Annotated in this window: 51 protein-coding genes, 7 tRNA genes and 1 pseudogene (2 of these 59 only partly in view); 46 read left to right on the top strand and 13 right to left on the bottom strand. The window is 66.5% G+C overall.

What is annotated here, in order from left to right; genetic code table 11:
• The 5 genes from petA to HMPREF3113_RS03055 form a co-directional block, all read left to right on the top strand.
• Positions 1-142, top strand: the 3' portion of a protein-coding gene (gene petA, locus HMPREF3113_RS03075; RefSeq protein WP_019186259.1) for a ubiquinol-cytochrome c reductase iron-sulfur subunit. The gene continues 479 nt to the left of window position 1, outside the view; the window shows 142 of its 621 coding nt (coding positions 480-621); the start codon falls outside the window, past its left edge; the stop codon is at positions 140-142.
• Positions 143-144: 2 nt separating this feature from the next.
• The gene (locus HMPREF3113_RS03070) at positions 145-1404 is read left to right on the top strand and encodes a cytochrome b (RefSeq protein ID WP_019186260.1); all 1260 of its coding nucleotides are present in this window, start codon (positions 145-147) and stop codon (positions 1402-1404) included.
• A gap of 37 nt (positions 1405-1441) precedes the next feature.
• Positions 1442-2143 (top strand): cytochrome c1, encoded by a 702-nt coding sequence (locus HMPREF3113_RS03065; protein ID WP_254665228.1) that lies wholly within the window; start codon positions 1442-1444, stop codon positions 2141-2143.
• Between the two features lie 160 nt (positions 2144-2303).
• On the top strand, positions 2304-2939 hold the full coding sequence (locus HMPREF3113_RS03060) for a glutathione S-transferase N-terminal domain-containing protein (RefSeq protein WP_019186262.1): 636 nt from the start codon (positions 2304-2306) through the stop codon (positions 2937-2939).
• 152 nt (positions 2940-3091) lie between these two features.
• Positions 3092-3535 (top strand): ClpXP protease specificity-enhancing factor, encoded by a 444-nt coding sequence (locus HMPREF3113_RS03055; protein ID WP_019186263.1) that lies wholly within the window; start codon positions 3092-3094, stop codon positions 3533-3535.
• A 178-nt stretch (positions 3536-3713) separates the two neighbouring features.
• Here the strand turns inward: HMPREF3113_RS03055 and HMPREF3113_RS03050 are convergent, their stop codons facing one another.
• From HMPREF3113_RS03050 to HMPREF3113_RS03035, 4 genes are all read right to left on the bottom strand, one after another.
• Positions 3714-4070 carry a DUF3301 domain-containing protein gene (locus HMPREF3113_RS03050; protein ID WP_019186192.1) on the bottom strand — a complete coding sequence of 119 codons (357 nt, stop codon included), beginning with the start codon at positions 4068-4070 and terminating at the stop codon, positions 3714-3716.
• An 82-nt stretch (positions 4071-4152) separates the two neighbouring features.
• The gene (locus HMPREF3113_RS03045) at positions 4153-5202 is read right to left on the bottom strand and encodes a DUF2272 domain-containing protein (RefSeq protein WP_070470690.1); all 1050 of its coding nucleotides are present in this window, start codon (positions 5200-5202) and stop codon (positions 4153-4155) included.
• Positions 5203-5297: 95 nt separating this feature from the next.
• Entirely contained in the window at positions 5298-6155 is an 858-nt protein-coding gene (nadC, locus tag HMPREF3113_RS03040; RefSeq protein WP_070470688.1) for a carboxylating nicotinate-nucleotide diphosphorylase, read from the bottom strand.
• On the bottom strand, positions 6152-6421 hold the full coding sequence (locus HMPREF3113_RS03035; RefSeq protein WP_019186189.1) for a Trm112 family protein: 270 nt from the start codon (positions 6419-6421) through the stop codon (positions 6152-6154). The genes nadC and HMPREF3113_RS03035 overlap by 4 nt, the downstream gene beginning before the upstream one ends.
• Before the next feature lie 59 nt (positions 6422-6480).
• Here HMPREF3113_RS03035 and purE point away from each other — a divergent pair, with 59 nt between their 5' ends.
• Both purE and HMPREF3113_RS03025 read left to right on the top strand, forming a co-directional pair.
• Positions 6481-6984: a 5-(carboxyamino)imidazole ribonucleotide mutase gene (gene purE / locus HMPREF3113_RS03030; RefSeq protein WP_019186188.1), complete on the top strand. Its 504-nt coding sequence runs from the start codon at positions 6481-6483 to the stop codon at positions 6982-6984.
• Positions 6981-8129: a 5-(carboxyamino)imidazole ribonucleotide synthase gene (locus HMPREF3113_RS03025; RefSeq protein WP_070470687.1), complete on the top strand. Its 1149-nt coding sequence runs from the start codon at positions 6981-6983 to the stop codon at positions 8127-8129. The genes purE and HMPREF3113_RS03025 overlap by 4 nt, the downstream gene beginning before the upstream one ends.
• 129 nt (positions 8130-8258) lie before the next feature.
• On the opposite strand, the gene HMPREF3113_RS03020 is transcribed toward HMPREF3113_RS03025, so the two are convergent.
• Complete coding sequence (locus tag HMPREF3113_RS03020; protein WP_070470685.1) at positions 8259-8840, bottom strand: superoxide dismutase; 582 nt, start codon at positions 8838-8840, stop codon at positions 8259-8261.
• A 162-nt stretch (positions 8841-9002) separates the two neighbouring features.
• Between HMPREF3113_RS03020 and grxD the strand changes: the two genes are divergently transcribed.
• From grxD to HMPREF3113_RS02965, 11 genes are all read left to right on the top strand, one after another.
• On the top strand, positions 9003-9323 hold the full coding sequence (gene grxD, locus HMPREF3113_RS03015) for a Grx4 family monothiol glutaredoxin (RefSeq protein ID WP_019186185.1): 321 nt from the start codon (positions 9003-9005) through the stop codon (positions 9321-9323).
• Positions 9320-10060: an SDR family NAD(P)-dependent oxidoreductase gene (locus HMPREF3113_RS03010; protein ID WP_070470683.1), complete on the top strand. Its 741-nt coding sequence runs from the start codon at positions 9320-9322 to the stop codon at positions 10058-10060. Before grxD ends, HMPREF3113_RS03010 begins: the two co-directional genes overlap by 4 nt.
• A gap of 431 nt (positions 10061-10491) precedes the next feature.
• Positions 10492-13650, top strand: coding sequence for a TonB-dependent receptor (locus HMPREF3113_RS03005; RefSeq protein WP_037554124.1), 3159 nt, complete (start codon positions 10492-10494; stop codon positions 13648-13650).
• Positions 13651-13947: 297 nt separating this feature from the next.
• Complete coding sequence (gene ppnN, locus HMPREF3113_RS03000; RefSeq protein WP_026070247.1) at positions 13948-15336, top strand: nucleotide 5'-monophosphate nucleosidase PpnN; 1389 nt, start codon at positions 13948-13950, stop codon at positions 15334-15336.
• Between the two features lie 161 nt (positions 15337-15497).
• On the top strand, positions 15498-16013 hold the full coding sequence (locus HMPREF3113_RS02995) for a GspH/FimT family pseudopilin (protein WP_070470704.1): 516 nt from the start codon (positions 15498-15500) through the stop codon (positions 16011-16013).
• Complete coding sequence (gene pilV, locus HMPREF3113_RS02990) at positions 16010-16492, top strand: type IV pilus modification protein PilV (RefSeq protein ID WP_070427004.1); 483 nt, start codon at positions 16010-16012, stop codon at positions 16490-16492. The genes HMPREF3113_RS02995 and pilV overlap by 4 nt, the downstream gene beginning before the upstream one ends.
• Complete coding sequence (locus tag HMPREF3113_RS02985; protein ID WP_070427005.1) at positions 16489-17658, top strand: PilW family protein; 1170 nt, start codon at positions 16489-16491, stop codon at positions 17656-17658. Before pilV ends, HMPREF3113_RS02985 begins: the two co-directional genes overlap by 4 nt.
• Position 17659: 1 nt before the next feature.
• On the top strand, positions 17660-18178 hold the full coding sequence (locus HMPREF3113_RS02980) for a pilus assembly PilX family protein (RefSeq protein WP_070470681.1): 519 nt from the start codon (positions 17660-17662) through the stop codon (positions 18176-18178).
• 10 nt (positions 18179-18188) lie between these two features.
• On the top strand, positions 18189-22004 hold the full coding sequence (locus HMPREF3113_RS02975) for a pilus assembly protein (RefSeq protein WP_070470679.1): 3816 nt from the start codon (positions 18189-18191) through the stop codon (positions 22002-22004).
• 59 nt (positions 22005-22063) lie between these two features.
• Positions 22064-22456 (top strand): type IV pilin protein, encoded by a 393-nt coding sequence (locus tag HMPREF3113_RS02970; RefSeq protein ID WP_070427008.1) that lies wholly within the window; start codon positions 22064-22066, stop codon positions 22454-22456.
• A gap of 68 nt (positions 22457-22524) precedes the next feature.
• Positions 22525-22601: transfer RNA gene (locus tag HMPREF3113_RS02965), tRNA-Asn, on the top strand.
• A 69-nt stretch (positions 22602-22670) separates the two neighbouring features.
• On the opposite strand, the gene HMPREF3113_RS18845 is transcribed toward HMPREF3113_RS02965, so the two are convergent.
• On the bottom strand, positions 22671-23201 hold the full coding sequence (locus tag HMPREF3113_RS18845; RefSeq protein ID WP_019183382.1) for a GspH/FimT family pseudopilin: 531 nt from the start codon (positions 23199-23201) through the stop codon (positions 22671-22673).
• 154 nt (positions 23202-23355) lie between these two features.
• Here HMPREF3113_RS18845 and uvrB point away from each other — a divergent pair, with 154 nt between their 5' ends.
• Together uvrB and HMPREF3113_RS02950 are read left to right on the top strand one after the other, a co-directional pair.
• Complete coding sequence (uvrB, locus tag HMPREF3113_RS02955) at positions 23356-25386, top strand: excinuclease ABC subunit UvrB (RefSeq protein ID WP_019183381.1); 2031 nt, start codon at positions 23356-23358, stop codon at positions 25384-25386.
• Positions 25387-25493: 107 nt separating this feature from the next.
• Positions 25494-25568, top strand: a tRNA-Val gene (locus HMPREF3113_RS02950).
• Positions 25569-25652: 84 nt separating this feature from the next.
• Here the strand turns inward: HMPREF3113_RS02950 and HMPREF3113_RS02945 are convergent.
• Both HMPREF3113_RS02945 and HMPREF3113_RS02940 read right to left on the bottom strand, forming a co-directional pair.
• On the bottom strand, positions 25653-26528 hold the full coding sequence (locus HMPREF3113_RS02945; RefSeq protein WP_070470678.1) for a hypothetical protein: 876 nt from the start codon (positions 26526-26528) through the stop codon (positions 25653-25655).
• 26 nt (positions 26529-26554) lie between these two features.
• Positions 26555-27115 carry an MASE1 domain-containing protein gene (locus tag HMPREF3113_RS02940; RefSeq protein ID WP_175440325.1) on the bottom strand — a complete coding sequence of 187 codons (561 nt, stop codon included), beginning with the start codon at positions 27113-27115 and terminating at the stop codon, positions 26555-26557.
• A 225-nt stretch (positions 27116-27340) separates the two neighbouring features.
• On the opposite strand from HMPREF3113_RS02940, the gene HMPREF3113_RS02935 reads away from it, so the two are divergent.
• The 10 genes from HMPREF3113_RS02935 (at position 27341) to HMPREF3113_RS02890 (ending at position 38521) form a co-directional block, all read left to right on the top strand.
• A complete protein-coding gene (locus HMPREF3113_RS02935) occupies positions 27341-29749 on the top strand; it encodes a DNA internalization-related competence protein ComEC/Rec2 (RefSeq protein ID WP_070470675.1) in 2409 nt (802 codons plus the stop codon).
• Between the two features lie 3 nt (positions 29750-29752).
• The gene (locus HMPREF3113_RS02930; protein ID WP_070470674.1) at positions 29753-30427 is read left to right on the top strand and encodes a MotA/TolQ/ExbB proton channel family protein; all 675 of its coding nucleotides are present in this window, start codon (positions 29753-29755) and stop codon (positions 30425-30427) included.
• A 3-nt stretch (positions 30428-30430) separates the two neighbouring features.
• Positions 30431-30853: an ExbD/TolR family protein gene (locus HMPREF3113_RS02925; protein WP_019183376.1), complete on the top strand. Its 423-nt coding sequence runs from the start codon at positions 30431-30433 to the stop codon at positions 30851-30853.
• Positions 30850-32598 carry a lipid A export permease/ATP-binding protein MsbA gene (gene msbA / locus HMPREF3113_RS02920; RefSeq protein WP_070470672.1) on the top strand — a complete coding sequence of 583 codons (1749 nt, stop codon included), beginning with the start codon at positions 30850-30852 and terminating at the stop codon, positions 32596-32598. The genes HMPREF3113_RS02925 and msbA overlap by 4 nt, the downstream gene beginning before the upstream one ends.
• Positions 32598-33620 carry a tetraacyldisaccharide 4'-kinase gene (gene lpxK / locus HMPREF3113_RS02915; RefSeq protein ID WP_019183374.1) on the top strand — a complete coding sequence of 341 codons (1023 nt, stop codon included), beginning with the start codon at positions 32598-32600 and terminating at the stop codon, positions 33618-33620. Before msbA ends, lpxK begins: the two co-directional genes overlap by 1 nt.
• Positions 33621-33686: 66 nt before the next feature.
• The gene (gene kdsB, locus HMPREF3113_RS02910; RefSeq protein ID WP_070470670.1) at positions 33687-34460 is read left to right on the top strand and encodes a 3-deoxy-manno-octulosonate cytidylyltransferase; all 774 of its coding nucleotides are present in this window, start codon (positions 33687-33689) and stop codon (positions 34458-34460) included.
• 46 nt (positions 34461-34506) lie between these two features.
• Positions 34507-35922: a hypothetical protein gene (locus HMPREF3113_RS02905; protein WP_070470669.1), complete on the top strand. Its 1416-nt coding sequence runs from the start codon at positions 34507-34509 to the stop codon at positions 35920-35922.
• Positions 35919-37766 carry an excinuclease ABC subunit UvrC gene (uvrC, locus tag HMPREF3113_RS02900; protein WP_046273707.1) on the top strand — a complete coding sequence of 616 codons (1848 nt, stop codon included), beginning with the start codon at positions 35919-35921 and terminating at the stop codon, positions 37764-37766. The genes HMPREF3113_RS02905 and uvrC overlap by 4 nt, the downstream gene beginning before the upstream one ends.
• Positions 37767-37775: 9 nt before the next feature.
• Positions 37776-38399: a CDP-diacylglycerol--glycerol-3-phosphate 3-phosphatidyltransferase gene (pgsA, locus tag HMPREF3113_RS02895; RefSeq protein WP_019183370.1), complete on the top strand. Its 624-nt coding sequence runs from the start codon at positions 37776-37778 to the stop codon at positions 38397-38399.
• Between the two features lie 46 nt (positions 38400-38445).
• Positions 38446-38521: transfer RNA gene (locus HMPREF3113_RS02890), tRNA-Gly, on the top strand.
• An 89-nt stretch (positions 38522-38610) separates the two neighbouring features.
• Here HMPREF3113_RS02890 and HMPREF3113_RS02885 read toward each other — a convergent pair.
• A complete protein-coding gene (locus HMPREF3113_RS02885; RefSeq protein ID WP_070470667.1) occupies positions 38611-38955 on the bottom strand; it encodes a hypothetical protein in 345 nt (114 codons plus the stop codon).
• 207 nt (positions 38956-39162) lie between these two features.
• Here HMPREF3113_RS02885 and HMPREF3113_RS02880 point away from each other — a divergent pair.
• From HMPREF3113_RS02880 to HMPREF3113_RS02850, 7 genes and pseudogenes are all read left to right on the top strand, one after another.
• Positions 39163-39238: transfer RNA gene (locus HMPREF3113_RS02880), tRNA-Gly, on the top strand.
• A 146-nt stretch (positions 39239-39384) separates the two neighbouring features.
• Positions 39385-39460: transfer RNA gene (locus tag HMPREF3113_RS02875), tRNA-Gly, on the top strand.
• A 77-nt stretch (positions 39461-39537) separates the two neighbouring features.
• Positions 39538-39611 (top strand) — tRNA-Cys (locus tag HMPREF3113_RS02870).
• 132 nt (positions 39612-39743) lie between these two features.
• Positions 39744-41242 (top strand): annotated as a pseudogene (locus HMPREF3113_RS02865) (ATPase domain-containing protein).
• Positions 41232-43286, top strand: coding sequence for a hybrid sensor histidine kinase/response regulator (locus tag HMPREF3113_RS02860; protein WP_070470665.1), 2055 nt, complete (start codon positions 41232-41234; stop codon positions 43284-43286). The pseudogene HMPREF3113_RS02865 and the gene HMPREF3113_RS02860 overlap by 11 nt, the downstream one beginning before the upstream one ends.
• Positions 43287-43437: 151 nt before the next feature.
• The gene (locus tag HMPREF3113_RS02855; RefSeq protein WP_046273698.1) at positions 43438-43899 is read left to right on the top strand and encodes a BLUF domain-containing protein; all 462 of its coding nucleotides are present in this window, start codon (positions 43438-43440) and stop codon (positions 43897-43899) included.
• Between the two features lie 280 nt (positions 43900-44179).
• The gene (locus tag HMPREF3113_RS02850) at positions 44180-44425 is read left to right on the top strand and encodes a hypothetical protein (RefSeq protein WP_070470664.1); all 246 of its coding nucleotides are present in this window, start codon (positions 44180-44182) and stop codon (positions 44423-44425) included.
• A 54-nt stretch (positions 44426-44479) separates the two neighbouring features.
• On the opposite strand, the gene HMPREF3113_RS02845 is transcribed toward HMPREF3113_RS02850, so the two are convergent.
• Complete coding sequence (locus tag HMPREF3113_RS02845; RefSeq protein ID WP_254665226.1) at positions 44480-45565, bottom strand: 4Fe-4S dicluster domain-containing protein; 1086 nt, start codon at positions 45563-45565, stop codon at positions 44480-44482.
• A gap of 2 nt (positions 45566-45567) precedes the next feature.
• The gene (locus tag HMPREF3113_RS02840) at positions 45568-45861 is read right to left on the bottom strand and encodes a hypothetical protein (RefSeq protein ID WP_019183361.1); all 294 of its coding nucleotides are present in this window, start codon (positions 45859-45861) and stop codon (positions 45568-45570) included.
• 188 nt (positions 45862-46049) lie between these two features.
• On the opposite strand from HMPREF3113_RS02840, the gene HMPREF3113_RS02835 reads away from it, so the two are divergent.
• The 8 genes from HMPREF3113_RS02835 (at position 46050) to HMPREF3113_RS02800 (ending at position 53618) form a co-directional block, all read left to right on the top strand.
• Positions 46050-46487 carry a group III truncated hemoglobin gene (locus HMPREF3113_RS02835; protein WP_037553174.1) on the top strand — a complete coding sequence of 146 codons (438 nt, stop codon included), beginning with the start codon at positions 46050-46052 and terminating at the stop codon, positions 46485-46487.
• Between the two features lie 44 nt (positions 46488-46531).
• Positions 46532-47941, top strand: coding sequence for an oxygen-independent coproporphyrinogen III oxidase (gene hemN, locus HMPREF3113_RS02830; RefSeq protein WP_070470663.1), 1410 nt, complete (start codon positions 46532-46534; stop codon positions 47939-47941).
• A gap of 66 nt (positions 47942-48007) precedes the next feature.
• Positions 48008-48094, top strand: a tRNA-Leu gene (locus HMPREF3113_RS02825).
• Between the two features lie 184 nt (positions 48095-48278).
• Positions 48279-49334, top strand: a complete 1056-nt coding sequence (locus tag HMPREF3113_RS02820; RefSeq protein ID WP_254665225.1) for a TraB/GumN family protein — start codon at positions 48279-48281, stop codon at positions 49332-49334.
• Positions 49335-49442: 108 nt separating this feature from the next.
• Entirely contained in the window at positions 49443-49898 is a 456-nt protein-coding gene (locus tag HMPREF3113_RS02815; RefSeq protein ID WP_070470661.1) for a BLUF domain-containing protein, read from the top strand.
• Between the two features lie 304 nt (positions 49899-50202).
• The gene (locus tag HMPREF3113_RS02810; RefSeq protein ID WP_070470660.1) at positions 50203-51489 is read left to right on the top strand and encodes a nucleotide sugar dehydrogenase; all 1287 of its coding nucleotides are present in this window, start codon (positions 50203-50205) and stop codon (positions 51487-51489) included.
• 30 nt (positions 51490-51519) lie between these two features.
• On the top strand, positions 51520-53142 hold the full coding sequence (locus HMPREF3113_RS02805) for an FMN-binding glutamate synthase family protein (RefSeq protein ID WP_070470659.1): 1623 nt from the start codon (positions 51520-51522) through the stop codon (positions 53140-53142).
• Positions 53139-53618, top strand: coding sequence for a GNAT family N-acetyltransferase (locus HMPREF3113_RS02800; RefSeq protein WP_102788293.1), 480 nt, complete (start codon positions 53139-53141; stop codon positions 53616-53618). Before HMPREF3113_RS02805 ends, HMPREF3113_RS02800 begins: the two co-directional genes overlap by 4 nt.
• Before the next feature lie 104 nt (positions 53619-53722).
• Here the strand turns inward: HMPREF3113_RS02800 and HMPREF3113_RS02795 are convergent, their stop codons facing one another.
• Together HMPREF3113_RS02795 and HMPREF3113_RS02790 are read right to left on the bottom strand one after the other, a co-directional pair.
• On the bottom strand, positions 53723-54970 hold the full coding sequence (locus tag HMPREF3113_RS02795) for a TIGR03862 family flavoprotein (RefSeq protein WP_070470658.1): 1248 nt from the start codon (positions 54968-54970) through the stop codon (positions 53723-53725).
• Between the two features lie 10 nt (positions 54971-54980).
• The gene (locus HMPREF3113_RS02790; protein WP_070470657.1) at positions 54981-55421 is read right to left on the bottom strand and encodes an FKBP-type peptidyl-prolyl cis-trans isomerase; all 441 of its coding nucleotides are present in this window, start codon (positions 55419-55421) and stop codon (positions 54981-54983) included.
• A gap of 67 nt (positions 55422-55488) precedes the next feature.
• Here HMPREF3113_RS02790 and HMPREF3113_RS02785 point away from each other — a divergent pair, with 67 nt between their 5' ends.
• On the top strand, positions 55489-55595 hold the beginning of the coding sequence (locus tag HMPREF3113_RS02785) for a DUF6164 family protein (RefSeq protein WP_070470656.1). It continues 259 nt past the right edge of the window; only the first 107 of its 366 coding nucleotides appear in the window; the start codon lies at positions 55489-55491; its stop codon lies off the right edge, out of view.

Here is a 55595-nt window from a genome sequence, read left to right as displayed (position 1 = left end):
CCCCTGCCACAAGTCGCGCTTCGACATGTCCGGTCGCGTGTTCAAGGATGTTCCGGCACCGATCAACCTGCTGGTGCCGCCGCACCATTACCAGGACGACAACACCATCATCATCGGCGTTGATCCGCAGGGGGCGGCTTGATCATGGCCAATATCCTTTCCCGCACCGCCACCGGCGTCGCCGACTGGGTCAACGCACGCGCGCCGGGCCTGATGCCGGTCTACCGCAAGCACGTCACCGAGTACTACGCGCCGAAGAACTTCAACATCTGGTACTACTTCGGCTCGCTCGCGCTGCTGATCCTGGTCAACCAGATCGTCACCGGCATCTTCCTGACGATGCACTACAAGACGAACGCGGCCGAAGCGTTCGCCTCCATCGAATACATCATGCGGGACGTGGAGTGGGGCTGGCTGATCCGCTACATGCACTCCACCGGTGCCTCGCTGTTCTTCATCGTGGTCTACCTGCACATGTTCCGCGGGCTGCTCTACGGCAGCTACCAGAAGCCGCGCGAGCTGGTCTGGATCCTCGGCATGCTGATCTACCTGGTGCTGATGGCCGAAGCCTTCATGGGCTACGTATTGCCATGGGGCCAGATGTCGTTCTGGGGCGCGAAGGTGATCATCTCGCTGTTCGGTGCGATCCCGGTGATCGGCACCGGCCTGACCGAATGGATCATGGGCGACTACCTCCCCAGCGACGCCACCCTCAACCGCTTCTTCGCCCTGCACGTGATCGCCCTGCCGCTGGTGCTGTTGCTGCTGGTGGTGCTGCACCTGGGCGCGCTGCACGAGGTGGGCTCCAACAACCCGGACGGCGTGGAGATCAAGAAGGGGCCGAAGGGCAACCGCTGGTCGGCCATCGCGCCTACCGACGGCATTCCCTTCCACCCGTACTACACGCTCAAGGATGCGGTCGGCGCCGGCTTCCTGCTGATCATCGCCGCCTTCATCATCTTCTTCGCGCCGGCCTTCGGCGGCCTGTTCCTGGAACATGACAACTTCACCGAGGCCAACCGCCTGGTGACACCCGAGCACATCAAGCCGGTCTGGTACTACACCCCGTACTACGCGATGTTGCGCGTGGTGCCCAACAAACTCGGCGGCGTGATCGTGATGTTCTCGGCGATCGCCATCCTGTTCCTGGTGCCGTGGCTGGATCGCGCCCGGGTGAAGTCCTACCGCTACCGCGGACTGCTCTCGCGCGGTCTGCTCGGCATGTTCGCGGTGTGCTTCGTGTGGCTGGGCGTGATCGGCTCCGGCCCGGGTACGGATGCGCACGAGACCTACATCGGGCGCGTGCTGACCTTCCTGTACTTCGCCTTCTTCATCACCATGCCGCTATGGACCAAGCTGGACAGGACCAAGCCGGTACCGGACCGGGTGACCACGCATGACTGACCACTGGATTGTCCGGCTGGCCTGCGCAGCGGCCCTGATGTTTGGCGTAGCGGTGGCCGATGCCGCCGAAGGTGCCAAGACCCTGCAGGCCGGCAACGACCTCAGCGACCGTGCGTCGCTGCAGCGTGGTGCACAGCTCTACATGAACTACTGCTCGGGCTGCCACGCGCTGAAGTACCTGCGGTACTCGCGCATGGCCGCCGATCTCGGGCTGAGCGAAGAAGAGGTCATGAACAACCTCAACTTCACCGGTACACCGGTCGGTGAGCCGATCCCGGTGACGATGCCCAAGGCGCAGGCGGAAAAGTGGTTCGGCAAGATGCCGCCGGACCTGAGCCTGATCTCGCGGGTGCGGGGCAGTGACTGGGTCTACACCTACCTCAAGTCGTTCTACCTCGATCCCACGCGTCCGCTGGGGTGGAACAACACCGTGTTCCCGAATGCCTCCATGCCCAACCCGCTCTGGGAAATGCAGGGGCTCCAGCACGCCGTGCACGGCAAGCCGGAGAACCCCGGCGAAGACCCGCCGGTGGTCGGCCTGAAGATCGAACAGCCCGGCAACATCGATGCCGGCCAATACGATCAGGCGGTGCGCGACATCACCAATTTCCTGGAGTATGCCGGTGAGCCGGCCGCCCTGAAGCGGCAGAAGCTGGGGGTATGGGTGATCCTGTTCCTGGCGCTGCTGACCTTCCTGGCCTATCTGCTCAAGAAGGAATACTGGAAGGACGTCCACTGAGCGGTCCGGCGCCTTCCCGCGGCGATCGTTCCCCACGTGGGACGATCGACCTATTGGCTTTTGTGATGTGCGGTTGCACACTCGGGTACTGTGACGACCGTCAGCAATGGGCTGGCGGCGCCGATACGACCGGCGGTTACCGGACGTTGGAGAGCCTTTGATGGCGGCGAGCGTACGCATGCGGAATACCCTGACGCTGTTTTCCTCGAACGACGATGTCCTGTGCCATCGCGTACGGCTGGTACTGGCGGCCAAGGGCGTCACTTATGACTCCGTGCCGGTCGACCCGCAGAACCCGCCCGAAGATCTCATCGATCTCAATCCGTATCACTCCGTGCCCACCCTGGTGGAACGCGAGCTGGTGCTGTACGCGGCCTCGGTGGTCAGCGAGTACCTGGACGAGCGCTATCCGCACCCGCCGCTGATGCCGGTCGATCCGCTCTCGCGGGCCCGCATCCGCCTGGCGATGCTGCGCATCGAACACGACTGGGTGCCGCAGGTGCAGGCCATCCAGCTGGGCAACAAGACCCAGGCCGAGGCCGGGCGCAAACGTCTCAAGGAACTGCTGACCAGCGCGGTGCCGCTGTTCAAGGCCAGCAAGTTCTTCCTCAATCCGGAAATGAGCCTGGCCGACTGCGCGATGGCGCCGATCATCTGGCGGCTGCAGGCGCTGGACGTGCCGTTGCCGAAGGATGGCAAATCGATCGAAGACTACGGCAACCGCATTTTCCGGCATCCGGGCTTCATCCGCAGCCTGACCGATCAGGAAAAGAAGCTGCGCGATCTGCCGGTCTGATCGGCAGGGGCGAGCGCCGCGTGCGGCACGGCTGTACTGAACGAAATCGCGGTGCCGGTACGCGCCATGGCTGACCTGCGGGTAGGCGGGCGCGTACACTTGCATCAGGCAATCCGGATCAAGAGCAGCCGAGCACGGCTCGGCTCTACCACATGACAGAAGACACTTTTCGCATGACCAGCCACCGCCCGTACCTGTTGCGGGCCTTGGTGGAATGGATCAATGACAACGACCTGACGCCGCACATCCTGGTCGACGCCGGCATGCCCGGCGTGCAGGTTCCGCAGAGCGCGGTCAAGGACGGTCGCGTCGTGCTGAACATCGCCGAGCGCGCCGTGGTACGCCTGCATATAGACAATGAGAGCGTGAGCTTCTCGGCCCGTTTCTCCGGCACCAGTTACCCCGTGCAGGTGCCGATCTCGGCCGTGCTGGCGGTGTACGCCCGCGAGACCGGGCAGGGCATGGCGCTGCCCGATGACATCCCTGGCCATGAGCCGGGCCCGGACGACGAGCTGCCGCCGGACGATTCACCGACCCCGCCGGACGACGCACCGCCCAAGCCCAGCGGTCGCCCGCATCTGCGGGTGGTCAAATAAGACACACGATGGCCGCCGCAAGGCGGCCATTTTCATGGGTAGAGCCGACCGTTGGTCGGCTGCTCTCCGCGCCCATCAACGGCAACGACCCGGTAGAGCCGACCGTTGGTCGGCTGCTCTCCACGCCCATTGACGGCCACGGCCAACGGCAGCCGACCAACGGTCGGCTCTACCGGGGTCAGACGTCTTCGGCGTCGCGGGTATCGATATCGCGCCGGATCTCGCTGATCCGCGCCGCCGACGGCCCCACGAAGGTGATCAGCTGATCGCCGCGCAGCACCATGCGCCCGCTGTGGCGGTCCACGCCATCGTGCGAGTACTCGAACTTGAAGGTGCGCTCCCAGCCCAGCCAGCCATTGTCCTTGCGGCATACGCGCAGGCCGGTGGCATGCACGCTCTGGTCCAGCCACTGCACGTCGGCTGCGCGGCAGGCGTTGCGCCCGAGCACACCGGCGCGTTCGGCGGCGGCACGCGAGGAATTCCAGAAGGCGTAGGCGAACGCGCCGGCAATCATCAACAGGATCAAACTGGGCATCGGTGACTCGGCGCGGTCAGGGAGGTCGGTGACTCCAAGATGGCGACGAACGCGGCGCGGATCAAGCCATACGCCATCAAGATCAGGGTGTGCGGGGTGGCGGGACCGGCGGGCGGGGCGGCACCACGGTGGGGGCCCGCATCGGTGCCTGGGACGCCGGCGATGCCATCGGCGGTGCCGTGGCACCAGCACCGGCAGCGGGCGGGGTCACCGGGTCCGGGGTGACCGTCGGCATCGGCGCGGGCGCGGTGGCCACCAGTTTCAGCAGGGCGGCCCAATCCTGGCGATTGAAGCTGCACTCCTCTTCGCGGCCGGGCGTGCAGCCCAGGTCCATGCCGTCGCTCGCCGTGGCTTTGGCCGGCGGCAGCTCGATCCGGCCACTGCGGTCCAGCGAGAGTTTGCGCATCGCCACGGTGTTCATGACGTTGCCGCCGATCAGATACAGCGTGCGGTCACCGCCCATGTTGGCCGCGATGACCACTTCGCAGTGCGATTTCCAGTGCGTGACCGAGCCGTTGGACAGCGACTGGACCAGGCCGCTGTAGCTCAGCGTTTCACGCCGGTCGCGGAGGTAGCACAGCAGGTCGCCGGGTGCAGGCTTCTCCTGCGCGGGATCGGCCATGCGGTACGGACCACTGTTCTGGAAGGCGGCCCGGATATAGTCGATGTGTCGGGGCGAACGGGTAAAGCCGGGTACCGAGGCGCGGGTCATCACCCATGAGATGAAGGCCGCCGACCATGGGTTGTCGATCAGGAAAGCACGGCAATCGGTATCGGTATAGCGCGTACCCGGCGGGGCCATGCAGCTCGATGCGCCGGGTTGGCTTCCCATCGGCGACAACGTGCCGCTCTGCCGCCAGTAGCCGACCACGCGCTGCCAGGCGACCAGGCCGTTGTCGGCCAGGTGGACGTCCTCGGCTTCGGTGACGCTCAGGCTGGCCGCGCGTCCATCGCGGTCGATGAAGGGCCGATACCAGAGGCGATGTTCAGTGCAGGCAGTCCGGACGATGTTGATCGCCACCGGGCTGAGCCCGAAGCGCGGTGGCACATCGCAGACCTCGGCTGCGGATGCCTGGAGCGGCAGCAGCGCGAGCAGGGGAGACAGGCAGGCGAGAAGCGGCAGGCAGCGCATGCGTGCAATCCAGATGGGGGCAGACGCAGCCTCGCAGACCGCATCTGCCCATACCGTGAAAGCGGGAAGGCATCGCCCGCGGATCGGCACGCGCTTCAGCCGGGGGGCGGGCCCAGTTTCAACGACAGGTCGATCGCCTGCACGTGCTTGGTCAACCCACCGATCGAGACGCAGTCCACGCCGTCCTCGGCGATCGCGCGCAGCCCGTCCAGGCCGACGCTGCCGGAGACTTCCAATGGAATCCGCCCGGCCGCGATGCGCACGGCCTCGCGCCGGGTGGCGGCATCGAAGTCATCGATCAGGATGCGGGTGCAGCCCACCTCCAGCGCCTCGCGCAGCTGGTCCAGGTCTTCAACCTCGACCACCAGCGGCAACGCCGGCCACTGCACGCGCGCTGCCTGCACCGCCGCGGTCAGCGAGCCGGCGGCGCGGATGTGGTTTTCCTTGAGCATGACCGTGTCGAACAGGCCCAGGCGGTGGTTGTCACCGCCGCCACAGCGCACCGCGTACTTCTGCGCGACGCGCAGCCCGGGCAGCGTCTTGCGGGTGTCCAGGATCCGCGCGCCGGTGCCGGCCACCGCCGCGACGTACTGCGCGGTGGTGGTCGCCGTGCCCGACAGGGTCTGCAGGAAATTCAGCGAAGTGCGTTCGGCGCTCACCAGGCTGCGGTTGCGGCCCTGCAGGAGGGCCAGCACGGTGCCGGCGACGACACGGTCACCCTCGGCCACGCGCCAGTCGATCCGCACCTGCGGATCCAGCGCCCTGTGGGTCGCATCGAACCAGGGGCGGCCGGCGATCACCGCGTCCTGCTTGCACAGCAGGTAGGCAGTGTCGGGGCGGTCCGGGAGCAGGGCGGCGGTGACATCACCGCTGCCGATGTCCTCGGCCAGTGCACGGGCCACATCGGCGGCCACCAGGGCGGCCTCGGGGGCCGGCACGGGGAGGTGGCTCATTTTTCCGGGAAATCGGCGATCTGGGCGGTGGCAATGGCCTCTTCGGCCAGCAGCACCGGGATGCCATCGTCCACGCGGAACACCTGCTTGCGGTCGCGGGTCAGCAGGGCCTCGCGCAGCGTCTGCGCCTGCGGGCTGCCATCGGCCTTGAGCACGGCGCCGCTGCCGATCGCGCGGTTGAGCGCGTCCAGGCCGGTGGCATCGAGCAGGGACAGGGGCTGGCGCGTATCGGGCGAGCACAGGAGGTCGAGCAGCTTGCGATCCATGGATTCTTCGTCTTGCGTGGAAGACGGCTAGAATACGTCTTTAAGGCAGGTGACGGCCAATGACCCTCAACCAAACCGCGCCGCTCGTCGGCATCGTCATGGGTTCCCGCTCGGATTGGGAAACCATGCAGCACGCCGCCCAGAAGCTGGATTCGCTGGGTGTTCCCTATGAAGTGAAAGTGGTCTCGGCGCACCGCACGCCGGACGTGCTGTTCACCTACGCCGAGCAGGCGGGCCAGCGTGGCCTGCGCGCGATCATCGCCGGTGCCGGCGGGGCCGCGCACCTGCCGGGCATGATCGCCGCCAAGACCGCCGTGCCGGTGCTGGGCGTGCCGGTGCAGTCCAAGGCCCTGAACGGCATGGATTCGCTGCTCTCGATCGTGCAGATGCCGGCCGGCATCCCGGTCGCCACCTTCGCCATCGGCAACGCCGGCGCCTCCAACGCGGCGCTGTTCGCCGCGGCGATGCTGGCCTCGGACCAGCCGGCGATCGGCGAGGCGCTGGAGGCCTTCCGCGCCCGCCAGACCGAAGACGTCATGGCCCACGACGACCCGCGTCAATGAGCGTCAGGACCGTTGGCATTCTGGGCGGCGGTCAGCTGGCCCGCATGATGGTCCTGGCCGGTGCGCCGATGGGGCTGCGCTTCGAGCTGTTCGACCCCGCCGCCGATGCCTGTGGCGGCCAGGTCGCGCCACTGCAGGTGGCCGCGTTCGAGGATGAGGCGGCCCTGGCCGCGTTCGCCGCCCGCGTGGACGTGGTGACCTTCGATTTCGAGAACGTTCCGGCGCGCAGCGCCAAGTTCCTGGCCGAGCGCGTGCCGGTGCATCCCCATCCGGATGCGCTGGCCGTGGCCCAGGACCGGCTCAGCGAGAAGACCCTGTTCCAGTCGCTGGGCATCCCGCTGCCAGCCTTCGCCGATATCCGCAGCCGTGACGAACTGGCCGCCAAGGTCGCCGAGTTCGGCATGCCCTGCATCGTCAAGACCCGCCGCCTGGGCTATGACGGCAAGGGCCAGTTCCGGATCCGCAGCGCCGCCGATATCGACGCGGCCTGGGACACCCTCGGCAGCCAGGTCGAAAAGACCGGCCTGATTCTGGAAGGTTTCGTCGCCTTTGATCGCGAGGTCAGCGTGGTGGCGGTACGGGCGCAGGATGGCGAGTTCCGCGCCTGGCCGATCACCGGCAACTGGCACGTCAATGGCGTGCTCTCGGCCAGTCTGGCCCCGGCGCAGCTGTCGGCGGCCCAGCATGAGGCGGCCATCGGCTACGCGCGCACCCTGGCCGAGCGGCTGGACTATGTCGGCGTGTTCGCGCTGGAGCTGTTCTGCCGTGGCGATGAGCTGCTGGCCAACGAGATGGCCCCGCGCGTGCACAACTCCGGCCACTGGACCATCGAAGGCAGCGAGACCTCGCAGTTCGAAAACCACCTGCGCGCCGTGCTGGGCCTGCCGCTGGGCGATACGCGCATGCTGGGTCATGCCTGCATGCTCAACTGGATCGGGCAGATGCCGGAGGCCAACGCCGTGCTCGCCCAGGCCAGCGGCCATTGGCACGATTACGGCAAGCAGGCTCGGGACGGGCGCAAGGTTGGCCATGCCACGCTGCGTGATGACGATGCGGCGGTGCTGGCCGATGCATTGGAACGTGTCGGTGGGCAGCTTGATCGCGGCGAGCAGGTCGCGCCGGTGATCGAGATCCTGCGCGGTTAGAGGTCCGGTAGTGCCGGCCGCTGGCCGGCGCTGGCGGTGCGAGGTACAAGGGGAGCCGGCCAGGGGCCGGCACTACTTGCCAGGGCGCATGACCTGGACGCACGACCAACGGCCGTGCGCTGCCGGGCATCAGTCGCGCAGCTGCGCGGTAACGAAGTCCCAGTTCACCAGTTTCCAGAAGGCCTCCAGATAGCGCGCGCGCTCATTCTGGTAGTCGGTGTAATACGCGTGCTCCCACACATCGCAGGCCAGCAGCGGGGTGCTCTCCCCGGTCAGGGGCGTGCCCGCGTTGCGCGTCACCTGGATCGCCAGCGCGCCGTTGGGATGCTGTACCAGCCACACCCAGCCCGAGCCGAACAGGCTCAATGCCGCCCGGTCGAACGCCTCGCGCAGCCGTTTGGCATCGCCGAAATGACGGGTCACCAGTTCGCCCAGCCGACCCTGCGGCTCGCCACCGGCGCGCGGGTGCAGGCAGTGGAAATAGAACTGGTGGTTCCAGGCCTGGGCCGCGGCATCGAACAGGCTGCCCTGGCTCTGGCGGACGATGTCCTCCAGCGGCAGCTCGGCCAGTTCCGTGCCTTCGATACATGCGTTGACCGTGTCCAGATAGCCGCGCAGGTGCCGCCCGTGATGCAGGTCCAGCGTCTGCGCCGACAGGTGGGGTTGCAGGGCGGTGCGGTCGTAGGGGAGGCGAGGCAGTTCGAGGGGCATGGGCACGACAGATTGGGAAGGGAAAGCGCCGCGCGATCGCGGATCGGCATCAGTGTGGCCGATGGCAGGGTGCCCACCACGCGAAGGTAGGGCATACAATGGCGGCCAGGGAAGTCTATCCGACCGGTGAGGCCGGGTTGTCCCATTGGAGGGAGAGTCGTTGTGGCGGTGATGCAGCAGATCCAGTCCGAAGTCGAACGTTACCCCCTCGTGTTGTTCATGAAGGGCACTCCGCAATATCCCATGTGCGGCTTTTCCAGCCGTGCCATCCAGGCATTGATGGCCGCCGGCGCGATCGCGCTGCGCACGGTCAACGTGCTGGAAGAACCCGAGATCCGCGCCAACCTGCCGCGCTTCTCCAACCTGCCGACCTTCCCGCAGCTGTTCATCCACGGCGAGCTGATCGGTGGCTGCGACATCGTGCTGGAGCTGTTCGAATCCGGCGAGCTCAAGCGGATCGTCGAAGAGGCCTCCCAGCCGTGAGCGCGGTCCCGTCCGTGGTGGTCGGGACCGGATCGCTCGCCGATCGCGTCATTCTCATCGCCGGGGCCGGGGGAGGGTTTGGCAGCGCCGCAGCCGTGGCCTGCGCGCAGGCCGGGGCAACCGTCGTCCTGCTGGGGCGCAAACCGCGCCGCCTGGACCGGGTCTATGCCGCCGTCGAGGCAGCCGGTCCCGAGCCGCTGCTGTATCCGCTGGATCTGGAAGGGGCTACCCCCGACGATTACGCGACCTTGGCCGAACGCCTGCAATCCGAACTTGGCCACCTGGATGGGGTGCTCTACTGTGCGGCCGATTTCGCCGGGCTGACCCCGTTCGAGCTGGCCGACCCCGCCGCCTTCGCCCGCGCCGTGCACGTGAACCTGACCGCGCCGGCCTGGCTGGCCCAGGCCTGCCTGCCCCTGCTGCGCCAGAGCGACGATGCCGCGCTGGTGTTCACCGTGGACGACCCGGCACGGGTGGGGCAGGCCTATTGGGGGGGCTATGGCGCCGCCCAGCACGGCCTGCGTGGGCTGATCGCCTCGCTGCATGACGAACTCGGCCGCAGCCCGGTCCGGGTCAGTGGCCTGCAGCCGGGCCCGATGCGCACGGCCCTGCGCGCCCGAGCGTTCTCGCTGGATGAGGACCGCACCGCCCGTGATCCGGCCGAGTGTGCCGCCGCCGCGGTCCTGCTGTTGTCCGCTGCCGGCGCGGCGTATCGCGGCCAGATTCTCGACGCCTGAGCGCCGCAAAGGCGTCACCGCTGGCGCGAACGTGCCCAGAGCCTCCTGAATGTGCCCCGGGCCTCCTAAACGTTGCCCCGGGCTCCTTATGGGTAGTGCCGGCCGCTGGCCGGCTCCCCAGCCAACCCGCAGAACGCCAACCGGACACCGCTGAGGCCCTCAGTAGCCCGCATTCAGCCGGTCACAATCAAATGTGAAGATGGCGTCATGATCCCGTTGTGATGGCGTGTGTTTTGTCGCCAAACCGTCACAATCCGAGGCTATCGTGTTAATCTAGTGTTAACCGTTGCGGCTGAAACCAGCTCGCGGCTAGGGAACCCAGATAAAAGTCCAGTCAGCCGCCAGCAAGGCTGCTTGGGCGCGTTTTTTCTCCGCCATCGCCAATCTCGCATCGAGGCTACTCCCCAATGACCCACTCCCGTTGTCTCCGGATGTCCAAGCTCACGCTTGGTCTCGTGGCTGCACTTGCCGCCGCTCCCGCCTTCGCCCAGAGCACCTCTTCCGGTGTGGGCGGTCAGGTCACGTCGGCTGCAGGCGCGCCTGTCGTCGGTGCAGAAGTCACCATCACGCACACCGAGTCGGGCACCGTCAGCCGCGCCACGACCGATGCATCGGGTCGTTACAACGCGCGCGGCCTGCGCGTGGGTGGTCCGTACACCATCACCATCAACAAGCCGGGTGAAGGCACCAAGACGGAAGAGGGTGTGTACCTCGGCGTCAACCAGATCGGTACCGTCAATGCGGCACTGACCGGCGACCTCGCTGCAACGAACCTCGATGCCGTGCAGGTCACCGCCGTGGCCGCAGGCTCGGAAGTGTTCAGCGCCACCAAGATGGGCTCGGGCACGTCGATCAGCCAGGAAACGATCGAAGCCATGCCGTCCGTCGGCGGCAACATCCAGGACATGATGCGCCTGGACCCGCGCGTCGCTTTCGTTGACCGTGCTTCGGGCAGCATCAGCGCCGGCGGCCAGAACCCGCGCTACAACGCCGTCCGTATCGATGGCGTGTCCGCCAGCGACACCTTTGGCCTGGAAGGCAACAGCTTCCCGACCCGTCGCCAGCCGGTTTCGATGGAAGCCATCGAAGCCATCAACGTCGACCTGTCCAGCTACGACATCACCATCACCGGCGCCACCGGCGCTGTGGTTGATGCCGTGACCAAGTCGGGTACCAATGAGTTCCACGGCTCGGTCTACGGCTACATGCGTGACGGCAGCTGGTTCGGTGACAACCCGGGTGGCGGCAAGTTCAACGGTTTCGAAGACGAGAAGACCTACGGCTTCACGCTGGGTGGCCCGCTGGTGAAGGACAAGCTGTTCTTCTTCGCCAACTATGAGAAGTTCGAGCAGTCCGCCCCGGGCGCCGACATCGCCGGCAGCGCCATCGGCGCCGGTACCATCACCGATGCCCAGATCGCGCAGGCCCAGCAGATCTTCCAGGAGCGCTATGGCGTGTCGGCGGGCAGCTACGACGCCGCTTCGGACACCAACCTCGAAGAGTACGCGCTGAAGCTGGACTGGAACATCACCGACAATCAGCGTGCGAGCTTCCGCTACAGCAAGCTGGAGCAGGACAAGCTGCGCATCAATGGCTACGGCCAGACCACCGGTGCCTCGATCAGCTCGTACTGGTACCAGCACGACAAGAAGATCGAGTCCTACGTCGGCCAGCTGTTCAGCGACTGGAGCGACAACTTCTCGACCGAAATCAAGGCCAGCTACCGCGATTACTCGGCCATCCGCAATCCGTCGGCTCCGGGTACTCCGGCGATCCTGATCGGTTTCGGCGGTCTGAACTCGAACCGCGAGTCGGTCGCCAACCCGACCCTGTACCTGGGTACCGAAGCCAACACCCAGTACAACGAGCTGTACACCAAGACCTGGAACTACTTCGCCTCCGGCACGCTCACCCTGGGCGACCATGACGTGAAGTTCGGTGCGGATTACAGCAAGAACGAAATCTACAACCTGTACGCACCGAACATTGACGGTTACCTGGTCTACAACGGCATCGAAGGCTTCCGTAACAACACGCCGGTGGTCAGCACCTGGCGCAACCCGGTGGACGGTGGCGTGGAGAGCCTTGCGGCCGACTACGACTACACCACCCTGGGCCTGTTCGTGCAGGACACGTGGTACGTCAACAACAACCTGACCCTGACCCTGGGCGTGCGTGCGGACAAGTACGACACCAACAAGGACACGGCCTACAACCAGCGCGCCAGCGAGTTCTTCGGTTACGACAACCGTTCGATCGGCGACAACGGCTTCCTGGTGCAGCCGCGCGTGGGCTTCAACTACACCTTCGACAGCGATCGCCCGACGCAGCTGCGCGGTGGCGTTGGCCTCTTCCGTGGTGAAGCGCCGCAGGTGTGGCTGGGCAACATCTACGCCAACAACGGCGTGAACTTCACCCAGGGCACCGATTACCCGTACAACAACCGCAACCGTCCGGCACAGCAGGTCGTGAACTTCGTCTCCGACGATTTCCGCACCCCGTCCGTGTACAAGGCCAATCTGGCGTTCGATCACGAACTGCCGTGGAACGGTCTGGTCGCATCGGCCGAGCTGCTGGTGACCAAGGTCAAGGATGGTCTGTACTTCAAGCGCCTGGAACTGATGCAGCCGAGCTACACCGGCGGTCCGGACGGTCGCAACTTCTACTGGGGCAACGTTGCCAACGCCTCGACCTCCAAGTCGACCACCCCGAGCTGGGTGAGCGATGCCGTGCTGCTGGACAACACCGACAAGGGCCGCACCGCGCAGTTCACCGTGTCCCTGGCCAAGCCGTTCAGCCCGGACAGTGACTGGGCCTGGAACCTGGGCTACACCTATACCGATGCGAAGGAAGTTGCCAGCAACACCTCCTCGGTGGCGACCTCGAACTGGAACAACAACTACATCTTCCAGGCCAACGAGAACGCGCTTGCGCGCTCGCGTTACGAGATCCGCAACCGCATCTCGGGTTCGGTGAACTGGAAGCATGCGTTCTTCGGTGACTACGAGACCCAGGTCGGCATGTTCTATGAAGGCCGTACCGGTCGTCCGTACAGCTTCGTGTACTCCAACGACATGAACGGCGACGGCCGCACCTACAACGACCTGTTCTATGTGCCGAAGGGTCGTGGCGACGTGCTGTTCACCGGCGGTGCCGCCATGGAAGAAGCCTTCTTCGCATGGATGGAGAACAATGCACAGCTGAACCGTTACGCCGGCCAGGTGACCCCGCAGAACTCGGCTCGCGCCGGTTGGGTCAACACCTTTGACGTGCGTATCACCCAGCAGTTGCCGGGCTTCATGAAGGGCCACAAGTCCGAAATCTGGCTCGATATCCAGAACGTGGGCAACCTGCTCAACAAGAAGTGGGGTCGCATCGACGACTTCGGCTTCTATGCTGACCAGGGCATCGCCAACTTCCGCGGCATCGACCCGACCACTGGCAAGTACCTGTACGAGTTCCGTGCAGAGCGCCAGGGCAACACGAGCGCCACCGTGACCGACAGCGCCTTCGCCAACGCGGACGCCGACGGTTTCAACACCGGTGTGTCGCAGTGGTCGCTGCAGCTGGGCTTCCGCTACAAGTTCTGATGCGTCGGACCTAGTGGATGATTGAAAAGCGGCCGGGGTAACCCGGTCGCTTTTTTTTGTCTGTCAGGACGAGGCGGCTGGAGCGCCCCGGTCTCCATCGGCCGCCCCACTGAGTGTTGTGCTGGGTAGTGCATTCCTGTATATTCAGTTGGTTGCGCGGAAATCAGTGCAATTGCGACGGCCCAGTGCCCCTGTCGCGGTCAGGACATATCCAAACGGTCGGGTTTCCCGGCCGTTTTGCTTTTTAAGGGGGCAGCGGTACAGTCGGTAACCTTGAGGAAAGCGAACAAGATGGACATGACGATCAACGAAAAGCCGGCGCGTACGCTGCCGGTGCAGGACGCGCGGATCTACCCGCGCGGTGGGCTGGATGTGTTGTCGCGCGCTGAAGTGGCACGCCTGCGCGACGCCTCCGGCGGCGGCATGCACGAGCTGCTGCGCCGCTGCGCGCTGGCCGTGCTGACCAGCGGCAGCGCCTCGGACGATCCGCGCGCGGCGCGCGATCTGTATCCCGATTTCGATATCCAGGTGGCGCAGCAGGACCGCGGCGTGCGCATCGATCTGGTCAACGCCCCGGCGATGGCCTTCGTCGATGGCGAGATCATCCGCGGCGTGGCCGAGCTGCTGTTCGCCGTGGTCCGCGACCTGGCCTACATGGCCATCGAGATGGGCCCGGCCTACGCGGCCGAGCTGGAGTCGTCCGAGGGCATCACCAACGCGGTGTTCGGGCTGCTGCGCAATGCGCGCATCCTCAATCCCGGCGACCCGAATCTGGTCGTCTGCTGGGGCGGTCATTCCATTGGCCGCGATGAGTATCTGTACACCAAGCAGGTCGGCTACGAGCTGGGCCTGCGCGGGCTGGATATCTGCACCGGCTGCGGTCCGGGCGCGATGAAGGGCCCGATGAAGGGCGCCACCATCGCCCATGCCAAGCAGCGCAAGACCACCACGCGCTACATCGGCCTGACCGAGCCGGGCATCATCGCCGCCGAGTCGCCGAACCCGATCGTGAACCATCTGGTGATCATGCCGGACATCGAGAAGCGTCTGGAAGCGTTCGTGCGCATCGGCCACGGCATCATCGTGTTCGCCGGTGGCGTCGGCACCGCCGAGGAGATCCTGTACCTGCTGGGCATCCTGCTGCGCGAAGAGAACAAGGACCTGCCGTTCCCGCTGATCCTGACCGGCCCGACCGTGGCCGCACCGTACTTCGAGCAGATCGACCGCTTCATCCGCCTCACCCTGGGTGAAGAGGCCGCCAGCCGCTACGAGATCATCATCGGCGACCCGGTCAACGTCGCCCGTAAGATGGCCCAGGGCATCAAGCGCGTGCGCGAGCACCGCCTGGCGCAGAAGGATTCGTTCTTCTTCAACTGGTCCATCGAGATTCCGTGGGAGTACCAGCAGCCGTTCGTGCCGACCCACGAGGCGATGGCGTCGCTTGACCTGCACCACGGCCGTCCGCCACATGCCCTGGCGGCCGACCTGCGCCGCGCGTTCTCCGGCATCGTGGCCGGCAACGTGAAGGAAGACGGCATGCGCCGCATCGAGCAGTTCGGGCCGTTCGAAATCCACGGCGATGCGGACATGATGCAGGCCCTGGATGAACTGCTGCGCGCCTTCGTCGAGCAGCGCCGGATGAAGATCTCCGGCGAGTACCAACCCTGCTACAAGGTCATGGCCTGAGGGCCTGACCGGGCCGGCGGCGGGCAGGGGCCGCTGCCGGTTCTCGATCTGCGTCAACCCATTGACGCCTGTCGCCTCCGGGCGACCGTTCGTCCTGCCGCCGCTTGCTGATCGGCGGCGGGGCGTTCATCTTCTGTGTCATCAACGCTGGGGAGCGTTTCATGTCTTTGCGCCGGTCCAACGGCTTCACACTGATTGAGCTCATGGTGACCATGGCGGTGCTTGCCGTGCTGGTCGCGGTGGGGTTCCCGAATTTCCTGAGCGTGATCCGTTCCAACCGGGTGGTCGCGGCCAACAATGAAGCGCTGGGCCTGCTGTCGCTCGCGCGCAGCGAGGCGATCCGCAACAACAAGGGCGGCGGTGTCTGTGGCAGCGCCACCGGCACCAGCTGCGACGGGGACTGGAACAGCGGCATCCTCGCCTTCGCCGACCCCGACGGCAGCGGTACCCTGGAAACCAGCGAAACGGTCCTGCGCTACAGCCAGGGCCACCCCAGGCTGGTGGTGGACGGGCCGGACAACGTGGCCATCAGTTTCGACGGGCGAGGTCGCCGCCAGGCGCCTGGCGACCAGACGCTGACCCTGCGGCCGGACGAATGCAGCGGCCAACCGATGCAGCGCACCGTGACCATCAATTCCTCCGGCCAGGCACGCAGTGCCCAGGGAGCGTGCCAATGAAGCGCAAGCATCCTCGCCGCCTGCGCGCAGCGCCGGGTGGCTTCACGTTGATCGAGGTGCTGGTTGCCATTGTCGTGCTTGCTTTCGGCCTGCTCGGCTTCGCGCTGCTGCAGACCATGAGTGTGCGCTTCACCCAGAGCGCCAACTACCGCACCCAGGCGACCAACCTGGCGTACGACCTGATCGATCAGATGCGCGCCAATCGCTATCAGGCGGCCTGGTACAGCACGGCATCGTTCTCGCCCGGGACGGTGGCTGTTGCCGGGGCCTGCGGCCGCCCGACCGGCAATGCGGTCACCATCCAGCAGAACGTCGCGCGGTGGCAGTGCCAGGTGGCCAAGGCATTGGGCGAGACCGCCAGTGCCAACGTGGCCTACGAAGATGGCAGCGTCACCGTCCAGATCGCTTGGGGTGACCAGCGCTGGGACAAGGACAAACCCGATGAAAAGACCACCTTCACCGTGACATCGCAGCTATGAGCCCTTTCCCGAACACACGGCGCAGGCAGTCGGGTCTGTCGCTGATCGAGCTGATGGTCGCGGTGGTGATCGGCACCGTGCTGATGCTGGGCGTCATCCAGGTCTTCATCGCCTCGCGCACCGCCTCGAGGTTGGCTGAAGGCGTGGCACGCACCCAGGAAAACGCCCGGTTTGCGATCGATTTCCTCGAGCGCGACATCCGCATGGCCGGCCACTACGGCTGCGTCAACGATCAGGCGCATTTCATCAAGGACGAGGGCGACCCGCGCCATCATTTCACCGCTGCGTCCGGGGCCGGCAGTCCGCTGGATTTTTCGGTGGCGGTGCAGGGCTATGAAGCGGGGGGTACCGCGCCGGGCGATACCCTGACCCTGGGCGAGGCCTGGAGTGACGCAGGCAACCTGCCGTCCGAGATCGTCGGGCTGAATCCACTGGGGGGCAGCGATGTGCTGGTACTGCGCTTCCTGGCCGGTGAAGGCGTTCCGGTCACGGCCATCACCGCGGACAGCGGCGGCAGTGAATTGACGGTGGACACCGAGCGCGCCGCCCGGTTGAGCCAGGGCACGCCCGCTGCGCCGACCATGTTCGGTATCGCCGATTGTGCCCACGTCGACATTTTCCCGGGAAGCGTCGCCGGGGGCACCGTCACGGCGACCAACGCGGACCTGTCCAGGTATGCGCCGCCCAATGGGCAGACGCTGGTCTACCGCGCCGAGTCCATCGTGTACTACATCGGGGCCGGCGCGTCCGGCGAGCCAGCGTTGCGCCGTGCCCGCGCCAATGCGGCCGGCGCGTACCCGGCCGAGCTCAATGAGGAGCTGGTGGAAGGCATCGAAAACCTGCAGGTTCTGTTCGGCCTGGATTCGACCCCGGACATCAGTGTCGATGCCTCGCCCATCGGCAACATCACCGTGCAGGCAACCGCCAGTGGCGTCTCCACGGGCACCGACGCGGCCGCGGCCGGGCAGTGGCGACGCGTGGGCCTGGTGCAGGTCGGCGTGCTGGCGCGCAGCCCGCAGCCGGCCGATGCGCTGCAGGCCCAGCAGAAGGTGGCTCGCCAGGGCGCACTGGGCGTGGAGTTCGCGCCGTCCGATACCCGTGATACGCGCTACCGGGCCAGCTATGAGGTATCGGTGGCCTTGCGCAATCGACTCTATGGGAACTGACATGCACGCCTCCGTCCGCCCCGTCGTTCGTTCTCCGGCCCCACAACGCCAGCGTGGCGCCGTGCTGTATGTGGCGCTGGTGATGTTGATCCTGCTGGCGCTGATCGGTATCGCGGGCATGCAGGTCGCCGGCATGCAGGAGAAGATGTCGGCCAATTATCGTGCGAGCAATCTGTCCTTCCAGAACACCGAAGCGACCGTGCGCACTGCCGAGCATCTGGTGGAGAAAATCGCCAATCGTCAGGAGCTGCCCGATGGCAGCCTGATTGTCGCCGGCGACATCGATGCCGGCTGCGATGCTGCCTTCGACCCGTCAGAGTGGGGCAGCGAGCAGAGTTCCGATGCGGTTCCAGCGGTAACGGTCAGGCAGATCGATACCTGCGTGCCCTTCGGCACCGGCGTGGGCCTGGGCGGGCCGCGCGATACCCCCATTCCCATCTATCAGATCACGGGCTACGCCGCCGATGACGCTGAACATCCCACCTCTTCGACCGTGATCGACACGGTTTTCAAGCTCTGAGGACGCGCACATGGTATCGCGCAGGACCACACTCATTTCCGCGTCGGTACTGGCCGTTCTGGTCGGCGGCGGGGTGCTGACCTATCAGCTGATCGCCGCGCAGGGGCAGGGGACGCTGTCCCAGGTGCCGTTGAACAACCAGGTGCAGGCGCAGCCGGCCTTCATCATGACGGTCGACAACTCCGGCTCGATGACCTTCCAGACCCAGTTCCCCGGGGCGGATGGCCAGGCCTGCTGGAATACGACGGCCAAGAGTTTCTTCAGCAGCACCAAGACGCTCAGTACTACGGGTACCTGCGCCTTCTATTACGTGCTGCCGGGCACGCGCATTTCCGGCGCGTATTACGGCATTGCACCGTTCGACAAGTTCGGCTTCGCACGCTCCCCGACCTACAACCCGGCCTTCTACAACCCCACGATCAAGTATGAGCCGTGGATGCGCTATGACACCGCCCAGGAAAAGGTGGTCGATTACGCACAGGCAGCCACGTCCAAGACCCTGATAGATCCACGCCTGGCGGCGAACGCGGCCAACACGGTGGATCTGACCGCGGCCACTACCGGCGTGTTCAACATGGTCGATGGAATGGTGGTGCCCCAGGGCACTGTCTTCGCGGCGAACGGGAAGGACGGAACGGCCTACGCGGCGAACAAGGACTACACGTGGAAGACCACCGATTTCTACGTGGCGGGCAGGAATCAGACCCAGCCAACGCGGTACGACGCGACCTTCACCTACGTTCCAGCGACGTTCTTTCTTCCGTTCACGGGGAAGAGTGATCCGGTTCCGGAGTTGGCCGGGAGCCCTGGCGCCTACACGGCGGTAGCGCGCACGGAGGCCGCCAATGCCTGTGGCACGGGTTGCACGATGTGGAAGTACACGATCAAGAGCACCGACGGCGTCGCGTTGCAGAACTTCGCCAACTGGTTCTCCTACTACGGCAACCGCAACCGCTCCATGATCGCCGGCATGACCCGATCCATGGCGACGGTGGACAACCTGCGCGTGGGCTATTTCAAGATCAACGACAACGCCGACTACGACATGAGCGACAAGGGTGCGGCGTTGCCCATCCGCGATCTGGGTACCAAGGACGACAAGCGTGCGTTGTACGCCGACATGATCGCGTTGAACGCCTCGGGCAGTACACCCAATCGCCAGGCGGTGAAGGCGGCGGCCACCCAGTTCACCCGCACCGATGATCAGGCGCCGGTGCAGCTGGCTTGCCAGAAAAACGCCGTCATGCTGTTCACCGATGGCTACAGCAACCTTGATGGCCCGGAGGTCGCCAATGCCAATGGCGACGGCAACATGGGCATTCCGTTCAAGGATAGCTACGACAATACGATGGCTGATATCGCCGCTTCGTACTACATCAACAAGGATGGCAAATCCCCACTGCGTCCGGAACTCGCGCCTGGGCTGGTGCCGGTGCCGGAGGCCTGCAATACGGCCAACCCGGATCCGCGCCTGGATTGCCAGAAGAACCTGCACGTCAATTTCTACGGCATCACCCTGGGCGGGCGCGGCAAGCTGTTCAATCCCGATATCGTCCAGGACCCGTATACCAACGCCTCCATCTACAACAACTGGCCAAAGCGCGAGAACGGTGCGATCAGCACCATCGATGACATCTGGCATGCCGCCGTCAACACGCGTGGCGAGTTCATCAACGCGCGTACCCCGGCCGACATCACCCAGGCCATGCGCCGCGTGCTGTCGTCGGTGACGGCCGGTGCATCTTCCTCGGGCAGCTACGCGCAGTCGGGCGCGCGCATCGGCACCGGCTCGATGGCGGTGGCACCGTACTACGAGATCGCCAACGAATCGACCGACTGGTTCAGCCGCCTCACCGCGAGCCAGATCACCGTGGACCAGGCCACGCGCAAAGCGGTGTACACCACCGCGTGGGAAGCCAGCGCCAAGATGCCGCAGCCGACCGCGCGCAAGGTGTTCTTCGGTACGAACACCGACGTGCTTCCCTTCAGCAGCAACAGTGTCACGCTGGAGTCGTTGTGTGACCTGTCCCCGTCGTTGTACCCGGGCATGGCCCGGTGTTCGGCTGGTGAGCTGACCGATCTCGGCGCGACGCGCGCAAACGCGGTCAGCTACCTGCTGGGCGAAAGGAGTCTGGAAACGCGGCGAGGGGGGCGCTTCCGCGACCGCACCACGGTGCTTGGCGACATCATCAATTCGTCGCCGGTCATCAGTGCCCCCATCGATGACTACGGTTATCGCGGGCTGGATCAAGGCCTGGGCGCGAGCTACGCCACCTACCTGGAGACCAAGCGCAGTGGGCGTTACATGGTCTATGTCGGCGCCAACGACGGCATGCTGCATGCCTTTGATGGCGGCATGGGTGTAAGCGGTACGATGGATAGCAGCGGCGGCGCGGAAACGTTCGCCTACATTCCCGCCACCTCCATGGGGCACATGGGCAACCTGTTGTTCCCGCTCGATCCGAACAATCAGGCCTTCCAGAAGTTTTCTCATCGCTACTATGTCGATGGTCCGGTCGCCGTGTCCGATGCGCGTATCGGCACCAGCTGGGGTACCGTACTGGTCGGCAGTACCGGCGCGGGCGGCCGCGGCGTGTTCGCACTGGATGTGACCAAGCCGGGCAGCTTCGGCACCGGCAGCCGCCTGTGGGAAATCAATGACCTCAGCGGCTCTGATGGCGTGAAGGCCAATATCGGCCATGTGCTGGGCAAGCCGGTCATCGTTCCGTTCAAGGACGCGAGCGGAACTGTGACCTGGAAGGCCATCTTCGGCAATGGTTATGGCAGTGCCAGTGGCAAGGTGGTGCTGTTCATGGTGGACATCGGCACCGGCTCCCCCAACATCACGATGATCGAAGCGTCCGAGACGGCAGGAAGCCCGCCGGCTGGCAAGAATGGCCTGGGCAACATCCTGGTGGTCGACCGTTGGACCGGCAGCGGCCGCAATACGCGCGGCCGTGACGGTTATGCCGATACGGTGTACGCGGCCGACCAGAAGGGCGCGGTATGGAAGTTCGATCTGCGCGATACCAGTGCGAGGGTTTCCACGCCGCTGTTCACCACGCAGACCAGCACCAGGAATGGTTTGACCTACCGTCAGCCGATCACCGGCGGCATCAACGCCACCAACGGTGATCGCGGTGGGGTGATGCTGTTCTTCGGCACGGGCAGTTTCGTCTTCAACGAAGATGTCCGTGACGAATCGATCCAATCCCTGTACGCGGTCCTGGATGCCTCCGACGAAACGCCTTCCCTGACGATGACCGCGGCCGATCTGCGTCCGTATACCGTCTCTGCCTCGGGTGATGTGCGGACGATGACGCCGGGCACGATCCCCGCCGATTCGCGCGGCTGGCATGTCGACCTGCCGGCGGGCGAGCGCTTCCTCGCGTATCCCGCGCTGGCGTCCGGTGTGGTCTTCATGCCCACCTATGTGCCCAATCCAACCACCAAGAGCTGTGCGTCGGATGGCTCCAACTGGCTGTTCGGGCTGAGTGCGCAGTCCGGTGCGCCGGCATTGTCGAAAATGCGCGCCGGGTCGCCGACCGGCACCAAGTTTGGCGCTGGCACGGCCGCGGTTCCGCTGTCGACCGGCGGCAACGCCCCGGTGAAGGATGTCGGGGTGCAGGTACTGCCGCGCCAGCAGCCACCCGGCAAGATTTCCGGCGACAGCCCAGGCGGCGGTGGACCGGGTTCACCTGGCGGCACGCCACCCCCGGTGGACCCGCCCGCCGAGCCCTGCCAGATGCTGGTCACTGCGGCAGGCGGCGTCCCCATGTACGTGCCGTATCCCTGCGGACGCCAGTCCTGGAGGCAGTTGCAATGAGTCGTTCGTTTCCCACCCTGGCCCGCGCCGGACGCGTGCCGGCTGTCCCCGCCCGCTCGATGGGGGGATTCACGCTGATCGAGTTGATGCTGGTGGTGATCGTCATGGCGATCCTGGCCGGTATCGCATACCCCAGTTACGTCGAGCAGACGCGCAAGTCCAAGCGCGGGCAGGTCAAGGCCGACCTGGTCGAGTACGCGCAGTTGGCCGAGCGGTTCCATACCACGCAGAACACCTATGAAGGGTTCACGCTGCCCGGCGGTGGCGACTCGGTCAGCTCGCCGCGCGAAGGGGGTACGGCCGCCTACAGTGTCGGGTTCGTCGGCACCCAGTCCACGTTCACGCTGACCGCGACCGCACAGGGAAACCAGGCCAAGGACAAGTGTGGCGACCTCGGCATCAACCAGGCCAACGTCAAGACCAGTGGGGGCACGCTCTCCGAGTGCTGGTGACGTGACGGACGGCGGCATGCACAAGGGTGTTGCCCTCCGCGCGAGTGCCCCGTACAATGCGCCACCCCGCCCGAATAGCTCAGCCGGTTAGAGCACTTGACTGTTAATCAGGGGGTCGTTGGTTCGAGTCCAACTTCGGGCGCCAGATTCTGCAGAAGCCGCGAGCAATCGCTGCTTTTGTCGTTTTCGTGCCGGCATTTCCGGCGGGCCTGCATCAGCAGGGCGCGCGGTCGCGCAGTCGCTCCGAGCGGGCGCGCCCGGCATTGTTGACAACCACCTTGCTGTGTCTTTGTCCTCGGGTGCAGATGGTGACCGTCAGGTTGACGCCCATGCTGCTGCCATCCGGACGAAACCGCAGGCGAGGGCGCCCGGCAGAGGCCGGAGCCCGCAGGGTCAGGCCGGTCTGCCCCGGGTAGTACTGGAGGATGTCTGCCTCGGCCGGTTGTGGCTGGCGACGGGGATCGCGATACGTCAGCCACCCCGTGCTCCATTCCGACGCGCAGCGCCGGCCATCGTCGCTGGGGCAGATGGTGACGATCTCGCGCCGTGTCACCGCGGCCATGCGAGCGCCGGCGAATGCCGAGTTCAGTTGCAGCCGCAGGGCATCGGCGCGCAGGCTGGAGACGGTCTCGGCCAGGTTGGGTGCCGCCACGGCGACCACCAGCGCGAGGATCGCCAGGGTGGCCATCAGCTCCATCAGGGTGAGGCCAGCGCTTCGGTCACGCGGGCTAGGCCGGAGGCGCATGGGGCAGGTCATCCGTCAGCGGGGAGCTCTAAGCTTGCGCGCCGGTGCCGAGGCTGAATATCAGCCTGACCGGGCCCCAGGCATCGGTGGATTCCTCAACAGGCCGTCACCAACCCGGCCGTTATACTGAAGGCTTCCCGGCAGTGGCGGCACCATGAGCGATCGTTTCCAACTTGTATCCCCGTATTCGCCGGCGGGCGACCAACCGGCGGCCATCGAGAAACTGACCGCCAACTTCGAGGCGGGCATCGCCAAGCAGACCCTGCTCGGCGTCACCGGTTCCGGCAAGACCTACACGATCGCCAACGTGATCCAGCAGGTGCAGAAGCCGACCCTGGTGATGGCGCCGAACAAGACCCTGGCGGCGCAGCTGTACGGCGAGTTCAAATCGTTCTTCCCGCACAACGCGGTGGAGTACTTCGTCAGCTATTACGATTACTACCAGCCCGAGGCCTATGTGCCGTCGTCGGATACCTTCATCGAGAAGGACAGTTCGATCAACGAGCACATCGAGCAGATGCGGTTGGCGGCGACCAAGACGCTGCTGTCGCGCCCGGATGCGATCGTGGTGGCAACCGTCTCGGCGATCTACGGCCTCGGCGCGCCGGAGGACTATCTGTCGATGCGCCTGATCCTCTCCACCGGCGAGCGGATCGACCAGCGCGACCTGATCAAGCACCTGACCCAGCTGCAGTACACGCGCAACGAGTTCGAGCTGCATCGCGGCACGTTCCGCGTGCGTGGCGAAGTGGTGGACGTGTTCCCGGCCGAATCGGACAGCGAAGCGGTGCGCATCGAGCTGTTCGAAGGCGAGGTCGAGCAGATCAGCATGTTCGATCCGCTCACTGGTGAAAGCCTGCGCAAGATGATGCGCTACACGATCTACCCCAAGACCCACTACGCCACCACGCGCGAACGCGTGCTGTCGGCCGTGGATACGATCAAGGCGGAACTGAAGGTGCGCCTGGAGCAGCTGTACGAGCAGAACAAGCTGGTGGAAGCGCAGCGCCTGGCGCAGCGCACCCAGTTCGATCTGGAAATGATGGCCGAGGTCGGTTACTGCAACGGCATCGAGAACTACTCCCGGCATCTCACTGGGAAGAACGCCGGCGATCCGCCGCCGACGCTGTTCGACTACCTGCCGCCGGATGCATTGCTGGTGATCGACGAATCGCATGTCACCATTCCGCAGATCGGCGCGATGTTCAAAGGCGACCGGTCGCGCAAGGAAACGCTGGTCGAGTTCGGCTTCCGCCTGCCGTCGGCACTGGACAACCGCCCGCTGCGTTTTGAAGAGTGGGAAGAGCGCTGCCCGCGCAGCATCTATGTCTCGGCCACGCCGGGTCCGTATGAGCTGCGCGAGACCGAAGGCGAGATCACCGAACTGGTGGTGCGCCCGACCGGCCTGATCGATCCGGTGGTCGAGATCCGCCCGGTCGGCACCCAGGTCGATGACCTGATGAGCGAGGTCAACGAGCGCATCAAGCTGGGCGACCGTGTGCTGGTCACCACGTTGACCAAGCGCATGGCCGAGAACCTCACCGAATACCTGACCGAACACGGCATCCGCGTGCGTTACCTGCACTCGGATATCGATACCGTCGAGCGCGTGGAGATCATCCGCGATCTGCGCCTGGGCAAGTTCGACGTGCTTGTCGGCATCAACCTGCTGCGCGAAGGCCTGGACATGCCCGAGGTCTCGCTGGTGGCGATCCTGGATGCGGACAAGGAGGGCTTCCTGCGCTCCACCGGCTCGCTGATCCAGACCATCGGCCGCGCCGCACGCAACCTGCGCGGCAAGGCGATCCTGTACGCGGACAAGATGACCCGTTCGATGCAGGCCGCGATCGACGAGACCGACCGCCGTCGTTCCAAGCAGGTCGAGTACAACGAGCTGCATGGCATCGTGCCCAAGTCGGTCCTGCGCCCGATCACCGATGTGCTCGAAGGCGCGCGTTCGGAAGCGGCCGAGAAAGAGGCGCGCGGCAAAGGGAAGGGCAAGGGCAAGGGCGGGCGCGTGGCCGAAGAGGCGACCGATTACCGCACCATGGACCCGGCCCAGATCGCCAAGCGCCTGCAGGCGCTGGAGCAGCAGATGTACCAGCACGCGCGTGATCTGGAGTTCGAAGATGCCGCCCGGGTACGCGACCAGATCCGCCAGTTGAAGGAGGCCAGTCTGGGCTGAACAACACATCGTGAAATATCTTCACAAAAGTGTTGCGCTTTCCGGGGGGCATCCGTAATATACGCGGCCTGCACCGACGCATTCGCAGCGGGGCAGGGACGCAAAACGGGCGGTTAGCTCAGCGGTAGAGCACTACCTTGACATGGTAGGGGTCACAGGTTCGAACCCTGTACCGCCCACCACTTCAGTACCTGGGAAACCACGGGAACAGGTGGAACAAGACGAAGCCGGCCAATAGGCCGGCTTTTTCGTTTTCTGGCGCCCAGTCAGAAGAAGCTCACGTTGCTGCGTGGAAGCGCGGGTGTTCCTGGCGCGCTGGCGTGTCGCTCTGCCTGGCAGCCACGAGTCTCCCTCAACACCAGGCGGATCCGGTTGCCTCGGCACTGCACGTTGCCCTGATAGGCCAGCGCGCGGGCACCGAGCGCCTGCCTGGAGAGCTCCACAGTACCGGGTGCCAGCGTCCGGTGGGGATCCAGAAGCCCGGCGATCACCACGATGCCCTGCTGTCCTCCACGTTGAATCGTGCGTGCGCGAAGACGTAGAGATCCTTTCTCTGCCGTTAGCAGGACCGCGACGACGTCTGCCATGCTCCGGAACGCCGCCAACTGCAGATCAAGGCTCAGATCACACGGGTCGCCCATCAAATGCGCGGGCAGGACGCGATCCGTCTGCGCCCAGGCATCGGCGATCGCGCCGGCCCGGAGAGCTACGTACAGACCCGCGGATTCTATTTCGACGGGGTAAACCAAGTTCGCCTGCACCCGTAACGCACCCGATTGTGCGGCATGCAAGCGCTGGAGCTCCAAGGCCAAGCCGTCCTGGCCCTTTGCCGCGAGCGTATTTGCGATTTTCTGCAGGGACCGGTCGATGTCATCGCCGACATTCCGCAGGTACCAAGCGCGCTCGCGCCTGTCCTGTTCGCCGGCGACAAGCGTGGTCCTGGTCATGGCGATGGCGCGGCGCCCCAGCCACTCGTTCTGTCGGAAACGATGATAGTAGTGCGAGGTGGTCGCGCCGAGCAGGAGCAGTACAGTTCCAGTTGCTGCAAGAATCTGCTGTGCGGTGAATACGGCGGGGTCATGGGAGCCTGGCAGGCCAGTACTATCCATGCGGAGCAGGACCATCAAGTTGACGCCGATCACTACCAGAGAAACCACAGCTGCCAGTGTCAGCCACGCATTGATTCGGCAGCCATGCGCCTGCGTCGCCACATGACGACCAAGGGCGCGATCAATAGAATGCCCAGATAGTCCCCCACGGCATATCGCGCAGCGCCTTCCCAGGAGACGGCCACGTGCTGCGTGGGCATCAGTAGATACGCAAGGCCCTGATTCAGGGCGGTGACCACGATCGCCGCGAGCAGGGCGACCGAAAGCAGCCACGTGTCATTGCTCGACGCCATCCAGCGTCGATGCGTGTGCACGATCCCTGCGACAGCGGGCATTAGGCTGGCCGAAGCGACCACGACCCAGGCAAGGCCATATTGCGGGATCAGCGGGTACCGCGCTAGGGCGAAGAAGGCGTACTCGCCCGCAATCAGGTAGACCCAGTAGCGCGGTGGGCAGAGCAGCAGGGCGGCAACGCGCAGGCCCGCAGGAAGATAGAGCTGGTCGACCGAAACATTGCGAGCTGCCCAGAAGGCAACGGCATAGCTCACCGCCAGCAGCACGCCACCGGGATGAAGGCGTACGTGCAGGTGGATGTCGCGTCTCAACCAGTCGAACGCCACGGCCGCCTCCTGTCGGGGGGGCTGGATACCAGTCACCAGCACTGCTCGGACACTATCGGCGAATACAGGCTGCTGCAATGGCAGGTCACGCCTCCCGCACATGGCCAGGCCAAGCCTCTTCCCTGTCCCGTGAGTCTCCAAGTTTCCGACAGACGGGCAGGTCCAGCGCCGATGGGCACACGCTGTGGGAACAAGCACAGTATGGTTTTCAGTGGGGCGTTGCGCATGTCGCGGGTGCTCGACAGTGCCGATCACGCCACCGATGCCGCCTTCCCGATCTTCGGCAAAGCGTGTGTCGTTTCGCTGTTGGCAGGCATCTGCGCGATCATCTTCTCGCCCCGGCTGCTGCCGATGGAATGGGGCGTTGCGGCGGCGGCGGTCGGTCTTCTGCTCTGGATCCTGCCCTCCCGCCTGCGCCTCCTTGGCGCGGCCCTCTTCGGTCTAGGCTGGGCGGCCTTCCACGGCCACGCCGGGCTCGCCCAGCAGCTGACACCCGGCAGCGCCGCCGTCGACCACGTGCTGCACGGGCGGGCGGTCAGCCTCCCCGACCATGGTCCCGGGGGAACCCGCTTCCGCTTCCGGGTGGACGAAGATCCGGCGATGCCCACCAGACTCCGCGGTCGCGACCTGGCGCTGGGCTGGTACGACGGATTCCGTGGCGCCGCCGATGATCGCCGGCGCACGCTGCGGGCCGGCGAGCGCTGGTCGCTCAACGTGCGGGTCCGGCCGCCGCGTGGCCTGGTGAATCCGGGCGGGTTCGACGCCGAGGGCTATGCATTGCGGCAACGGGTGGCGGGCAGTGGGTACGTGCGCGAGCCCGCCCGTGCGCATCCACTGGGCGAGCCGGCCGGCTTGCCGGCATGGCGCGAGCGGATGGCCGACGCGATCGCCCGCGCGGTCCAGGACGACGGCCGCCGCTTCGTCCAGGCGCTGGCACTGGGCGACACCCGTGGCCTCGGCCAGGCCGATTGGGACGACCTGCGTGCGCTGGGGGTGACCCACCTGGTAGCGATTTCGGGTTTCCATGTCGGCGTCGTGGCTGGCGTGGCCGCACTGCTGGCAGGCGGGCTCTGGCGGTGCCTGCCGATAGCGGGCCTTTACCTGCCGCGCCCGATGGGCGCCGCAGCCGCGGCGGTCGCAGGTGCGGCGCTGTACGCAGCAGCGGCCGGCTTCGCGCTGCCGACGGTGCGCACCGTGCTGATGATCGCGGTGGTGGCAACGGCGCGTTGCAGCCGGCGACGGGCGACGGTCGCCCAGTCGCTGTCGCTGGCGGCGCTGGCGATGCTGTTGTTCGATCCGCTTGCGGTTCTGGCCCCCGGCTTCTGGCTGAGCTTTGCCGGCGTGCTGTGGCTGATCTGGTGCCTGCCGGGGCGCGAGCAGGGCTGGCTGCGCGGATTCCTGAGTGCCCAGGGCGTGGCCACCGTGGCGTTGCTGCCGCTGACCGTGGCGCTGTTCGGGCAGGCTTCGCGCGCCGGTCCGCTGGTGAACCTGGTGGCGATTCCGTGGTGGACCATGGTGGTGGTGCCGCTGGCACTGCTCGGTACCGCGCTTGAGGCGCTGATCGAGGGGGCGGGGCGCTGGCCCTGGCAGCTGGCGGCATGGTGCTTCGACGCGAGCTGGTGGCTGTTCGGGTATGCCGCGCGCAGCGAGCTGTCGCTGTGGTGGCTGCCACAGGCCAACCGCTGGGCATTGCTGGCGGCGGTGTCCGGCGTGTTCTGGCTGTTGTTGCCGCGCGGCAGTGGCGGGCGGGTGGCGGCGCTGCTGTTGTGCCTGCCGCTGCTATGGCCGGCGCGTCACGGGCCTGGCGAGGGCGAGGTGGAGCTGCTGGTGATGGACGTGGGCCAGGGCCTGGCGGTGGTCGTGCGCACGCGCCGCCACACGCTGCTGTACGACACCGGCCCCGGGACCGACGATGGCTTCGATGCCGGTGAGCGGATCGTGGTGCCCACGCTGCGTGCGCTGGGCCAGGGGCGGCTGGACCGGATCATGATCAGCCACGACCACCGCGACCACACCGGTGGCCTGCGCGGGGTGCGCCGCAGCTTCCCCGATGCGGTCGTGCAGGCACCGCAGGGCGCCCTGCGTGGCCGCGCATCGGCCTGCCATGCCGGACAATCCTGGGCGTGGGACGGGGTCACGTTCCGGGTGCTGCATCCTCTTCCCGGCGAAGCCCGGTCGATCAACGACAGCAGTTGCGTGCTGCGGCTGGAAACCGCCCGGGGGGCGATCCTGCTGGCCGGCGACATCGAAAAAGGCAGCGAAGCGCGGCTGCTCCAGCAGGCAGGTGCGCTGCTGGCGGCCGAAGCAGTGGTGGTGCCGCACCATGGCAGTGCCAGCTCGTCCACCCCGGCCTGGGTGGATGCCGTCGCGCCGCGCCTGGCGATCGTCTCGGCTGGCCATCGCAATCGCTTCGGCCACCCGCGCGCCGAGGTGGTGTCGCGCTGGCAGGCGGTGGGGGCGGAGGTGCTCAACACGGCCGAGAGCGGCGCGGTCCGTATCTGGCTCGGGCGTGAAGGCCTGCAGGTGCGTGAACAACGGGTTTTCGAGCGGCGTTGGTGGGATGCCGCGGAGCGGAGCCGGTCGGCTGCTATCCTATCGGCGATCAAACAGGCGGCCGCTGGGCCGGAGGATTGAAACGTGTGGGAACTGGTCAAGGCCGGTGGCTGGCCGATGCTGCCGCTGCTGCTGTTGGGCGTACTGGCTTTGGCAATTGTCCTGGAGCGTTTCTGGACCCTGCGCCGCAATGAAGTCCTGCCCCCGGGGCTGGGGCAGGAAGTGCGCAACTGGGCCGCACGCGGCAAGCTCGACCCGAGCCACATCCAGTCGCTGCGCGGCAACTCGCCGCTGGGCGCGCTGCTGGCCACCGCGCTGGAAGCACGCAATCGCCCGCGCGACCAGATCCGCGAGCGCATTGAAGACGCCGGCCGGCACCTGGTTCACCGCATGGAGCGGTTCCTGAACGCCCTGGGCACGATCGCCTCGGCCGGCCCGCTGCTCGGTCTGCTCGGCACGGTGGTCGGCATGATCCAGATGTTCATGGGCATCCTCGACCACGGCGTGGGCGATGTGAACCAGCTGGCCGGCGGTATCGGCAAGGCACTGGTGTGCACCGCCACCGGCATGATCGTGGCGATCCCCGCGCTGATGTTCCATCGCTACTTCAAGGGCCGCATCGCCGGCTACGTGATCGAGATGGAGCAGGAAGCTTCGGCCCTGCTGGACGCGCTGGATGGCCGCCCGGGCGTGATGAACACGGCCCCGCGTGCCGCTGGTGCCCAAGCCGGCGCCGCACCGGTCACGGTCAAGGGCTGACGGATGCGTATCCGCAATGACCGGATCCAGGACGAACCGCATATCGATCTGGTCCCGCTGATCGATGTGATCCTCGTCCTGATCATCTTCTTCGTGGTCACCACCACCTTCGACGCGCGCTCGACGCTGCAGTTGCAATTGCCGACCGCCAGCCAGCAGGACACCACCGAGCCGCCGCGCTCGCTGAGCGTGCTGGTCAATGCCGAGGGGCGTTACTTCATCAACGATCAGGAAGTGCTGCGCACCGACGTCGAGTCGGTCAAGCAGACGATTGCCGCCGTCGCCGGCAGCGATCGGGAACAGACCGTGCTGTTGCGCGCCGACGCGCGTACGCCTTATCAGGCCGTGGTCACGGCCCAGGATGCCCTGGGCCAGCTGGGCTTCCGCCGCATCGCCATCGCTACCGCGCCGGAGGTGCGTCCATGAGCAAGAAACATTCTTCCGTCTGGCCGATCTACAAGCGGCTGCTCGGGTACACCGGGGCGTACTGGGTGTTCATGGTCGCGGCCGTGATCGCGATGGTGGTCGAGGCGCTGGCCGGCTACAGCTTCACCAAGCTGATGGAGCCGCTGGTCAACCGGGGGTTCGTCAACCCGGAGCCGCGCATGGCGGTGATCCTGCCGCTGACCATCCTCGGGTTGTTCATGATGCGCAGCCTGGCCACCCTGGTCAGCGACTACGCGCTGGCCCGCACCGGGCGCAGCGTGGTGCGCGACCTGCGTGAGCAGGTGCTGGAGAAGTACCTGCACCTGCCGTCCTCGCACTTCGATGCCGAGGCCACGCCGGTGATGGTCAGCCGCCTGAACTTCGATACCGAACAGGTCACCCAGGCCAGTGCCGATGCGCTCAAGACACTGGTGGCCGATACCCTCACCATCATCGCCATGCTGGTGGTGATGCTGCAGATGAGCGTCAAGGTCACCATGGCGATGCTGGTGGTGGTGCCGCTGATCGGCGTGATCGTCTCGATCGTCGGCAAGCGTTACCGCCGGATCAGCCGGGGCATCCAGGACGGCATGGGCGGCATGGCGCAGACCGCCGAACAGTCGTTGGCCGCGCAGCAGGAAGTGAAGGTGCATGGCACCCAGGCGCACGAGATTTCGCGCTATTCCCGGCTGGCCAACCGCATGCTCGGCCTGAACATGAAGGTCGAAACCACGCGCGCGCTGGCCTCCAGCACGGTGCAGTTCCTGGCGGCATTGGCGCTGGCGGTGATCGTGTGGGTGTCCACCCGCGAGGCGCTGGCCGGCAAGCTCAACGCAGGCCAGTTCATGGGTCTGATGACCTCGATGATGGCCATCATTCCCTCGCTGCGTCGCCTGACCAGTGTGCAGACCTCGATCTCGCGCGGTGTCGCTGCGGCCGAGCGCCTGTTCGGGATTCTGGACATGCCGGTCGAGCGCGACGAAGGCCTCCAGCGCATCGGCCGCGCGCGCGGCGAGCTCGCGTTCGAGCACGTGATGCTGCGCTATCGCGAGGACACCGGCATCGCGCTGGACGACATCAGTTTCGTGGCCAGGCCGGGCACGGTGACGGCGATCGTCGGCCGCTCCGGCAGCGGCAAGACCAGCCTGATCCGCCTGGTGCCGCGCTTCTATGAACCCAGCGGCGGCCGCATCACGCTCGATGGCGTGGCCCTGGACGACTACCCGCTGGCCGACCTGCGTCGCCAGGTGGCGATGGTCGGGCAGAAGGTCATGCTGTTCGATGACACCGTGGGCGCCAACATCGCCTACGGCATGGATGCTACCGAAGATCAGATCCGTGCGGCGGCCGAAGCGGCCAATGCGTGGGAGTTCATCGCGCGCATGCCGCAGCAGCTGCAGACGCCCGTTGGTGAGAATGGCGCGTTGCTCTCCGGTGGCCAGCGCCAGCGCTTGGCGATTGCCCGCGCGATCCTGCGCGACGCGCCGATCCTGATCCTGGATGAAGCCACCGCTGCGCTCGACAACGAATCCGAACGCCTGGTGCAGGACGCCCTGCAGCGCCTGATGCCCGAGCGCACCACGCTGGTGATCGCGCACCGCCTGTCCACCATCGAACATGCCGACCAGGTGCTGGTGATGGACCACGGCCGCATCGTCGAACGTGGCACGCACAACGAACTGCTGGCGCTGGGTGGCCTGTACGAGCACCTGCACAGGATGCAGTTCCGCGAAAGGCAGCCCTGATGGCAGGCAAGGGCACGCAGACGCCGTCGTACTGGTATGACGGCAGCACCATTCCGTTCCTGGCGCGCCTGGCGTCACCGCTGTATGGCGCGGCGATCGCGCTGCGGCGGATGGCCTATCGCCGCCGTTGGCTGAAGCGGCATTCGCTGCCGGTGCCGGTGGTGGTGGTCGGCAACGTCACTGCCGGCGGCACCGGCAAGACTCCGCTGACGATTGCCCTGGTCAACCGCCTGCGCGACGCGGGCTGGAAGCCGGGGGTCGCCAGCCGTGGCTATGGCCGCGAGGAGGCGGGCACGCCGCGCTGGGTGCTGGCCAGTACCGATACCTCGGTCGGCGGCGACGAGCCGGTGCTGATCGCCTGGAAAACCGGCGTGCCGGTGCGGGTCGATGCGGACCGCGTCGCGGCGGGCAAGGCGCTGGTCGAAGCGGGCTGCGACATCATCGTCTGCGATGACGGCCTGCAGCATTACCGGCTGGCGCGCGACATCGAAATCGAAGTGGTCGATGCCCAGCGCCGCTACGGCAACGGCCGCCTGATTCCCGCCGGTCCGCTGCGCGAGCCGGCCAGCCGTGCGCGCGACTGCGATTTCCGCGTGGTCAACATGGGCCAGGCCAGTGACGGTACCGAAGCTCAGACCGCCTGCGGCTTCGGCGAATGGCCGATGCAGTTGCGCATCGACAGTGCGCAGCCGCTGCAGGGCGGCCGTGCGCGGCGCCTCTCGCATTTCCAGGGGCAGCGGGTGCATGCCGTGGCCGGCATCGCCAACCCGCAGCGCTTCTTCGACATGCTGCGCGCACACCGCATTGGCGTGGTGCCGCATGCCTTCGCCGATCACCACGCCTACCAGCCTGCGGACCTGCGTTTCGGGAGCGAGTTGCCGGTGCTGATGACCGAGAAGGATGCGGTCAAGTGCAAGGCCTTCGCGACCGAGTGGCACTTCGCGGTGCCGCTGTCGGCGGAGTTGCCGGCCGCGTTCTGGATCAGCCTGCTGGATCGCGTCGAGAAGCTCGGCAAGCGTTGACGCCTCCGGTGCCGCTTGCGGCACACTGAGGCCCTGATTGCCTTCCTTTCGTACAGGTCATCCCCCATGAGCGCTTCCGTCGAGTTCGTCGTCGCCATTCCCGCCCGTTACGCCGCCTCGCGGCTGCCGGGCAAGCCACTGCGCCTGCTGGGCGGCGAACCGCTGGTGCTGCGCGTGGCGCAACGCGCGCTGCTCGCCGGCGCTCGCGAAGTGTGGGTGGCCACGGATGACCAGCGCATCGCCGATGCGTTGCAGGGCCTGGCCGAGGTGCGTGTGGCGATGACCTCCACCGATCATGCTTCCGGCACCGATCGCCTGGCCGAGTGCGCCGCACAGGCGGGCTGGTCGGACGACACCCTGGTGGTGAACCTGCAGGGCGATGAGCCGTTCGCCCCGGCCGAGGGCATCCGTGCCGTGGCCGAAGCGCTGGTCTACAGCGGTGCGGAGATGTCCACGCTGGCCACCCCGGTGGAAGACGCCGGAACGCTGTTCGACCCGAACGTGGTCAAGGTGGTGCGCAAGCAGAATCTGGACGCGCTGTACTTCAGCCGCGCGCCGATTCCGTGGCACCGCGACGCCTTCTCGCGCTCGCGCGACACGCTCGCCGGCCCACACTGGCTGCGCCACATCGGCATCTACGGCTACCGCGCCGGCTTCCTGCGCCGGTTCGCCGCGCTGCCGCCGGGCACGCTGGAGCAGCTGGAATCGCTCGAGCAGCTGCGCGTGCTGGAAGCAGGGCACCGCATCAGCGTGGCCCTGACCCCGGCCGAGTTCCCGCCCGGCATCGACACCCCGGACGATCTGGCGCGCGCCGAGGCCTGGTGGGCCGCCCACTCGTGACCGTGGCACGACGGCTGCATGACGCGTCCTCCGGCATAATCGGGGCATGAACGTCCAGCCCGTCCAGGATCTGCCCGAATTCGCCACCTGGCTCAACGCCACGCCCACCACGCTGGGCGAGCTGCAGGGGCGGCCCGTGGTGCTCGCCTTCGTCAACGCAGCCTCGGTGTGGTGCGCGCAGCGGCTGGCCGAGCTGGCCCAGTGGCAATCGCGCAACCCCGGCAAGGTGCAGCTGCTGGTGCTGCAGGTGCCGCGTTTCGATGGTGAGCGCGATCCTGCCCAGTCCCTGAAACTGCTGCGCCGCCAGGGGCTGAACGCCCCGGCCCTGCTGGATGCGGACTGGGATGGCTGGCGCCGGTTCGGCGTGACCGCATGGCCGACCCTAGTGCTGCTCGATGCGCAGGGACGCGAGCGTGAGCGGCTGATCGGTCTCGGCGGGGAGCTGGAGCGTTCGCTGACGGCGCTGTGCGAGGGCAGTTCGCGCCCATCCGATGAAGACCTGCACGGCGCCCGCGAGCTGAGCCCCGAGCCGCGCCTGCCGCTGCGCTTCCCGACCGGGTTGGCGGTGACCACCGAGCGCCTGTACATCGCCGACACCGGTCACCACCGCGTGCTCGAGTGCAGCCATGGTGGCCGCGTGCTGCGCCAGTTCGGCATGGGCACCGCCGATTTCATGGATGGCGACCAGGCCCAGGCGGCCTTCCATCATCCCCAGGGCCTCGCGCTGGAGCGCGAATGGCTTTACGTGGCCGATACCGGCAATCACGCGCTGCGCCGGATCCATCTGCTCTCCGGGCAGGTCGACACGCTGTGCGGCACCGGCCGCCCTGGCGAGCCGGTCGAAGGGCCGATCGCCGCGCCGCGCCGTACCGCACTGAACCACCCGCAGGGGCTGGCGGTCGCTGACAACCAGGTCCACATCGCCATGGCCGGCGACAACCGGATCTGGAGCTACCACCTCGGCCAGCGCAGCCTGCAGTGGCGCGCCGGCAGTGGCGCCATCGACGAACGCGACGGCAGTGGTCATATGGCCGCCTTCGCGCAGCCGTGCTCGGTCGCCGCGGTCCAGCAGGTGCTGTACGTCTGCGACGCGCTGGGCTCGTCGATCCGCGCCATGCAACTGCGTGGCGATCTGGTCCAGACACTGGTCGGGCAGGGGCTGTGGAGCTTCGGCGACCAGGACGGGCCGCGCGCCTCGGCACTGCTGCAGTACCCGCAGGCGATCGCGCTGAGTCCGGATGCGCCGCTGTTGTGGATCGCCGATGCCGGCAACGGCCGCCTGCGCACCCTGCGCCTGGGCGGTGGTGAGCTGAGCACGCTGGAGCTGCCGCGGCGCCTGCATGGTCCGGCCGGCCTGGCGCTGGGCGGTGGTGCGGTCTGGATCGCCGAGACCGATGCCCATGCCGTGCTGCGGTTCGACCCCGTCAGTGGTGTCCTGAGCGACGTGCCGATCAACGAATGACTGTTTCTTCCGCCCCCGCCTTCGATGGCAAGGCATTTGCGGCCCACCTGAGCACCGCACCCGGCGTGTACCGCATGTACGCCGCTGACGACACGCTGCTGTACGTCGGCAAGGCGCGCGCGCTGCGCAACCGCGTGGGCAGCTATTTCAACGGCACGCCCAAGACCACCCGGATCATGTCGATGCTGTCGCAGGTCGCGCGCATGGACGTGACCGTGACCCGCTCGGAGGCCGAGGCGCTGCTGCTGGAAAACCAGCTGATCAAGTCGCTCTCGCCGCGCTACAACGTCTCCCTGCGCGACGACAAGACTTACCCGCACGTGCTGCTGACCCGCGAGCAATGGCCGCGGATCGCGTTGCACCGCGGCCCGCGTGCGGTGCCGGGGCGTTACTTCGGTCCGTACCCGGGCGTCACCGCCGTGCGCGAGACGCTCAACCTGATGCACAAGCTGTTCAAGCTGCGCAGCTGCGAAGACAGCGTGTTCCGCAACCGCTCGCGGCCCTGCCTGCAGTACCAGATCGGTCGCTGCAGCGCGCCCTGCGTGGATCTGGTGGCACCGGAGGATTACGCCGAATCGGTGCGCCGCGCCTCGATGTTCCTGGAGGGCAAGAGTGACCAGCTCGCCCGTGAGCTTGGCACCCAGATGCAGACCGCCAGCGAAGCGCTGGAGTTCGAGCAGGCCGCGCGCCTGCGCGATCTGATCGCCTCGCTGCGCAGCATGCAGACCCGCCAGTACGTAGATGGCCGCGCGGCGGACTTGGACGTGCTCGCCTGCGCCACCCAGGGCGCCAGTGCCTGCGTGCTGCTGCTGGCCTTCCGTGACGGCCGCAACATGGGCACGCGCCCGTTCTTCCCGCGCACCAATGGCGAAGAAAGCGCCGATGAAGTGCTGGGTGCATTCGTCTCGCAGTACTACGCCGAGCACGCCCCGCCGCGCGAGATCCTGCTCGACCGCGAAATTCCCGACGCGAGCCTGATCGAGTCGGCGCTCAGTGCCTCGGCCGAGCACAAGGTGCAGTTGCGATGGAACGTGCGCGGCGAGCGCGCCGGCTATGTCGAGCTCGCCGCACGCAACGCGCAGATCACCCTGGTCACCGAGCTGGGCAGCCGCAACGCGCAGCACGCCCGCAGCGAGGACCTGCGGCAGATGCTGGGCCTTGCCGAACAGGTCAAGCGCGTGGAGTGCTTCGATATCAGCCACACCATGGGCGAAGCCACCGTGGCCTCGTGCGTGGTGTTCGATGCGGCCGGTCCGGTGCGCAGCCAGTACCGCCGCTTCAACATCAGTGGCATCGAGCCCGGCGATGACTACGCGGCCATGCACCAGGCGATCGAGCGGCGCTTCCGCCGCGCGGTCGAGGAAGACGGCGTGCTGCCGGACCTGCTGCTGATCGATGGCGGCGCCGGCCAGTTGGCCCAGGCGCAATCGGCGCTGGCCGACCTGGGCGTGGAAGGGGTGATGCTGGTCGGTGTGGCCAAGGGCGTGGAGCGCAGGGCAGGGCATGAAGCCCTGGTGCTGCCGGATGGTCGCGAGCTGCGCCCGGGCGCTGCCTCGCCCGCCCTGCAGTTCATCCAGCAGGTGCGTGACGAGGCCCACCGCTTCGCCATCACCGGCCACCGCGGGCGCCGCCAGAAGGCCCGGATGACCAGCAAGCTCGAAGATATTCCCGGCATCGGACCGCGCCGGCGGGCCAGCCTGCTCAAGCATTTCGGCGGCCTGGTCGGCCTGAAAGCCGCCGGCGAAGCGGAAATCGCGAAAGTGGACGGCATCAATGACGCCCTCGCTGCGCGTATCTACGCTAACCTTCATGGACTGCCTACGCCCGATGCGGCGGGCGAGTAGAGAGACGCAATGAAGTTGACCCTCCCCACCTGGCTGACCCTGCTGCGGATCGTGATGATCCCCGTCCTGGTGCTGGTGTTCTATCTCCCCTACAAGTGGACCAATTTCGCTTCCGCGGCGATCTTCGGCCTGGCCGCGCTCACCGACTGGCTCGACGGCTGGATTGCCCGCCGTTACGACCTGCAGTCCGCGTTCGGCGCCTTCCTCGACCCGGTCGCGGACAAGCTGATGGTGGCCGTGGCACTGTTCCTGATCGTGCAGGGCCATCCCACTGCGTGGATGGCGGTGTGGGCGGCGGTGATCGTCGGCCGCGAGATTGCCGTATCGGCACTGCGCGAATGGATGGCCGAAATCGGCCAGCGTGCGAAGGTGCGCGTGGCGGTGATCGGCAAGGTGAAAACCACCGCGCAGATGATCGCGCTGCTGTGCCTGCTGTACTCGGTGGCGCCGCACACCCCGATGCAGGACATCTGGATGGGTACCCAAGTCTTCCATATCGGTGACTGGACCCTGGCCATCGCCTCGATTCTCACGCTGTGGTCGGGCCTGCAGTACCTGCACGCGGCATGGCCGAGCCTGCGCGAGGACGAGCGCCTTGCGCGTGAGAACGCCAAAGCGAAAAAGAATGCATGAGGGCTGTTGACAGCCCCTCGTTTGGCTGTAGAATTTCGCCTCCCAAGCGGGAATAGCTCAGTTGGTAGAGCGCAACCTTGCCAAGGTTGAGGTCGCGAGTTCGAGTCTCGTTTCCCGCTCCAGATACTGTTTCCATCGCGATCCGTCGCGAAGGGAAACGCCGAAAAAAGCGACCTTCCGGGTCGCTTTTTTCGTGTGGGCGTATCTGCGGTCAGTGGCGCGTTCCGATCCGGACGTTGCACCACGTGCGGATGTTCTCGCGGTCGAACCCCGGGCAGCTGTTCTCGATCGGCAGGTACACGTAGAGCGCCTGCTCCGTGTGCACGAAGTGGTAATAGTTCGTGCGGTCCTTCCCGTACAGCCAATAGTTCGATGAGCCCGGGTTAATGACGTAGGGCTCGAACGAGAGGATCGATGATTCGGCCGGGATTACGTTGCTGCTGTCGGTCAGCATCATCCAGGCGTTGGAGAAGACGTGGGTGGTCGCGCCGACGATGGCGAGCGCGCCGATCAGGGCGGCGATGGCGAGGCTGGCAATGCGGAGAGGGCGTGGCATGGGGTGATGGTTGGGAATGACCGGGGGAGGGGCAGGCGAGGCCGGCACGCGCGCCGGGGCGGCCCGGGGCAACGCACGGAAATGCAGCAAAAAGGATGTTGACGACGTGAAGGAATTCCGACAGAATAGCGCTCCTTCGACGCAGGTCGAGGGGCCGACAGCCTCCAGCACCCCAGGGTGCGGTGCCGTCGGGGCAAGCGAAAGTCTGCGGGAATAGCTCAGTTGGTAGAGCGCAACCTTGCCAAGGTTGAGGTCGCGAGTTCGAGTCTCGTTTCCCGCTCCAGATTTCGACAGGGCCCCCTCGGGGCCTTGTTTTTCTCCGCGGTGGCACGCGGGCATCCGGTCCGGAAGCATTGGCCGGGATGTGAAAAAAAGTGTGAAAAAGCTGGTGTGTTTCGAGTGGTTTCGGTAACATGCACGCTTGATTTTGCGGGAATAGCTCAGTTGGTAGAGCGCAACCTTGCCAAGGTTGAGGTCGCGAGTTCGAGTCTCGTTTCCCGCTCCAAATCCTGACCAGGCCCCGTTCTCGGGGTCTTGTTCTATCGGGGCATGCAAGACGCCTCCGATGATCGTAGGGTCACCGGCCTGGTGGCAGAGTGGTCATGCAGCGGACTGCAAATCCGCGTACGCCGGTTCAATTCCGACCCAGGCCTCCAAATAGAAAGTAGCCCAGAGCCCGCGCATGCGGGCTTTGTGCGTTGTGGGCCTCCATTCAGTTTCGCAGGGGAGAGCCGACAGGGCCTACACAACCCGCTTCGTATGCTGCGCCCGTCCATATTGGCAGCCTTATGCAGACACAAAAAGCACGCGTAGCGACGGGTATCGAAGGCCTCGACAGCATCCTGGGCGGGGGCTTCCCGCAGGGGCGGCTGTATCTGCTCGAGGGTCCGCCCGGCTCAGGCAAGACCACGCTGTCCCTGCAGTTCCTGCTGCACGGGCTGAGCAAGGGGAGCGCTGCCTGTACATCACGCTCTCCGAGACGGCTGACGAACTCCGGGAAGTCGCCAATGCCCACGGCTGGTCGCTGGACGGGCTGGACCTGTTCGAGCTGGCCTCGGCCGAGGAAGCACTGGGCGACGGCCGCATGCAGTCGGTCCTGCACTCCTGGGAGGTCGAGCTGGATGAGACGGTCAAGCTGATCCTGGGCGAGGTGGAGCGCATCAAGCCGCACCGGGTGGTGTTCGACTCGCTCTCAGAGCTGCGATTGCTCTCGCAGGATCCGCTGCGCTATCGCCGGCAGATTCTGTCGCTCAAGCAGTTCTTCGCGCCGAAGAGCGCAACCGTGGTGCTGGTCGATGACATGACCGCCTCCGGCGAGGAGCGCGATGGCCAGCTGCACAGCCTGTGTCATGGCGTCGTATCACTGGAACGGCTGACGCTGGATTTCGGTCCGGCCCGGCGGCGGATGCATGTGCAGAAACTGCGCGGGGTGAACTTCACTGCCGGCTACCACGACATGACCATCCGCGAGGGCGGTCTGGAGGTGTTCCCGCGACTGATCGCTTCGGACCACCACGCCAAATTCAACGGTACCCCGATCAGCAGCGGGGTGGGCGAGATCGACAGCCTGCTCGGTGGTGGACCGCTGCGGGGCACCAGCACGTTGCTGACCGGCCCGGCCGGCAGCGGCAAGACCAACGTGGCGCTGCAGTATGTGTGGGCCGCGTGCGAGCGCGGTGAGCATTGCTGCATCTTCGAATTCGATGAGCGCATCGGCACCTTGCTGGCCCGCGCGGAGTCATTGGATATCGACCTCAGCAAACATCTGGAGACGGGGCTGCTGGAGATCCAGCAGGTGGACCCGGCCGAGATCTCGCCGGGCGAGTTCGCCTGGAACATGCAGCGTGCGGTGGAAGAACGTCAGTGCCGCCTGCTGGTGATCGACAGCCTCAACGGCTACGTCACGGCGATGCCGCAGGAAAAGCAGCTGATGCTCCAGCTGCACGAGATGCTGTCCTATCTCAACCAGAAGGGCGTGGCGACCATCCTGATCAATCCGCAGCATGGCCTGGTCGGCACCATGTCCACGGGCAATCTCAACGTGTCCTACATCGCCGACTCGGTCGTACTGTTCCGCTTCTTCGAGTCGCAGGGGCGGATCCGCAAGGCGATCTCGGTGATCAAGAACCGCGGCGGTGCGCACGAAAACACGATCCGCGAGCTGAACATCGACGGCAAGGGCATTTCGCTCAGTGCGCCCCTCAACGAGTTCAAGGGGATCCTGACCGGCACGCCGGAATTCGTGGGCAATACGGCGCATCTGCTCGGCCACACCCGTGCAGACTGACGCCACGTCCGGCGTGGTGCACATCGTTGCACCGTTCGGGCGTGATGCGCCGAGCATCGCTGCCGTGCTCAACGCCGCCGGGTTGCGGACCACGATCCAGGAAAGCCTGGCGCGGTTGGCCGATGCGCTCGATGACGAGGTGGGCGCGGTGGTGGTCACCGAGGAGGCCGTGGCGAAAGGCACGGCTGCCCTGCTCGAGCCCCTGGCCCGGCAACCGACCTGGTCGGATATTCCCTTCATCCTGCTGCGGTCCCCGCGCTCGCAGAAGCGGCCATTGGCCGACGCCGGCCTGCAGCTGGCGATCAACATCATCGAACTGGACCGGCCACTGGGCAGCAGCTCGCTGCTGAGTTCGGTGCGCAGTGCGCTGCGCGCGCGCGACAAGCAGTTCCTGGTGCGTGAGCAGATGCGGGCGCTGGCCGATGGGCGTGCCGCGCTGGAGCGCAGCGAAGCCGAACTGCGCCTGGTGGCCGACGCGATGCCGGTGCTGATCGCCTTCATCGACCGTGACCTGAATTACCGCTTCGCCAACAAGGCGTATGAAGCCTGGTTCGAGCGGCCGGTTTCGGACGTGATCGGCAGGCGCGTGCCCGACGTGTTCGGGCAGGAAGTGTGGACCAGTCGCCGGCCGTTGATCGAACGTGCGCTGGCCGGCGAGCACATCGTGTTCGAGGCGAACTGGCCGTTCAGTGATGGCCGGCGGCGCGACAGTGAGATCCGCTACTCGCCACGCGTTGATGCGGATGGAACGCCGGACGGGTTCCATGTGTTCGTCACCGACATCACCGCCTCCAAACTGGCCCTGGAGACCAGCCAGCAGCACGCGCTGGATTTGGAGGCGATGGTGGCCGAGCGCACCGCCGAACTGGAACACCAGATGGCCGCGCGCGAAGCCAGCGAAGCCGCACTGCGCCAGTCGCAGAAGATGGATGCGATCGGCCAGCTCACCGGCGGCATCGCGCATGACTTCAACAACATGCTGACCGGCATCCTGTCCTCGCTGGACATCATGCGCATGCGCGTGGAAATGGGGCGCATGGAGGGGTTGGAACGGTTCCTGGATGCCGCCACCGCCTCCAGCCAGCGTGCGGCCGCGTTGACCCAGCGCCTGCTGGCGTTCTCGCGCCGGCAATCGCTGGATTCGAAAACCGTCGAACTCAACGCACTGGTGGGGTCGGTCCAGCACCTGCTGCGCAGCACCTTGGGGGAAACGATCCGCATCCAGATGGTGACCAGCGATACCCCGCTGCGCGCGAACCTGGACAGCAACCAGTTTGAAAGCGCGCTGCTCAATCTGGCCATCAACGCACGCGATGCCATGCCCGATGGTGGAGAGTTGCGGCTGCGCACCTCGCATGTGCATGTCGCCGAGGCGGAGGTGCCGACCGTCCCGGCCGGCGAGTACGCCGTGGTGGCCGTGTCCGATACCGGCACCGGCATGCCGCCGGAGGTGGTCGAACGGATCTTCGAGCCGTTCTTCACCACCAAGCCGATCGGCAAGGGCACCGGGCTGGGCATGTCGATGATCTACGGCTTCATGCAGCAGTCCGGGGGCCACATCACCGTGGACTCCACGCCGGGGCAGGGCACGACGGTGTCCTTGTTCATGCCGGTGGTGCACGAACCGGCCGAGGATGAGGACACGCCGAACGCGCAGGCGGTATCGCTTGGCGCCGGGCAGTCGATCCTGGTGGTGGAGGACGACGAGCAGGTGCGGATGCTGGTGACGGTGGTGCTTGAGGATCTCGGGTATACCGCCGAGGTGGTCGGCGACGCCGATGGCGCCATTCCCATCCTCGGCTCGTCGAAGAAGATCGACCTGCTGATCACCGATGTCGGGCTGCCCGGTCTCAATGGACGGCAACTGGCGGAAATCGCGCGGCAGACGCGGCCATCCCTGCCGGTGCTGTTCATGACCGGCTACGCGGAGAAGGCGCAGGAACGCTCGGCGTTCCTCGACAACGGCATGGCGATGATCGCCAAGCCATTCCTGCTCGATGCGTTCAGTGAGGCAGTACGTAGTTCGATCGCCACGCGGCAGTGAGTGCGCGTGGCTGCCTGCGGCGGCCTGGGGGACGAAACCGCCGCGCGATGGAAACTTTCGGTTGCAGCGTCATCTGAATGCTTCAGCGAGCGGCTTTATTTAGATACCTGAAAGTGCCAGCATAGGGCTTTGAGAATGTCGGAGTTTACCCATGCCCTTATGCGCGATCGCGTATGTCAGCGACGTTGCGGGCCCGCTGTCTGCGGCGCATCTTGACGCCCTTGTCGAGGATGCCATCCGCTTCAACAGTCTGGCGGGGGTGACCGGCGTACTGCTGTGCGACGGCAGTCGTTTCCTGCAGTACTTTGAAGGTCCCGATGACGGGGTGTCGGCGGTGCATGAGCGGGTGTTGCAGGCACGGAGCCATCGCGCCATCCACAAGCTCGGCCACGCGCGCGTACCGCAGCGCTTTTTCCCGTACTGGAGCATGCGCTGGCTGGGCGTGGAGCCTGCCTTGATCGAGGTGCTCTCGGCAGGTGACTGGGAGGCGTTCGCAGACCGTATCGCCGGCGGCGCGCCGGCGGGCAGCGGGATGGAGCGGCTGCTGCAGTTCGTCGCCCCGCACCTGCCCGGGCAGGCCGCGTCACAGCCGGTGCGCTCGGCAGCGGAATGAGATGACCCCTGCAGCGTTTACCCGCAGGGGCTGATACCAGGGGGAGCCGGCCAGAGGCGGAGTATCCGCCGCCGCGCTGACATGCTGCTGTCAATATGCGCCCTGCATGATGCAGATACGGGCGCAGGCGCGAGATGAACGATTCATCAGGGGCGTCGCCTTTGGCCGTGTGGTAATTGACTTAATGCGAAGGAAGTGCAAATTTTAAGTGAACCCGAAGTGACTCCGCCCCTGAGGGGGTTTTGTCGTCCCTGAAGCAAGCAAGTCCCACGGAGGTCGTATGGAATACGGCGAACATGACTTGGCTGACGGAGTGCGAACCGAGCTGGAAGCCAGCTACGTGAAACATGGCTGCGGCCCGGAATTCTGGTCCACCTACCAGCGCGTGCTGGAGCGACTGGTACCGGCGCAGGGCACCGCGCGAACCCGTGTCACCAATGAACTGGCGTTGATCATCGAACAGTTGGGGATCGTGCGGCGCGCCCAGTTGGTGCCCCCACGCAGTGCGCGACCGCGCGCTCGCTGAAACCGGGTCGGGGGACCGGGAATCGGGACGGGGACAACCGCCAGCGCGGCGCCACTACAGGTAATGGAGACCGATGCCCAGCAGGGCCAGCAGCGTGCTGGCCGCGGCAAGCGTGCGCGGGCGGATCCAGCGTGACGGGCCTTGCTGCATGGCTGACGGGCTGGCACGGCGGATCAGACCGGTCGGGAACTGCCAGGCACGCATGCGCGCATCGCAGGCGTCCTGGCAGTCGCCACAGCCGATGCAATCGGCATGCGGCCCGGCGCGCACGTCCAGCGCCATCGGACAGACGGTGACGCAGTCCCCGCAATCCAGGCAATCGCCGAGCCGATCGGCGCTGAAGTGCGGCATGGGGCCGGCGATGTCCTCATGCGCGGCGCGGAACGCGTAATCGCTGGCGCTGGTGGGGTCGAGCAGTCCGCGGCCGCGGGCCTGCACGCCACCCAGCCCTGCCACGCGCGGGCCGCGCGGTTCACCGCGGCGCGCGTGATAGTGCATGCGCGGCGTGTCGCTGTCGCAGAACATGCCGTGGACGCGCGCATACGGGCACAACTCGCGACAGACATGTTCACGCAGGAAGCCCGCGTTGCCCCAGGTGGCGGCGGCGTAGAACAGGATCCAGAACGTTTCCCAGCCGCTCCAGGCCGGCGGCCACGGCGTGCCGACCAGACCGTGGATCGGGCTGAAAAAGCCCACGAAGGTGATGCCGGTCCACGCGGCCACCAGCAGCCACAGCAGATGCTTGGCCGCGCGCGCCGGTGCGGCCGGCAGGCAGTGCGCGGCGGCCTGTTCGATCCAGCGGAACAATCGGCTCCACAAGGTCTGCGGGCAGGCATGGCCGCACCAGACCCGGCCAGCCAGGTTGGTCAGCAGCACCAGGGTGGTGGCCAGCACGGCGGCCAGCCCCAGCAGGATGCCCACGTCCTGCGGCCAGAGCGTCCAGCCGAACAGATCGAAACGGCGCGCGGTCAGGTCGAACAACAGTGCCTGGCGGCCCTCCCAGCGCAGCCACGGCAGGGCGTAGAAGCCGGCCAGCAGCAGCGCCGACAGCAGCGGCCGCCAGCGCAGTGGCGCGCGGCGAACGGCGGGCGGCGGTGCCGGTGGTGGATCGACGAGATGCAGGGTGAGGCGGTCTGTCATGGTCACCCCAGCGGCAGATCGTCGTCGTCGCCGGGCATTGGCCGCAGCAGGTACCAGGTGATCGTGCTGGCGGCGGCGGTGACCGCCCAGAACATGAAGAACCCCAGTGTGTAGCCCAGTTCGCGGCTGATCTCGTGTTGCGGGAAGGTGATGTCGCGCAGGCGCAGCGGGTCGACGAACGCGAAGAAGACCACGCTGGCCAGGCCGGCTGCGACGAAACTGGGCCACAGGATGGCGCCCCATTGCTGGATCAGCCGTCGGCGGCTGCCGTCGGGCGGGTCATGCAGGTCGTTCATTGCGGCCACGGTCAGGAGGAGGGGGCAGGGCACGGCTATACTTCGCGCCGACCGGGGGCCGGGATCGCGGGTGCGCGCTTCCTGTCGAGCTCCCAGACTAGAAGGCTTCGCGACGGCCTTCATTGATTCTGATCAAGGCAGCGGCACGCGCTGCCGCCGATGCTGGGCGTTGCCGCCCGAGGATGTTCATGGCCGATCCCACCGACAACGCGCTGCCTCTCCCTGCGCCGGACCTGTGCAGCGAAGAGGAGGTCACCCGGCTGGTGCATGACTTCTATGCGCGCGTCCGCGAGGAGCCGCGGCTGGGGCCGGTCTTCGCGGCACGGATTCACGACTGGGATGCGCACCTGGCCCAGCTGGTCGATTTCTGGTCGGCGATGCTGCGCGGCACGCGCCGCTTCAAAGGCGCGCCGATGCCCAAGCACATGGCCATGGATGAGCTCGACCGCGATCTGTTCGACCGCTGGCTGGCCCTGTTCCGGCAGACCACCGCCGAATGTGGCAATCCGCCGATGCAGCGGCTGGCCGATGACGTTGCCGGGCGGATCGCCGATACGTTCTGGCGTCGCTTCCAGATGCTGCGTTGGCCCAGCCTGCCGCTGGTCGGCCGCCAGGGCCTGAATTGATCTGACGCAATGCGTGCGCGCCCGCGCGCGTGCACGCTGGCGGCATGGATACTTTCTCGCCTGCCGCCGCCGGGCTTGCCTGGCACTTCGACCCCGAGCTGCTGCGCCGCCACGACCGGCCCGGGCCGCGCTACACCTCCTATCCGACCGCGCCGCACTTCCATGACGGGTATGGCGAGCTGGCCCTGCGCGAGGCCATCGCCGGCAGCAACCGGCTCGGCCGGCCGCTGTCGCTGTATGTGCACGTGCCTTACTGCAGCAGCCCATGCTTCTACTGCGGCTGCAACCGTGTCATCACCCGCGATCACAGCAAGGGCATCAGCTACGTCGCCCGCGTGCTGAGCGAGGCGGACCTGATGGCGCCGCAGTTCGATCCGGCCCGTGAAGTGATCCAGCTGCACCTCGGTGGCGGCACGCCGAACTTCCTCGCGCCAGCACAGATGCGCGAGCTGCTCGAGGGGCTGCGCGAGCGCTTCAATTTCAGCACTGCGGCCGCACGCGATTTCTCCATCGAACTGGACCCGCGCTTCGTCACCCGCGCCGACATCGCCGGCTTGGCCGCGCTGGGCTTCAACCGCGCCAGCCTGGGCGTGCAGGATTTCGATCCGGACGTTCAGAAGGCGATCAACCGCGAGCAGGGCGTGGAGGCCACCCTGGACATCCTGCGCGCGTGCCGCGAGTACGGGCTGCGCTCGGTCAATGTCGATCTGATCTATGGCCTGCCGAAGCAGACGCTGGCCGGCTTCGCGCAGACCCTGGAAACCGTGTTGCGTGAACGCCCAGATCGCTTGGCGGTTTACGGCTATGCCCACCTGCCGCACCTGTTCCGCGCGCAGCGCCAGATCGCCGATGCGGATCTGCCCGGTCCCGACCAGAAGCTCGCCCTGCTCGGCCTGGCGGTGCAAAGGCTTTCCGAGGCGGGCTATCAGTACATCGGCATGGACCACTTCGCATTGCCGGAGGAGGACCTGTCGCGGGCACAACGCGCGGGCCAGCTGCACCGCAACTTCATGGGCTACACCACGCATGCCGATACCGATCTGGTCGGCCTGGGCGCCAGCGCGATCAGCCACATCGGCGACACCTACAGCCAGAACCCGCGCGAGCTGCCGGCCTGGGAGGCGGCCGTCGATGCAGGGCGCCTGCCAGTCTGGCGTGGCCTGCAGCTGGACGAGGACGACGTACTGCGCGCCGAGCTGATCGGCCAGCTGATGTGCCAGGGCGAAGTGGATGGCGCCGCGCTGGCAGCACGGCATGGCGTGGACTTCGAGGCGTATTTCGCCGACGGGCTGCGCGCGCTGGCCACGCTGCAGGCCGACGGCCTGGCCGACTACGCGCAGGGCGTGGTGCGCGCCAGCGAACGCGGGCGCCCGCTGCTGCGGCTGCTGGCGATGTGCTTCGACCGTTATCTGGCGCAGCCGGACCAGCCGGTGCGGTATTCCAGGGCGATCTGAGTGCCGTCGCCCCGGCGTGCGTGCATTCCAAAACCGGGCGCGATCAGGCACCCTATGCGCGCCGTTGCCCGGGTGGCGAAACTGGTAGACGCATCGGACTTAAAATCCGCCGGGGGCGACCCCATGCCGGTTCGATTCCGGCCCCGGGCACCAAGGCTTCCCCTTGGCGTGGGTTCTGATCGCGCTGCGATCGACGCACGCCGGTGATGATTCCACGCGAGGGCAGCCAACCGGCTGCCCTTGTTCGTTGCAGCCGGCGTTCCGGTGCAACGCAAACTTTACGCAGCCGGCCGCGCGCCGCCGTACGCTGCGCAGCAATTCACTTCGGAAAGGTCACATGGCCAACGCAGGACGTGCAGGGAACGCACTGGTGTGGGGCATGGCGGTGCTGCTCGGCGGCGCGGTCCATGCCAATGCCCAGGTCCATGCGCCGGCGCAGGAACCGGTACCGGTACCGGCGCAGACGGCAGGCGAGGTGATCGACCTTGCCCCGGTGCTGGTCTCCGGCGTGCAGCCGGGGCCGGGCATGTGGCAGGTCCGCAACAGCCAGGGGCACACACTGTGGATTCTCGGCACCGTCTCGCCGCTGCCGGCCAAGCTGGACTGGCGCGCCGACGAGGTGCAGGCGGTGATCGCCAGCGCACAGGAGGTGCTCGGCTCACCCGGCTGGACGCTGGATGCCGATGTGGGGTTCTTCCGCCGCCTGACCCTGGCGCCTGCGGCGATGAAGGCGGCGCGCGATCCTGACGGACGCACGCTGCGCGAGGTCCTGCCGCCCGATCTCTATGCACGCTGGGCGCTGCTCAAGCAGCGTCACATCGGGCGCGACAATGGCATCGAGAAAGACCGCCCGCTGGTGGCGGCTACGCAGTTGTACGCCGCCGCCCTCAAGGATGTGGGGCTGGGCCGATCCTCGCCGGTCTCCAGGATCATCGAGAAGGCCAGCAAGGCAAACGGCCTCAAGCCGGTGTCGACCCAGGTCACGATCAAGATCGCCGACCCGCGGCAGGCGTTGAAGGAAGTGCGCGGGACGGCCCTGCAGGACGTGGAATGCTTCCGGCGCACGCTGGAGGTGATCGAGCACGGGCTGCCGCTGCTGGCCGAGCGCGCCAATGCCTGGGCGGTGGGTGATATCCAGGCGCTGCAGCGCCTTGCAGTGAAAGGGCAGTACATGGCTTGCGTGGATGCGGTGGCCAACAGTGACTTCGGGCGCCGCCGCGGCCTGACCGACGTCGATGCCCAGGCTCACCGCAAATGGATCTCCATGGCCAGCGACGCGCTGGCACGCAACGCGGTGACCTTCGCGACGGTGCCGGTGACCTCGCTGGTCACGCCCGGCGGCTATATCGATCAGCTGCGCGAGCGTGGATTCGAGGTGCAGATCCCGGAATGACGCTTGCGCCGACGCGCTTTTCCGGAACGGGAAGGAGACACATTCGATGTCTACCCAGTGCGAATACTTCATGGCATAGTCAGCTTCAGTTCATTCCGGAAATCCTTCATGCCGCTGCATGCGGTCGCTTATGTCAGCGACGCTGTCGATGGAATCGAAACGTCTGATATCGATCAGATCCTGCGCGCGGCATCGGGATTCAATAAAGTGGCCGGCGTCACCGGCGTGCTGATGTTCGACGGGCGTCGGTTCCTGCAGTATTTCGAAGGGCCGGAGGATGGCGTGGATTCGGTGTTCCAGCGGGTGTTCAACGCGCGCATCCATACCAACCTGCGCGAGCTTGCGCGCGGGCCGGTCGGTGCCCGCCACTTCCCCCGCTGGACGATGGCCTCCGCAGCAGTGGAGCCCGAAGCACTGGCGCGCATCATCGATGCGCCCTGGCACGGATTTCTGGCCGGCCTGCCCGCGGTGGGAGACACGCCCACGGGGTTTGGCTGTCTGCTTGCGGCGTGGACCGGTGTCTCCGGCGAGTTGGAACCGGCGGCGGTGACGCTGGGTTCGTAAAGCAGAACAACGCTGGCCGTAACACAATGATCACGGTTGCCCGCCTATCCTCTTCCTACCAGCTGTGACCAGTCTTGCGGGGTTTGCCCTTGGAGGCTGTCTGAAAGGGTAGTAACCGCAGCTGGACCATTATTCCTTTGGCCGTCGTCCGTACTCTCCGCGGGCGGCGGCTTTGTTCTTTGTGGGGCAGGGGCAGGCGCGTTAGGCTTGCATGACCTGTATCCCCGGCTCCGTATCGCATGACGTATCCCCTGATGACGCCCCGCCTGCTGGCCGGCCCGGTTCCGCGATGCGGAGCCGAGCGATGACCCAGGCCATTTCCGCCGCGGCCGCGCCGCGCATCGGCGTCATCGGGCTGGGCTATGTCGGGCTGCCGTTGACGGTGACCTTCGGCCGGCAGCAGGCCACGGTGGGCTACGACATCGATAGCGCGCGGGTCGCCGAGCTGCAGCGTGGCCTGGACCACACGCTGGAACTGGAGGCCGATGAGCTCGCTGCCGCTGTGCATGCACGTTACAGCGCCGATCCCGCCGATCTGGCCGCCTGCAATGTGTACATCGTGACCGTGCCGACCCCGATCGATGCGCATGAGCAGCCCGATCTGGGGCCGCTGCGCAGCGCCAGTACCTTGATTGCCGGCCTGCTCAAGCGCGGCGACATCGTGATCTATGAATCCACGGTCTATCCCGGTACCACCGAGGAAGTCTGCGTCCCCCTGCTCGAGGAAGGGTCGGGGCTGCGCTTCAACGAGGATTTCTATTGCGGTTACAGCCCGGAGCGGATCAACCCGGGCGACCGCGAGCGGCGGCTGCCGGACATCCGCAAGATCACCTCCGGCTCGACGCCCGAGGTCGCCGCGGTGGTCGATGCCCTGTACAAGAGCATCATCACCGCAGGCACGTGGCCGGCACCGTCGATCCGCGTGGCCGAAGCCGCCAAGGTGATCGAGAACATCCAGCGCGACGTCAACATCGCCCTGGTCAACGAGCTAGCGCTGATCTTCGATCGGCTCGGCATCGATACCCAGGATGTGCTGGACGCGGCCGGCAGCAAGTGGAACTTCCTGCCGTTCCGGCCCGGCCTGGTCGGCGGCCACTGCATCGGCGTGGATCCGTACTACCTGCTGCACAAATCCGAGAGCGTGGGCTATCACCCCGATCTGATCCACACCGCGCGCCAGGTCAACAACCGGGTCGGCGAGCACGTCGCGCAACGCGTGCTGGCGCTGCTGGCATCGCGCCGCATCGATGTCGCCCAGGCCCGGGTGCTGGTGCTGGGCGTGACCTTCAAGGAGAACTGCCCGGACCTGCGCAACAGCCGCGCGCTGGAACTGGCGCAGCGCCTGCAGGCCAGTGGGGCCCGGGTGGACGTGCAGGACCCGTGGGTCGGTCCGGCGGCACTGGCCGATGCCGGCGTGCGTTGGGTCGACGCCCCGGATGCGGGCGGGTATGACGCGGTCGTGCTCGCCGTGGCGCACGATCGTTTCCGTGCCCTGGATGCGGCGCAGGTGCGCGCGCTGTTGGCGCCGGACGGCGTGGTGTACGACGTCAAATCCGTATGGCCCCGGGAAGTGGTGGACGACCGCCTGTAGACTCGTTGGCAGTATTGATTGAGGAAAGCCATGCACCGCTATCTCGCGTACCTGCTCGCCATCCTGCTGTTCCCGGTCTGCCTGTGGTTGGCCACGATCTGGCCCGCCTGGTACTGGGGCGTGGGGGTGACGGCCCTGCTGGTGGTGCTGGGCACGTGGGACATGCTGCAGAAGCGCAGCACGCTGCGGCGCAACTACCCGGTGATGGCGCACTTCCGCTACGGGCTGGAATCGATCGGGCCGGAGATCCGCCAGTACTTCGTGCAGAGCGATCTGGAAGACGTGCCGTTCTCGCGCCAGCAGCGTGCCCTGATCTACCAGCGCTCCAAGAATGAAATGGACGTGGTGCCATTCGGCACGCTGCGCAGCACGTATGCGGTGGATTACGAATGGATCAACCACTCGCTGGCGCCGACCGAGATCGGCCACCACGATTTCCGCATCCAGATCGGGCCCAACTGCGCCAAGCCGTACTCGGCCAGCGTGTTCAACATCTCTGCGATGAGCTTCGGCTCGTTGTCGGCCAACGCGATCCGCGCACTGAACGAAGGCGCGCGCCGCGGCAGCTTCTACCACGACACCGGCGAAGGGTCGATTTCTCCCTACCACCGCGAAATGGGCGGCGACCTGGTCTGGGAAATCGGCTCGGGCTATTTCGGTTGTCGTGATGAGGCTGGCGGTTTCAGTGAAGAGAAGTTCGTCGCCAACGCGAACCATGATCAGGTCAAGATGATCGAGATCAAGCTCTCGCAGGGCGCCAAGCCCGGCCATGGCGGCGTCTTGCCAGCGGCCAAGGTCAGCGAAGAGATCTCGATCACCCGTGGCGTGCCGATGGGCGTGGATTGCGTGTCGCCCTCCAGCCACAGCGCGTTCAATACTCCGGTCGAGCTGCTGCAGTTCGTCGCGCGGCTGCGCGAGTTGTCCGGCGGCAAGCCGGTCGGCTTCAAGCTGGCCATCGGCCACCCGTGGGAGTGGTTCGGTATTGCCAAGGCGATGCAGGAAACCGGGATGCTGCCGGATTTCATCGTCGTTGACGGCGCCGAGGGCGGGACCGGCGCCGCGCCGGCCGAGTTCATCGATCACGTTGGCGTGCCGATGCACGAAGCCCTGCTGCTGGTGCACAACACCCTGGTCGGGCTGGACCTGCGCGACCGCATCCGCGTGGGTGCGGCCGGCAAGGTGACCAGCGCGTTCGAGATCGCGCGCACCATCGCGCTGGGCGCGGACTGGTGCAACGCCGGCCGTGGTTTCATGTTCGCGCTGGGCTGCATCCAGTCGTTGAGCTGCCACAGCGACAAGTGCCCGACCGGCATCGCCACCCAGAACCCCAATCGCTGGCGGCACCTGGATGCGGCCGACAAGGCCACGCGCGTGCACAGCTACCACGAGAACACGCTGCGCGCGTTGCGCGACCTGCTGTGCGCGGCCGGCCTCAACGATCCCTCCGAGCTGGGGCCGGAGCACATCCTGCGCCGGGTCTCGCCGGTGGAAATCCGTTCGCTGGCCTCGTTGTATCGCTATCTTGCGCCCGGTGAACTGCTGCGCAAGGTGCCGGACCACGCGGTCTTCCATGATTACTGGGCCGATGCGCGCAGCGACTCGTTCCAGCCACCAGCGCGCATCCAGGCGCTGCGCGCGAGCAAATCGCGATGACGGGCGATCGTGCAGTGCGCTTGCGGGTCGGCCGCGCCGACGAGGCGGACCGGCTGTGGGTACTGCGCACCCGCTGCGTCCGCGAACTGTGCAGTACGGCGTATCCGCCGGAGGTAATTGCCCCATGGTCGGCCTCGCCGCCGCCGCAACACTACCGCGCGCTGCTCGCCGGCGGTGGCGGTGTGATTGCCGAAGACGCCGAGGGTGCGCTGCTGGGCTACGGCGTGATCGATCTGGCCGGCAACGAGGTCGATGCGTTGTTCGTCGATCCCGACTGCGGCGGCCGTGGCATCGGCCTGACCCTGATGCAGGCGATGGAGGCGTTGGCCGACCCTGCGCGGCCGCTGGTGCTCTCGGCCTCGCTCAACGCGGTGCCGTTCTACCAGCGCTGTGGTTTTGAGGCGCTGCGCGAGGAGAGCTACCCACACCCCAGCGGCGTCGCACTCGCGTCGGTGCGGATGCAGCGCACGCGTTGATGCCGGCCAGTGGCCGGCACCACCCGGATGCCGCGCTGAGCCGCGCCGAGCGCCTGTCAGGGCACGTCACTGGTAGTGCCGGCCGCTGGCCGGCACCTCGCGATCTATCCCTGCGCCAGCCAGGCCACCACGCCACGCCCGGCGCGCAGCCCGCTGGCGTAGCACGCGGTGAGCAGGTAGCCGCCGGTCGGTGCTTCCCAGTCCAGCATCTCGCCCGCACAGAACGTGCCCGGCCGTGCGCGCAGCATCAACTGCGTATCCAATGCCTCCAGGCGCACGCCACCGGCGGTGCTGATGACTTCATCGATCGGACGCGGTCGTTCCAGGGCCAGTGGCAGCCGCTTGAGCGCGTGCGCGATCTGCGCCAGCGGCAGCTGCCCGGCCTCGCGGCCCAGCACCTCGAACAGCAGGGCGGACTTCACCCCGCCCAGCCCGAGCTGGCGACGCAGGACCTCGCCGAAACTGCGGCCCTGGCGCGGCTTGCCAAGCTTCTCCAGCACCTGCGCTTCGGTCTGGCCCGGCAGCAGGTCCAGCTGCAGTTCCACCTGGCCGTCGCGGGCCAGGCTGTCGCGCAGATCGGCCGACAGCGCGTAGATCAGGCTGCCTTCGATGCCGGTCGCCGTGATCACGCACTCGCCCTGCAGTGAGCGCGGTTCGCCCTTCAGGTCGGTCCAGTGCGCCACCACCGGCTTGAGCGGGGCGCCGGCCTGGCGTTCGCTGAAGTAGGGCGTCCAACCGATGTCAAAGCCACAGTTGGCTGGCTGCAGCGGGGCGATGTCGATGCCGGTGGCGGCCATCGGCGCCATCCACGCGCCATCCGAGCCCAGTTCCGGCCAGCTGCCGCCGCCGAGCGCGAACACTACCGCGTCGGCCGTCACCGTCGTTTCGCCATCGGGCGTCTGGAAGCGCAGCGCGCCCGCGTCATCCCAGCCGGTCCAGCGATGCTGCACGTGGAAGCGCACGCCCTGTTCCTTCAGCCGGCGCACCCAGCCGCGCAGCAGCGGCGCGGCCTTGCGGTCCACCGGGAACACACGGCCGGAACTGCCCACGTAGGTTTCCACGCCGAAGTCCAACGCCCAGGCGCGCAGCGCCTCGGCATTGAAATCGGCCAGCCACCCGCCCACCGCCTCCGCGCGCTCGCGGTAGCGCGAAACGAACACGTCAGGCGCGTCGGAGTGGGTCAGGTTGAGGCCGCCCTTGCCGGCGATCAGGAACTTGCGACCGGGCGAGCCCTTGGCCTCGTACAGATCGACGGCGTGGCCGGCAGCGCGCACGGTTTCAGCCGCCATCAGGCCGGCGGGGCCGCCGCCGATGATCGCGACCCGGCGTGGGGTGGTCAGGGCAATGCTCATGCAGGCAGGATCAACGCGGCTTGACGTCGAGCAGCTCGACATCGAACACCAGCGAGGAGTTCGGCGCGATCGGGCCGGCGCGACGGGCGCCATAGCCGTACTCGGCCGGAATCATCAGCGTGCGCTTGCCGCCCACCTTCATGCCCGCGAAGCCTTCGTCCCAGCCCTTGATGACCTGGCCCTGGCCCAGGTCGAAGCTGAAGGGCTCGCCACGGTCCACCGAGCTGTCGAACTTGTCACCGTGCTTGTCGGCGGTGCGCTCATCGTAGATCCACCCGGTGTAGTGCACCGTGACCTTGCTGCCCGGCGTGGCCTCGGCGCCGGTGCCCGGCTGGGTGTCGATCTTCTCGAACTGCGCGATGCTGCCACCGGGCGGCGGGCCGGGCGGGGTGCAGGCGGCCAGCAGCGACAGCATCAGGGGGGCGAGCAGGTAATGCGGCAGACGGCGCATGGGCGGGCTCCGGATCCAAAAAACGGGGACGCAAGGGTAGCGCATCGCCGGGCGCTATCATGGGCGCATGTCGAAACTGCTGCTCAACCTGCGCAATGTCGCGGACGATGAAATCCAGGATGTCACCGCCCTGCTGGACAAGGCGGGCATTGCCCATTACCGCACCGAGCCCAG

This window comes from Stenotrophomonas sp. HMSC10F06 (genome assembly GCF_001807865.1).
In the GTDB taxonomy this organism is placed as follows: Bacteria; Pseudomonadota; Gammaproteobacteria; order Xanthomonadales; family Xanthomonadaceae; genus Stenotrophomonas; species Stenotrophomonas bentonitica_A.
The sequence above is the reverse complement of the archived record's forward strand: the minus strand, read 5'-3'. Positions and strand labels throughout refer to the sequence as shown.

What these genes read in the sequence shown, in the direction of transcription:
- HMPREF3113_RS02855 (WP_046273698.1), top strand. Translation starts at nt 43,438, where the DNA reads ATGCCCTTATGCGCGATCGCGTATGTCAGCGACGTTGCGGGCCCGCTG.
- HMPREF3113_RS03005 (WP_037554124.1), top strand. Translation starts at nt 10,492, where the DNA reads ATGTCCAAGCTCACGCTTGGTCTCGTGGCTGCACTTGCCGCCGCTCCC.
- HMPREF3113_RS02985 (WP_070427005.1), top strand. Translation starts at nt 16,489, where the DNA reads ATGAGCCCTTTCCCGAACACACGGCGCAGGCAGTCGGGTCTGTCGCTG.
- HMPREF3113_RS03070 (WP_019186260.1), top strand. Translation starts at nt 145, where the DNA reads ATGGCCAATATCCTTTCCCGCACCGCCACCGGCGTCGCCGACTGGGTC.
- HMPREF3113_RS02820 (WP_254665225.1), top strand. Translation starts at nt 48,279, where the DNA reads ATGGCCAACGCAGGACGTGCAGGGAACGCACTGGTGTGGGGCATGGCG.
- ppnN (WP_026070247.1), top strand. Translation starts at nt 13,948, where the DNA reads ATGACGATCAACGAAAAGCCGGCGCGTACGCTGCCGGTGCAGGACGCG.
- purE (WP_019186188.1), top strand. Translation starts at nt 6,481, where the DNA reads ATGACCCTCAACCAAACCGCGCCGCTCGTCGGCATCGTCATGGGTTCC.
- nadC (WP_070470688.1), bottom strand. Translation starts at nt 6,155, where the DNA reads ATGAGCCACCTCCCCGTGCCGGCCCCCGAGGCCGCCCTGGTGGCCGCC.
- HMPREF3113_RS02975 (WP_070470679.1), top strand. Translation starts at nt 18,189, where the DNA reads ATGGTATCGCGCAGGACCACACTCATTTCCGCGTCGGTACTGGCCGTT.
- HMPREF3113_RS02970 (WP_070427008.1), top strand. Translation starts at nt 22,064, where the DNA reads ATGGGGGGATTCACGCTGATCGAGTTGATGCTGGTGGTGATCGTCATG.
- HMPREF3113_RS02845 (WP_254665226.1), bottom strand. Translation starts at nt 45,565, where the DNA reads ATGACAGACCGCCTCACCCTGCATCTCGTCGATCCACCACCGGCACCG.
- HMPREF3113_RS03055 (WP_019186263.1), top strand. Translation starts at nt 3,092, where the DNA reads ATGACAGAAGACACTTTTCGCATGACCAGCCACCGCCCGTACCTGTTG.
- HMPREF3113_RS02805 (WP_070470659.1), top strand. Translation starts at nt 51,520, where the DNA reads ATGCACCGCTATCTCGCGTACCTGCTCGCCATCCTGCTGTTCCCGGTC.
- HMPREF3113_RS02840 (WP_019183361.1), bottom strand. Translation starts at nt 45,861, where the DNA reads ATGAACGACCTGCATGACCCGCCCGACGGCAGCCGCCGACGGCTGATC.
- hemN (WP_070470663.1), top strand. Translation starts at nt 46,532, where the DNA reads ATGGATACTTTCTCGCCTGCCGCCGCCGGGCTTGCCTGGCACTTCGAC.
- HMPREF3113_RS02885 (WP_070470667.1), bottom strand. Translation starts at nt 38,955, where the DNA reads ATGCCACGCCCTCTCCGCATTGCCAGCCTCGCCATCGCCGCCCTGATC.
- HMPREF3113_RS02905 (WP_070470669.1), top strand. Translation starts at nt 34,507, where the DNA reads ATGAACGTCCAGCCCGTCCAGGATCTGCCCGAATTCGCCACCTGGCTC.
- HMPREF3113_RS03045 (WP_070470690.1), bottom strand. Translation starts at nt 5,202, where the DNA reads ATGCGCTGCCTGCCGCTTCTCGCCTGCCTGTCTCCCCTGCTCGCGCTG.
- kdsB (WP_070470670.1), top strand. Translation starts at nt 33,687, where the DNA reads ATGAGCGCTTCCGTCGAGTTCGTCGTCGCCATTCCCGCCCGTTACGCC.
- HMPREF3113_RS02850 (WP_070470664.1), top strand. Translation starts at nt 44,180, where the DNA reads ATGGAATACGGCGAACATGACTTGGCTGACGGAGTGCGAACCGAGCTG.
- lpxK (WP_019183374.1), top strand. Translation starts at nt 32,598, where the DNA reads ATGGCAGGCAAGGGCACGCAGACGCCGTCGTACTGGTATGACGGCAGC.
- HMPREF3113_RS03020 (WP_070470685.1), bottom strand. Translation starts at nt 8,840, where the DNA reads ATGCCCCTCGAACTGCCTCGCCTCCCCTACGACCGCACCGCCCTGCAA.
- HMPREF3113_RS02795 (WP_070470658.1), bottom strand. Translation starts at nt 54,970, where the DNA reads ATGAGCATTGCCCTGACCACCCCACGCCGGGTCGCGATCATCGGCGGC.
- pilV (WP_070427004.1), top strand. Translation starts at nt 16,010, where the DNA reads ATGAAGCGCAAGCATCCTCGCCGCCTGCGCGCAGCGCCGGGTGGCTTC.
- HMPREF3113_RS02935 (WP_070470675.1), top strand. Translation starts at nt 27,341, where the DNA reads ATGTCGCGGGTGCTCGACAGTGCCGATCACGCCACCGATGCCGCCTTC.
- HMPREF3113_RS02980 (WP_070470681.1), top strand. Translation starts at nt 17,660, where the DNA reads ATGCACGCCTCCGTCCGCCCCGTCGTTCGTTCTCCGGCCCCACAACGC.
- HMPREF3113_RS03050 (WP_019186192.1), bottom strand. Translation starts at nt 4,070, where the DNA reads ATGCCCAGTTTGATCCTGTTGATGATTGCCGGCGCGTTCGCCTACGCC.
- HMPREF3113_RS03025 (WP_070470687.1), top strand. Translation starts at nt 6,981, where the DNA reads ATGAGCGTCAGGACCGTTGGCATTCTGGGCGGCGGTCAGCTGGCCCGC.
- HMPREF3113_RS02925 (WP_019183376.1), top strand. Translation starts at nt 30,431, where the DNA reads ATGCGTATCCGCAATGACCGGATCCAGGACGAACCGCATATCGATCTG.
- HMPREF3113_RS02800 (WP_102788293.1), top strand. Translation starts at nt 53,139, where the DNA reads ATGACGGGCGATCGTGCAGTGCGCTTGCGGGTCGGCCGCGCCGACGAG.
- uvrB (WP_019183381.1), top strand. Translation starts at nt 23,356, where the DNA reads ATGAGCGATCGTTTCCAACTTGTATCCCCGTATTCGCCGGCGGGCGAC.
- HMPREF3113_RS18845 (WP_019183382.1), bottom strand. Translation starts at nt 23,201, where the DNA reads ATGCGCCTCCGGCCTAGCCCGCGTGACCGAAGCGCTGGCCTCACCCTG.
- HMPREF3113_RS03060 (WP_019186262.1), top strand. Translation starts at nt 2,304, where the DNA reads ATGGCGGCGAGCGTACGCATGCGGAATACCCTGACGCTGTTTTCCTCG.
- HMPREF3113_RS03035 (WP_019186189.1), bottom strand. Translation starts at nt 6,421, where the DNA reads ATGGATCGCAAGCTGCTCGACCTCCTGTGCTCGCCCGATACGCGCCAG.
- HMPREF3113_RS02835 (WP_037553174.1), top strand. Translation starts at nt 46,050, where the DNA reads ATGGCCGATCCCACCGACAACGCGCTGCCTCTCCCTGCGCCGGACCTG.
- msbA (WP_070470672.1), top strand. Translation starts at nt 30,850, where the DNA reads ATGAGCAAGAAACATTCTTCCGTCTGGCCGATCTACAAGCGGCTGCTC.
- HMPREF3113_RS03065 (WP_254665228.1), top strand. Translation starts at nt 1,442, where the DNA reads ATGTTTGGCGTAGCGGTGGCCGATGCCGCCGAAGGTGCCAAGACCCTG.
- pgsA (WP_019183370.1), top strand. Translation starts at nt 37,776, where the DNA reads ATGAAGTTGACCCTCCCCACCTGGCTGACCCTGCTGCGGATCGTGATG.
- HMPREF3113_RS02815 (WP_070470661.1), top strand. Translation starts at nt 49,443, where the DNA reads ATGCCGCTGCATGCGGTCGCTTATGTCAGCGACGCTGTCGATGGAATC.
- HMPREF3113_RS02790 (WP_070470657.1), bottom strand. Translation starts at nt 55,421, where the DNA reads ATGCGCCGTCTGCCGCATTACCTGCTCGCCCCCCTGATGCTGTCGCTG.
- HMPREF3113_RS02810 (WP_070470660.1), top strand. Translation starts at nt 50,203, where the DNA reads ATGACCCAGGCCATTTCCGCCGCGGCCGCGCCGCGCATCGGCGTCATC.
- HMPREF3113_RS02995 (WP_070470704.1), top strand. Translation starts at nt 15,498, where the DNA reads ATGTCTTTGCGCCGGTCCAACGGCTTCACACTGATTGAGCTCATGGTG.
- uvrC (WP_046273707.1), top strand. Translation starts at nt 35,919, where the DNA reads ATGACTGTTTCTTCCGCCCCCGCCTTCGATGGCAAGGCATTTGCGGCC.